The organism is Limnothrix sp. PR1529 (assembly GCF_002742025.1).
GTDB lineage: Bacteria > Cyanobacteriota > Cyanobacteriia > CACIAM-69d > CACIAM-69d > CACIAM-69d.
This window is the reverse complement of record NZ_LIRO01000022.1, coordinates 1-57671: the sequence shown is the minus strand read 5'-3', so window position 1 is coordinate 57671 and position 57671 is coordinate 1. Positions and strand designations below refer to the sequence as shown.

The 57671-nt window shown below is 56.2% G+C and carries 46 protein-coding genes and 2 pseudogenes (1 of these 48 running past the window's edge); 18 read left to right on the top strand and 30 right to left on the bottom strand.

The window, feature by feature from the left end; genetic code table 11:
* The 5 genes from AMR42_RS03990 to trxA all read right to left on the bottom strand — a co-directional run.
* On the bottom strand, positions 1-462 hold the start of the coding sequence (locus AMR42_RS03990; protein ID WP_347343107.1) for an AarF/ABC1/UbiB kinase family protein. Its footprint begins 1221 nt before the window's first position; the window shows 462 of its 1683 coding nt (coding positions 1-462); it begins with the start codon at positions 460-462; its stop codon lies beyond the left edge, outside the window.
* Positions 463-490: 28 nt separating this feature from the next.
* Positions 491-814 (bottom strand): DUF6825 family protein, encoded by a 324-nt coding sequence (locus AMR42_RS03985; protein WP_099532172.1) that lies wholly within the window; start codon positions 812-814, stop codon positions 491-493.
* 284 nt (positions 815-1098) lie between these two features.
* On the bottom strand, positions 1099-1944 hold the full coding sequence (locus tag AMR42_RS03980) for a hypothetical protein (RefSeq protein WP_143472922.1): 846 nt from the start codon (positions 1942-1944) through the stop codon (positions 1099-1101).
* A gap of 129 nt (positions 1945-2073) precedes the next feature.
* Positions 2074-4884, bottom strand: coding sequence for a CBS domain-containing protein (locus tag AMR42_RS03975; protein WP_099532170.1), 2811 nt, complete (start codon positions 4882-4884; stop codon positions 2074-2076).
* A 95-nt stretch (positions 4885-4979) separates the two neighbouring features.
* Positions 4980-5297, bottom strand: a complete 318-nt coding sequence (gene trxA / locus AMR42_RS03970) for a thioredoxin (protein WP_099532169.1) — start codon at positions 5295-5297, stop codon at positions 4980-4982.
* A gap of 637 nt (positions 5298-5934) precedes the next feature.
* Between trxA and AMR42_RS03965 the strand changes: the two genes are divergently transcribed.
* The gene (locus tag AMR42_RS03965; RefSeq protein WP_099532168.1) at positions 5935-7182 is read left to right on the top strand and encodes a competence/damage-inducible protein A; all 1248 of its coding nucleotides are present in this window, start codon (positions 5935-5937) and stop codon (positions 7180-7182) included.
* Here the strand turns inward: AMR42_RS03965 and AMR42_RS03960 are convergent.
* Positions 7177-7866, bottom strand: a complete 690-nt coding sequence (locus AMR42_RS03960) for a metal-binding protein (protein WP_099532167.1) — start codon at positions 7864-7866, stop codon at positions 7177-7179. The two genes, AMR42_RS03965 and AMR42_RS03960, sit on opposite strands and share 6 nt — an antisense overlap.
* 464 nt (positions 7867-8330) lie before the next feature.
* Here AMR42_RS03960 and AMR42_RS03955 point away from each other — a divergent pair, with 464 nt between their 5' ends.
* Positions 8331-10553: a sensor histidine kinase gene (locus AMR42_RS03955; RefSeq protein WP_099532166.1), complete on the top strand. Its 2223-nt coding sequence runs from the start codon at positions 8331-8333 to the stop codon at positions 10551-10553.
* A gap of 13 nt (positions 10554-10566) precedes the next feature.
* Here the strand turns inward: AMR42_RS03955 and bioD are convergent, their stop codons facing one another.
* Complete coding sequence (gene bioD, locus AMR42_RS03950; protein ID WP_099532165.1) at positions 10567-11274, bottom strand: dethiobiotin synthase; 708 nt, start codon at positions 11272-11274, stop codon at positions 10567-10569.
* A 97-nt stretch (positions 11275-11371) separates the two neighbouring features.
* Positions 11372-13303, bottom strand: coding sequence for a serine/threonine-protein kinase (locus tag AMR42_RS03945; RefSeq protein WP_099532164.1), 1932 nt, complete (start codon positions 13301-13303; stop codon positions 11372-11374).
* A gap of 787 nt (positions 13304-14090) precedes the next feature.
* Here AMR42_RS03945 and AMR42_RS03935 point away from each other — a divergent pair.
* The 3 genes from AMR42_RS03935 to hisA all read left to right on the top strand — a co-directional run bounded on the left by AMR42_RS03935 (position 14091) and on the right by hisA (position 17586).
* Positions 14091-15245 carry an RNA-guided endonuclease TnpB family protein gene (locus tag AMR42_RS03935; RefSeq protein ID WP_099532162.1) on the top strand — a complete coding sequence of 385 codons (1155 nt, stop codon included), beginning with the start codon at positions 14091-14093 and terminating at the stop codon, positions 15243-15245.
* A 92-nt stretch (positions 15246-15337) separates the two neighbouring features.
* Positions 15338-16360: a ribose-phosphate pyrophosphokinase gene (locus AMR42_RS03930; RefSeq protein WP_099532161.1), complete on the top strand. Its 1023-nt coding sequence runs from the start codon at positions 15338-15340 to the stop codon at positions 16358-16360.
* A 443-nt stretch (positions 16361-16803) separates the two neighbouring features.
* The gene (gene hisA / locus AMR42_RS03925; RefSeq protein WP_099532160.1) at positions 16804-17586 is read left to right on the top strand and encodes a 1-(5-phosphoribosyl)-5-[(5-phosphoribosylamino)methylideneamino]imidazole-4-carboxamide isomerase; all 783 of its coding nucleotides are present in this window, start codon (positions 16804-16806) and stop codon (positions 17584-17586) included.
* Positions 17587-17670: 84 nt separating this feature from the next.
* On the opposite strand, the gene AMR42_RS03920 is transcribed toward hisA, so the two are convergent.
* The 3 genes from AMR42_RS03920 to AMR42_RS21340 all read right to left on the bottom strand — a co-directional run bounded on the left by AMR42_RS03920 (position 17671) and on the right by AMR42_RS21340 (position 22069).
* Complete coding sequence (locus AMR42_RS03920; RefSeq protein ID WP_234406582.1) at positions 17671-18990, bottom strand: pitrilysin family protein; 1320 nt, start codon at positions 18988-18990, stop codon at positions 17671-17673.
* A 46-nt stretch (positions 18991-19036) separates the two neighbouring features.
* Positions 19037-21760, bottom strand: coding sequence for a cyanophycin synthetase (cphA, locus tag AMR42_RS03915; RefSeq protein WP_099532159.1), 2724 nt, complete (start codon positions 21758-21760; stop codon positions 19037-19039).
* 174 nt (positions 21761-21934) lie between these two features.
* The gene (locus tag AMR42_RS21340) at positions 21935-22069 is read right to left on the bottom strand and encodes a hypothetical protein (protein ID WP_255407483.1); all 135 of its coding nucleotides are present in this window, start codon (positions 22067-22069) and stop codon (positions 21935-21937) included.
* Positions 22070-22419: 350 nt separating this feature from the next.
* Here AMR42_RS21340 and psbP point away from each other — a divergent pair, with 350 nt between their 5' ends.
* Both psbP and AMR42_RS03905 read left to right on the top strand, forming a co-directional pair.
* The gene (gene psbP, locus AMR42_RS03910) at positions 22420-22986 is read left to right on the top strand and encodes a photosystem II reaction center PsbP (protein ID WP_099532158.1); all 567 of its coding nucleotides are present in this window, start codon (positions 22420-22422) and stop codon (positions 22984-22986) included.
* A gap of 332 nt (positions 22987-23318) precedes the next feature.
* Positions 23319-23978 (top strand): nucleoside triphosphate pyrophosphatase, encoded by a 660-nt coding sequence (locus tag AMR42_RS03905; RefSeq protein ID WP_099532157.1) that lies wholly within the window; start codon positions 23319-23321, stop codon positions 23976-23978.
* A 237-nt stretch (positions 23979-24215) separates the two neighbouring features.
* On the opposite strand, the gene AMR42_RS19735 is transcribed toward AMR42_RS03905, so the two are convergent.
* Positions 24216-24521, bottom strand: a complete 306-nt coding sequence (locus AMR42_RS19735) for a hypothetical protein (protein ID WP_143472921.1) — start codon at positions 24519-24521, stop codon at positions 24216-24218.
* A complete protein-coding gene (tnpA, locus tag AMR42_RS03900; protein WP_099532156.1) occupies positions 24499-24942 on the bottom strand; it encodes an IS200/IS605 family transposase in 444 nt (147 codons plus the stop codon). The genes AMR42_RS19735 and tnpA overlap by 23 nt, the downstream gene beginning before the upstream one ends.
* Positions 24943-25088: 146 nt before the next feature.
* On the opposite strand from tnpA, the gene AMR42_RS03895 reads away from it, so the two are divergent.
* Positions 25089-26348, top strand: coding sequence for a sensor histidine kinase KdpD (locus tag AMR42_RS03895; protein ID WP_099532155.1), 1260 nt, complete (start codon positions 25089-25091; stop codon positions 26346-26348).
* Between the two features lie 610 nt (positions 26349-26958).
* On the opposite strand, the gene recJ is transcribed toward AMR42_RS03895, so the two are convergent.
* Complete coding sequence (gene recJ / locus AMR42_RS03890; RefSeq protein WP_099532154.1) at positions 26959-29328, bottom strand: single-stranded-DNA-specific exonuclease RecJ; 2370 nt, start codon at positions 29326-29328, stop codon at positions 26959-26961.
* A gap of 90 nt (positions 29329-29418) precedes the next feature.
* Positions 29419-29907, bottom strand: coding sequence for a flavin reductase family protein (locus AMR42_RS03885; protein ID WP_099532203.1), 489 nt, complete (start codon positions 29905-29907; stop codon positions 29419-29421).
* Between the two features lie 319 nt (positions 29908-30226).
* On the opposite strand from AMR42_RS03885, the gene AMR42_RS03880 reads away from it, so the two are divergent.
* The 8 genes and pseudogenes from AMR42_RS03880 to AMR42_RS03845 all read left to right on the top strand — a co-directional run bounded on the left by AMR42_RS03880 (position 30227) and on the right by AMR42_RS03845 (position 37494).
* Positions 30227-30625: a hypothetical protein gene (locus AMR42_RS03880; RefSeq protein ID WP_099532153.1), complete on the top strand. Its 399-nt coding sequence runs from the start codon at positions 30227-30229 to the stop codon at positions 30623-30625.
* 178 nt (positions 30626-30803) lie between these two features.
* Positions 30804-32315: an AAA family ATPase gene (locus AMR42_RS03875; RefSeq protein ID WP_099532152.1), complete on the top strand. Its 1512-nt coding sequence runs from the start codon at positions 30804-30806 to the stop codon at positions 32313-32315.
* Positions 32316-32502: 187 nt separating this feature from the next.
* Positions 32503-32853 (top strand): DUF1257 domain-containing protein, encoded by a 351-nt coding sequence (locus AMR42_RS03870; protein ID WP_099532151.1) that lies wholly within the window; start codon positions 32503-32505, stop codon positions 32851-32853.
* 262 nt (positions 32854-33115) lie between these two features.
* On the top strand, positions 33116-33559 hold the full coding sequence (locus AMR42_RS03865) for a hypothetical protein (RefSeq protein WP_099532150.1): 444 nt from the start codon (positions 33116-33118) through the stop codon (positions 33557-33559).
* A gap of 163 nt (positions 33560-33722) precedes the next feature.
* Positions 33723-34484, top strand: coding sequence for a cytochrome c biogenesis protein CcdA (locus AMR42_RS03860; RefSeq protein WP_099532149.1), 762 nt, complete (start codon positions 33723-33725; stop codon positions 34482-34484).
* Positions 34485-34716: 232 nt separating this feature from the next.
* Positions 34717-36063 (top strand): annotated as a pseudogene (locus tag AMR42_RS03855) (cytochrome c biogenesis protein); the annotation flags it as partial.
* A 183-nt stretch (positions 36064-36246) separates the two neighbouring features.
* The gene (locus tag AMR42_RS03850; RefSeq protein ID WP_099532147.1) at positions 36247-36744 is read left to right on the top strand and encodes a pentapeptide repeat-containing protein; all 498 of its coding nucleotides are present in this window, start codon (positions 36247-36249) and stop codon (positions 36742-36744) included.
* A gap of 18 nt (positions 36745-36762) precedes the next feature.
* Entirely contained in the window at positions 36763-37494 is a 732-nt protein-coding gene (locus AMR42_RS03845) for an SIMPL domain-containing protein (protein WP_234406581.1), read from the top strand.
* Between the two features lie 84 nt (positions 37495-37578).
* On the opposite strand, the gene AMR42_RS03840 is transcribed toward AMR42_RS03845, so the two are convergent.
* The 15 genes from AMR42_RS03840 to AMR42_RS03765 form a co-directional block, all read right to left on the bottom strand.
* Positions 37579-41235 (bottom strand): response regulator, encoded by a 3657-nt coding sequence (locus AMR42_RS03840; protein WP_099532146.1) that lies wholly within the window; start codon positions 41233-41235, stop codon positions 37579-37581.
* Positions 41236-41647: 412 nt separating this feature from the next.
* A complete protein-coding gene (locus AMR42_RS03835; protein WP_099532145.1) occupies positions 41648-42847 on the bottom strand; it encodes an FtsW/RodA/SpoVE family cell cycle protein in 1200 nt (399 codons plus the stop codon).
* A gap of 291 nt (positions 42848-43138) precedes the next feature.
* Positions 43139-43342 carry a phycobilisome linker polypeptide gene (locus tag AMR42_RS03830; protein WP_099532144.1) on the bottom strand — a complete coding sequence of 68 codons (204 nt, stop codon included), beginning with the start codon at positions 43340-43342 and terminating at the stop codon, positions 43139-43141.
* Between the two features lie 239 nt (positions 43343-43581).
* A complete protein-coding gene (gene apcB / locus AMR42_RS03825) occupies positions 43582-44067 on the bottom strand; it encodes an allophycocyanin subunit beta (RefSeq protein WP_099532143.1) in 486 nt (161 codons plus the stop codon).
* Between the two features lie 86 nt (positions 44068-44153).
* Positions 44154-44639: an allophycocyanin subunit alpha gene (gene apcA, locus AMR42_RS03820; RefSeq protein WP_099532201.1), complete on the bottom strand. Its 486-nt coding sequence runs from the start codon at positions 44637-44639 to the stop codon at positions 44154-44156.
* A 450-nt stretch (positions 44640-45089) separates the two neighbouring features.
* Positions 45090-45413 (bottom strand): 2Fe-2S iron-sulfur cluster-binding protein, encoded by a 324-nt coding sequence (locus AMR42_RS03810; protein ID WP_099532141.1) that lies wholly within the window; start codon positions 45411-45413, stop codon positions 45090-45092.
* Positions 45414-45442: 29 nt separating this feature from the next.
* Positions 45443-46393, bottom strand: a complete 951-nt coding sequence (locus tag AMR42_RS03805) for a F0F1 ATP synthase subunit gamma (protein WP_099532140.1) — start codon at positions 46391-46393, stop codon at positions 45443-45445.
* An 89-nt stretch (positions 46394-46482) separates the two neighbouring features.
* Positions 46483-48000, bottom strand: coding sequence for a F0F1 ATP synthase subunit alpha (gene atpA, locus AMR42_RS03800; RefSeq protein ID WP_099532139.1), 1518 nt, complete (start codon positions 47998-48000; stop codon positions 46483-46485).
* An 88-nt stretch (positions 48001-48088) separates the two neighbouring features.
* Positions 48089-48643: an ATP synthase F1 subunit delta gene (atpH, locus tag AMR42_RS03795; RefSeq protein ID WP_099532138.1), complete on the bottom strand. Its 555-nt coding sequence runs from the start codon at positions 48641-48643 to the stop codon at positions 48089-48091.
* A gap of 2 nt (positions 48644-48645) precedes the next feature.
* The gene (locus AMR42_RS03790) at positions 48646-49188 is read right to left on the bottom strand and encodes a F0F1 ATP synthase subunit B (RefSeq protein ID WP_234406580.1); all 543 of its coding nucleotides are present in this window, start codon (positions 49186-49188) and stop codon (positions 48646-48648) included.
* 7 nt (positions 49189-49195) lie between these two features.
* Positions 49196-49675, bottom strand: a complete 480-nt coding sequence (locus tag AMR42_RS03785) for a F0F1 ATP synthase subunit B' (RefSeq protein ID WP_099532137.1) — start codon at positions 49673-49675, stop codon at positions 49196-49198.
* A gap of 127 nt (positions 49676-49802) precedes the next feature.
* Positions 49803-50051 carry an ATP synthase F0 subunit C gene (gene atpE, locus AMR42_RS03780; protein ID WP_099532136.1) on the bottom strand — a complete coding sequence of 83 codons (249 nt, stop codon included), beginning with the start codon at positions 50049-50051 and terminating at the stop codon, positions 49803-49805.
* A 109-nt stretch (positions 50052-50160) separates the two neighbouring features.
* A complete protein-coding gene (atpB, locus tag AMR42_RS03775) occupies positions 50161-50934 on the bottom strand; it encodes a F0F1 ATP synthase subunit A (protein WP_199291587.1) in 774 nt (257 codons plus the stop codon).
* Positions 50935-50960: 26 nt separating this feature from the next.
* Positions 50961-51398 (bottom strand): ATP synthase subunit I, encoded by a 438-nt coding sequence (locus tag AMR42_RS03770; RefSeq protein WP_234406577.1) that lies wholly within the window; start codon positions 51396-51398, stop codon positions 50961-50963.
* A gap of 163 nt (positions 51399-51561) precedes the next feature.
* Entirely contained in the window at positions 51562-52806 is a 1245-nt protein-coding gene (locus AMR42_RS03765; protein WP_099532134.1) for a bifunctional 2-polyprenyl-6-hydroxyphenol methylase/3-demethylubiquinol 3-O-methyltransferase UbiG, read from the bottom strand.
* Between the two features lie 373 nt (positions 52807-53179).
* On the opposite strand from AMR42_RS03765, the gene AMR42_RS03760 reads away from it, so the two are divergent.
* Both AMR42_RS03760 and AMR42_RS03755 read left to right on the top strand, forming a co-directional pair.
* Positions 53180-55897, top strand: a complete 2718-nt coding sequence (locus AMR42_RS03760; RefSeq protein ID WP_099532133.1) for a phycobilisome rod-core linker polypeptide — start codon at positions 53180-53182, stop codon at positions 55895-55897.
* A 400-nt stretch (positions 55898-56297) separates the two neighbouring features.
* Positions 56298-57671: pseudogene (locus AMR42_RS03755) on the top strand (hypothetical protein); the annotation flags it as partial.

The following is a 57671-nucleotide window of genomic DNA, read 5'->3' as shown; positions in this document are numbered from 1 at the left end:
TTCGCCCGATCGCAGTTGAGCCTTATGAACTTGGCCCAAACTGGCGGCCGCCAGAGGAATGGGGTCAAAGCTCTGGAAAAGTTCCTGCACCGGTTTGCCCAAGTCTTGGCGAACGATCGCTTCCACTTGGTCATAGCCAAAGGCCGGTACGCGGTCTTGCAGCTTCGACAGTTCCTCCACATATTCCGCAGGGAACAGGTCAGCGCGCGTCGAAAACAGTTGACCCACTTTAATGAACGTGGGCCCCAACTGGAGCAGCGTATCGCGCACCCAAATGGCCTGTTGGCGGCGGCGGGCCTTTTGTTTGGCCTCCGTCATGCCTCCGCGATAGCTCCAGGGCTTGGTATCAATCCAAAGCCACAACAGCCAAAGGGTGACAAAAGTCCAGATATCAATAAAGCGGCGGGGGCGGGAGTACCGCTCGCGGTTCCATCGGTAAGCTTTGCTGTCGTACGTTTTCACCCTCGACTCCGTGCGGTGCGTCTCGACTCTAGCTTGGGTTGGCTTCGCTGCGGTATTGCTTAATCTCTGACCTGAGGCGGGCAATTTCGGCTCGCAGATCGTCGAGTTCAGCTTGCACATCGTCGCCGCCGGAAGCGCTGCTGCTGCTGGTGCGTCCGTTGGTGGCGGCGGCTTCGGCCTGTTGGGCCCTGGCCAGGGCCTCTTCAACCAGTTGGCGCAGGTTTTCCCGCTGTTCGGCATCGAACTTCCCAAGCTCGCTCAACCAATCGGTGGCAGTTCGCTCGATTTGTTCGTTTACCACTTCAGCGATCGCGCGACCAACAAAGAAGGCATGGACAAGCGGGTTACTCATGAAACTCGCGGGTGAAAGTACTGGGAAGGCGATCGGGGATCAGGAGGTCAAGCGCTAGTTGAGAGCTAGGGTGCGCGCATAATCGCTTTTAGGCAATGCCGGAGCGGGCTACCGCGACCGCTCTGAATTATAGCGTGGTGGTTTTGGGCTGGCAGGTTTGGCATGAGCAGTTTAGGGCTGGCTGGGGATTCGCGCCTGCGGCTTAGTCAGGGATCAAAATTAGAGATCAAGATCAGGGATCAAGATCAAGGGCGCAGAACTCGCAGCCAGGGTATGCCATGCCCTTAGGGGGTGTTGCTGCTGTCTGGGGCGGAACCACTGCCAGCGCTGCCCCCGTTGCTAGCACCGGATGCCCCGCCGCTGGCTGGGGCGCTGGAGCTGCCACCGCTGGGGCGACGCTCAACGGCGGCTGGCTCCGGCGCGGGGCGGCGCTCTGTGGTCGGTCGGCGTTCTGTGACGGGTCGCGGCTCGGGGTTGGCGGGCCGATCGGGCGCGGGGCGGGTTTCTGAGGGGGCTGAGTTAGTAGCCGGTTCGGGGGTGCTGGTTCCCGACGGTGAGCGATCGACCGTTGAACCGCGATCACCTGAATTGGAGCGATCGGGGCGATCGGGACGATCAGTTGCTGAGTTGGCCGTGCCCGAATTGCCACCGGAGGGATCTACCAGCGGTGTGCTGTCGGTCGGTGGCGCGTTGCCATCAGAATTATCCAAGGGGCTGGGGCTGGCCAGGGGCGCGCGATCGGCGGTGGACTCCGCTGGTCGCGCGCTGTTGCGCACGGGCCGCTCGATCGGGGCAATGCGTTGGCTGCGAATCGCCGCTGAACTATCCCGGTGAGGATGGCTGCGAATTTGCTGTAGCACTAGGTCAGGAATGCTGGGATCGGCTGGATCCAACTCCTGTTCAGCGGTTTTGGAGACCGGCCAACCTTCACGCGGCGGGAAGGACTGCTCTTCTCCCGCCAACCAGTTCAGGATTGGGGGGGACTCGAACCGAATGCCGAAGAGGTTCATTTCGCCGGATCGCACAACGGCCACCGCTCCCGCGCCAAGCATGGAAGCACAGGCAGCGGTAACCAAAAACAAGGGAGCAATCCAGCGGCTTCGTTGCGGTTGGGGAGAAGAAGGGTTCAAAGCAAACCTCGGGGCATCGGAGAGGGGTGGATGCCGCTTCAACTCTTAAGAATAAGTCAAGAGTTTTTCTTTCGTAAAGATTCACAACAATTGCGGCCCTGGCCCTGGGTTGCGATCGCCCCCGAAGCCTCAGCCCACCGGACTTTGTGGCGGATAGTGGGTTTTCACCCAAGTGATCGCTTCGGTGCGATCGCCCACCAGTCGATCCAAACAGGCTCCCCGCAACTGGCCCAAAATTTCTCGAAATTGCTTACCCGGTGCATAGCCCAACTGTTGCAGATCTTTGCCATTCAAAGGGCTGGTCACTTGGCTCAGGCGGGTGAGGTATTGCCAAATTTGCCGCCGTGTCACCCGATCGCTGTGGAGACTGACCAACAACAGCAGCGGTCGGCTCCAGGATTCCAAGACCCGCACTTGGTCACTGGGGCGATCGCATTGGGCCAATTTTGCGGGCAAGGTGGTTTCCGCGATCGCCAGTTGATCGAGCCGTTGAATGCTGGCTTCGGTGAGTTGTAGGCGGCGTGCCACCTCAGCTCGATCGCCCGGGGCCAAGCTGGCCAACAGGGTTTCCAGCAACAGTTCCCAACGATGGAGACCTGCCACCGCCCGATCGTCCCCCCAAGCCAACACCCCTGCCGCCCAAACCCAGGCCACCCAGCGCACCGCCTGCCGAAGCGATCGGGTCAGTTTCAGCGTAGGGTGAATGCAACGTAAGGCCTCCAGGCGATCGAGCAAATCCAGGGCCGGCAACCAAAAATCCGTCTGCAAAATGTATTTCAGCTCGGCTTTCAAGCGGGTTTCCAGGGCAGGTTGACGGCGCTGCCCCTCCAGCGGCGACAGTTGAGCCATGGCATAGCGGATGTAGCGCTCTGTTTGGGTTTCGATCGTGAATCCCAATTTGACCGCAAACCGCACCGCTCGATAGATCCGCGTGGGATCCTCAATGAAGCTGTTGGCATGGAGCACCCGCACCAGCCGATCGCCCAAGTCCACCATGCCCCCAAAAAAGTCCAGCACCTCACCGGGATTGGGTTCCGTCAGCCGCACCGCCAACGCATTCACCGTAAAATCGCGCCGATACAAATCCTGTTGAATAGAACTGGCTTCCACTTCCGGATTCGCCGCTGGATAGGGATAAAACTCCGTGCGCGCCGTGGCAATATCCACCCACAGGGAATCGAACAGCGGATCTCGATGCCACAACAGGGCGGCCGTTTGAAATTGCCCATGGACTTGTAAGCGCACCCCGGGATAGTCCTGGGCCAGAGCTTGGGCCAAGCCCACAGCGGCTCCGGTGTCTGGCGCGATGGCTGCTGAGTCCTCTGGAGGATTCGCCTGGGGTTGATGGCAACCATCCACTACCAAGTCCAAATCCGACAGGTGCAGCGCCTGGGCCGCGTCACTCAGGAGCAAATCGCGCACCCCACCGCCCACCAGGTACAGTTGCCAGCCCTTGGCCTGGGCCAAAGCCGCTGCCCGATCAAGCAGTTGTCGCAAGGGCGGAGTGAGCCGCGACAGCAGGGGGCAAAAATTCCCGATCGCCTCGATCGGGTTTGACAAGGCATGGGTGGGCTGTTGCTGTCGATCGCGATGGAACCGGCGCAACACATCGGTACGGGTCACAATCCCCACCAGTTGCCCCCGATCGAGCACCGGGAGCCGGCCAATGTCATAGGTCACCATCAGGGCCTCGATGGCCGCTAGGGTCGTTTCCGGGGTGATGGTTCTGAGCTGGGTGGTCATGTAGCCCTTGACGGGGGCATGGTGAAACCCGTGGTGCAGCGCAATGTCCAAATCTCGCCGGGACACAATTCCCACCAACTGCCCACCCCGATCGACCACGGACAGGCCGGAATGGCCATAGCGCAACAAAATCCGCTGGGCTTCGTCGATCGAGGTTTCCGGCAAAATCGTCCGCACGGGTGAGGACATCAAATCCCGCGCGATCGGGGGATGGGGCAACTGAGCCGCAAAGGCCGCCATCAGTGATTTCAGCAAGGTCGCCGCCGGTTCGATCGGCTCCGCTGGCTCTGAATCCCAATGCACCGTACCCGCCGCCGCTTGGGCATGGCCGCCCCCCCAAGGAGCCAACAATGCTCCCCAGTCCGGGCCCACCAACCGCGATCGCCCCACCAGAGACAGCCGCTGGCCACGAGATCCCTCTCGGGTGCTGTAGAGCGTGCCCAACAGCAAACTATCGGCCCCGATCGTGTCCACCAACCGCGAAGCCACCGTTGAAAGACCGGGCACGTATTGATCCGCCGTCAGCAACACCCAGGTTAAGCGGGCCCCGGCCACCACTTGGGTTTGTTCCGGGTGGCCATGCACCTGGTCGATCGCCTCCGCCAACAGCCGTTGCAACAGGGGCGACAAACTCGGATCCAAATAGGTGGCAATGGCGCTGACGCTGGCTCCTTGGGCCATTAACCAAGCCAGGGCCGCCGCATCCCGCGCCGTTGCGGTTTCATAGGTCAAAGATCCGGAATCCACATGGATCCCCAAGGCCATCACCGTTGCCTCAGCCGGTGTGAGGGGCCGCTGCAAGTCGCCAGCCCGTTGCAATTGCTCCACCATCAGGGTGGTGGTGGCCCCCACCGCTTCGATTTGTTGTCGGGTGGCGGGAATATCTCCCACCGCACCCAAATGATGGTCATAGAGGGTGATCGAGTTTAGCTGGGGCAAGTCCAGCCATTCCGCCAACTTCCCCAGTCGATCGCGCTGTTGGGTATCCACCACCACGAGCGATCGAATCCGCTTCGGATCCACCGATCGCCGCTCAATCAAGGGATACTCATCACGATGGAGCGCCAAAAACGCCTGCACTCCCGGATGCACGCCACCCGCCAGCACAATCTTGGCCCCCGGGTGCAGGCAGGCCCAGCCCACCGCCGCCCCCAGGGCATCAAAATCCACCGTCATGTGGCACAACACGAGATCCATTGATTGCAGCCCATCCCGAAATCGTTATTGGCCCTGATGATTGCCCCTTTGGTTATGGGCCCCTCTAGCTCAGTTTGCGCCCTAAAGTTTTCGCCCTAAAGTTTGCGCTCTAAGTGGGCAATGAGCTGATCCGCCTTCATAAACCCTTCGATTCGATCGATCGCCTGGCCATCCTTAAACAAAATCAGCGTCGGCAGGGCTGTCACCTGGTGTTGAGTTGCCAAATCCGGGTAGCGATCGGCATCAATCTTCACCACTTGCAGGTGATCATGCAGCCGCACACTCACCTCCTCCAACACTGGCGACAACAGTTGGCAAGGGCCGCACCAAGTGGCATAAAAGTCCACAAGAACGGGTTTTTCAGCTTCCTGAATCATGGCATCAAAACTCGTGAATTCCTTCGATGTCGCCATAGCTCTCCTCCTGAGGCAGGGGTAATTATTTAGAGAAAATCCCAATGATCGCAATGATTGGTGATCGCAAGTCCCAAGCAAACCCAGTCGATCGCCACTCCATTTCTGGGTCAATTTGGCCAAGATTGATCGAGTGGTTCTCAATTTCTCATTTCAATTTCTCATTTAAGATGAAATCGCGAAAAAACCGAGAGAACATCGGCTTGAAATGGCTTGGAACCTGAAAATTTCAGCGCTACAATGGAACCGATTTGCCCCTGTTGATCGAGGGCTAGTCAAGCTTAGACTGAGAATTAATCATTCACGCGATTCGTTCGCAATCAATTAAGGCGAAAATTAAGGCGAAAGTTTGAGAGCAAAGCCAAGGGCCAGAGCATTTGACGGTCTTGCTCCAATCATGATCAGACCCATGATCAGGCAAGGGGTTTAAACCCCTTGTCCTACCCCTTGTCCCAGCACTTGTTTTGCCCCTTGTCCTACGATCTGTTAAGGGCAAAGTCCGAGGTGATGATGATTGACGGATGGGCCTGATCAATTAGGTCTGATCAGTTGGGACTGACTCAGTGTCGCCTTGATGGTTGAATGGTTCGGTGATCCTCGTTTGATCCTGGTTTGATCCTGTGCGGAGCTTGGCACAATGACCCCCAGCGCTGAAATTATTTGTGTCGGCACTGAGCTGTTGCTTGGCGACATTCTCAATGGTAATGCTCAGTTTTTGGCCCAACAACTGGCGGCATTGGGCATTCCCCACTATTACCAAACGGTGGTTGGCGACAATCCCCAACGCCTGCAACGGGCGATCGCCACCGCTTGCCAACGATCGCGTATTTTGCTGTTTACGGGTGGACTGGGCCCCACGCCCGATGACCTAACCACCGAAACGATCGCCCAGTTCTTCGATGTGCCCCTGGTGGAACATCCGGCCGTCATTGCCGACATTGAACAAAAATTTGCCCAGCGCGGCCGCACCATGGTTCCCAGCAATCGCAAGCAGGCTCTGCTGCCGGCTGGCGCGGCCATTTTGACCAACCGAGTGGGCACGGCTCCGGGCATGATTTGGCAACCGGTTCCGGAGTTGTTGTTGATGACCTTTCCCGGTGTGCCCAGCGAAATGCGCACCATGTGGGCGGAAGTGGCCATGCCTTACCTGCGAGATCACGGGTGGTCGCGCCAAACGATCGTCTCCCAAACCCTGAAGTTTTGGGGCATTTCCGAATCGGCCTTGGCGGAACGGGTGGCGGACTATTTAGCCAGTTCGGAGCCAACGGTGGCTCCCTATGCCAACCGAGGATCGGTGAAGTTGCGGGTGTCGGCCTGTGGAGCAACGGCGGCCGAAGCCCTGGCCAAAATTGAGCCGATGGTGGCGCAAATTCGCGATCGGGTGGGGCCCGATTGCTATGGCTTGGATCAGGATACGTTGCCGATCGTGGTGGGTCGATCGCTCCAAGACCGAGGCGAAACCCTGGCGGTGGCGGAGTCCTGCACCGGTGGCGGTTTGGGGCAGTTGCTGACGGCGGTGGCCGGCAGCTCCGCCTACTTCCTCGGCGGCATCATTGCCTACGACAACCGAATCAAAACAGCCCTGTTGGGGGTTTCGGCGGAAACGCTGGATCGCTTCGGAGCCGTCAGCCATGAAACAGCCAAGGAAATGGCGATCGGGGCACGAGATCGCCTCGGCAGCACTTGGGCCATCAGCATTACTGGGGTAGCCGGGCCTAGCGGCGGCAGCGAGGAAAAGCCCGTGGGCCTGGTTTATGCGGGCATTGCCGGGCCCGATGGGGTCACCACCCATGAAATGCGCCTCGGGATCCAGCGCGATCGGGAATGGATTCGCCACGTGAGCGCCTGCACCGCTTTGGATTTCCTGCGTCGCCGCTGGCTATGAGGTTGGCCGATTTGTTGTCCGTTTAGTCCGCTTAGGTTGGGGGTTGCGAGTTGGGCCGCTGCGCGATCGATGGGTGCAAGCTGGTTTGCGAGATGGGGTGCGAGTACCGGGCGATCGACCTCGGGCTTGGCTGGTCGATCGCTTGGCCCGGCGGGCGCGTCGCTTTTGCCAAGAGCTGAGATGATCCGTTGCAATATGAGACAGGGCCCCCACCTCCAGCCCCACAAAACCCGCCACCAAAAACGGGAATTGATCAACCCACAGCCATTGACCGATCGCCCGGGTTTGGGCCAAGGTGACCGCCTCAAAGCTGGCATAGCGATGGGCCCCACCCAACAGGGAAAACCCGATCGCCGCCAGTCCCAACAGCAGCAACCATCCCAGCCCCAGGGCGATCACCAAATACAGCACCCGTAAGGTCGTGCCAATCAGCGGCCCGTGAGACCAGGTGGAGCGGTGGCGAATCAGTTTTTGGTAGGGAATCCAAATGATACGCAGCGGGCCCCAACGTTGGAATGGGTGCGATCGAATATCCAGGTCTGGGCTGAGCCAATAGCCCCCCACCACACAGCCGATCGCGCTCGCAGCCGCCAACCCGAAATCCGTCGTCACCCCCAATCCCACCAAGAACCAAATCCCGGCCGTGTTGATCGTGATTCGATCGTGAACCAATCCGGCAGCCATAGGGGCAGGGCACAAATGCTGATAACGAGAGCAATATCTAAAAAAGCTGATCAACCAAAATCAGGCTGATCCACACCAGCCATCGAACCAGCCATAAAACCAGCCATAAAGCCAGTTATTGAACCGAAACTAGGCCCATCTTGAGCCACAGGAGCCAGCCCTGGCAAGCGATCGGGCAGCGGATCGCGCTTCTTTCCATTAAACGCGATTAAGACTCAGCACAGAATTACGCTGTGCTTATGAATTCAGCATCTGAAATTTGAAAATTGTAATCAAGTCAATTATTTATTAAAACTTATTCTCAATTAGGATGAAGATCAGGGTGTCAATCGCTACAGCCGCCAGCGGGTCACTCACTGGCTCTCGGGGCGGTGACCTGATTCGTTGCCCCCAAACCATGGCCCCATCACCAATTTTTGACCGTTGGCCCCACTAACCCCCACCCGCGATCGTTCCCTATCGGGATGGATCCAATCAGCAAGTTTTTGATTGTGAAGAAGTTACCGTCAAGTGCCACGCGCTGGCCAGAGCGTTTCTGGAGGCTGTTTCACCTCCGTCAAGCCCCCGCCCCTTCCACCTCGGAGCCAATCGATCGCTGGAGCCATGGGCCCACACAAGCCACCGAATGGTTGACCGTCACCCCAGCTCATCTCCCGTTTCAAAACACCCACCTCAACACCCACCTCAACACCACTCCCTTGACACCCTCTTGCTTAATCATGCCTGTCGCTGCTCGTCGAACCGATCGGCCGGGATCTGCGCCACCCCCACCCCCTGCCCCATCGCTAACATCTGTTCCCTATCGTCGTTACGGGCCCGTTGCCATTGCCTTGTTGGTGGGAGTGGGTCTGTCGGCCTGGGCGGCCAACTGGGCGGCCGATCGGGACTTGGCCCAAGCCCGCGCCCAACTGCAACAGCAAACCCAACAATTGGGCAACAATCTCCGTGATGATTTAGAACAAATTACCCGCACCACCCGCGCCGGGGCTTTGATGTTCGATCGCCGTCGCCCCGCCTCGGCCGCCGAATTTCAATCCATCAGCCAAAACCTTCTGTCCGATGTGGCCAACACGGCCGATACGGCTTGGATTCAGGCCGATCCCCAAACGGGGCCCTATGTTCAATTTCAACTGGGACAAGGCATTCAGTCCCTTGGCGGTCGGCAATCCGGTCAGCGAGCAACCATCCCCCCAGCCCTCAACAGTTGGCTGAAGCGGGCCCAGTCCTTTCAGCGGCCCTTGACGATGATTGTGTCCAATCCAGATCCTCGGCTGCTGACGGTGCAGGGAACCGACCAGGGTTGGTTTGTGACCCAAACGGAAATTACCCGATCGCTCCACCTCACCCGTGGACAAACGGGCGTGTTGGATTTGGATATTTTCCTGTTCGATCGCCCGGTGGATTATTTGCAATCCCAGTTAGCCAATCCCAGTAGCTTCGATCGCATCCTCCCGATCGCTAGCACAGCCCCTTGGACTGTTGGGGCCCAGCAGGCCTTGCGTTGTCCTTGGAAAGGCCCTTGGGATATTTGCACCCAATCCATTAACGTGGGCGATCGGGAAATGTCCCTGCTCGTTTTGCCCCATCAAATTTTTTCGCCCTTCCTGTTTCCTAACAGCATCGCGGCCTTTCTCGTGGGCTTAAGCCTCACCGCCAGCATTGCCGCCTATCTTTTCAACAATATCCGGCGAGTGGTGGTGCAAGAATCGCTCCTTAACCAAGTGATTTACAGCAACCAACAGCTTCAGGAATCTCGCTTGGCCCTGCAAGATCGCACTGAAGATTTAGAAACGGCCCTTCAAGAACTGCAAGAAGCCCAAGCCCACCTCATCCAAAGCGAAAAACTATCCAGCTTAGGGCAATTGGTGGCCGGAATCGCCCACGAAATTAATAATCCCGTGAGCTTTGTCCATGGCAATTTGCATCACGCCTCGGAATATGCCACGGAACTTTTAGAAGCCGTAATTGCTTACCAAGAGAGGATCGATCACCACAACCAGCAATATTCCCAAACCCCTCATTTCGTCCCGATCGCCCATCCCGAGACCCTTGATTTAGATTACATTGCCGATGATTTTCCCAAGCTGCTTACTTCCATGCGCGTGGGAACCAATCGAATTCGGGAAATTGTGAAATCCCTCAGAATCTATTCCCACGTCACCACCGAAGCCAAGGAACCGGCCAGCCTCCACGAGTCCATCGATCGGGTTTTGATGATCTTGAGCCATCGGATTCAGGAGCTAAAACCCGATCTCAATATCATTCGTCAAAATGGCTCCTTACCTGCCATTGACTGCACGATCGGGCAAATTGATCAGGTTCTAATTAATCTGTTGGTCAATGCCATTGATGCGATCGAAGAACGCTGGCAAACGGCTCCCCCGGCCCAAGAATTACCCACCCTGACGATCACGACCCAAACCCTCAATTTGTCTTGGATCAAAATTGAAATTACTGACAACGGCATTGGGATGAATGAGGTGACCCGCGCCAAATTATTTGACCCGTTCTATACCACCAAGCCCGTTGGCAAAGGCACAGGATTGGGCATGGCGATCGCCTATCAAATTATTGTGGAGCGTCACTACGGCTCGATCGACTGTCGATCGATTCCCCACCACGGCACAACCTTTGAAATTAAACTGCCCATCACCAGAGACATCGCCAGCGCCGCCACTTCTGCCTGATTGATCAGCCACTTCAATAGGGGCTGATACCCAATGGCTCCAGGTTCAGGTGTGCCGCCGCTGCGGCCAGGGCCGCGCGATCGCGCCAATTGTCCACATGGGGCAAATAGCCCAGCACCGGCACATGGGTCAGGCTTTCAATCAGGCCGATGGGGGCTAAAGCTTCTCGATCGGCCGCGCTCACGGCCGTCACTTCATTCAGCACAATGCCCCGCAGCGGAATTTGGAATTGACGAGCCAGGGCCACATTCGCCACCGTTTGGGCGATCGCCCCCAACTTGACCGGCACCACCAACACCAACGGCAACCGCCAAGCGGCCACCACATCCGCAAAGGTCAACTCCCAAGTGACCGGCGACCCCAAGCCTCCGGCCCCTTCAATCAAAATGAAGGAGCGATCGCTCTGGAGGGTTTGCAGAGCTTGCCAGGCCAAGGCCAGGTCGATCGTTTTGCCTTCCCGTTCCGCCGCGATCGGGGGAGCCAAGGGAGCCTGTAGCCGAATGGGATTAAAGGATTCGGGGCTTTGATTCAAATCCGCAAACAATTCCCCATAAATTTCCCGATCGCCCTCCCCGGACTGTACCGGTTTCAGCAAGCCCAAGGCCCCTTGTTTCTGACAATGCCACTGCCAATAGGCCGCCAGTGCCAGCACAAAGACCGTTTTGCCCACTTCCGTATCGCTCCCCGCGATCGCCAGTTGCTGCGGTCGTCTTTCACTCATCCCATTCTCCTGTTGGTTTAGCGCGCTTCCATCGGCTTCAGCACTACTCAGGCCGATCGCCCTGCCGCTTCTTGCTCCAAGGGTTTGATCACGGTTGCTACCGAACCCGCACGGCGATCTCAAAGGGCATTTCCAAATCCGAAGACACTTCAATACCGTAGTTGCCACCCACGGGCGCTTCCAAACTGACGGATCCTTCCAGTCCTTCCATGTCCGGAATCGGGCCATTGGGGCCAAACACCGTGGCTCGCAAACCGGAAGGAATACTAATTGAAATTTGCTGACCCGCCTGGGCTTCAAAACCAAAGGTTTGGGGAACCTGGGGCTGAGTCACACCTCGGAAGTTGCGCGAAGTGGGTTGGCGGGTTGGTTCTGGGCTGGGGCTGGGAGTTGGCTCCGGAGTCGGGGTGGGCGTTGGCGTGGGGCTTGGCTCCGGACTGGGGGAAGCGGGAGCCGCCGCTAGCCGTAAGCGCAGGCGGTAGTCTCCCCTGGGCGCACCGGGGGCCACGCGCACTTGCAGGGCATATTCACCAGCCACGGCAATCACGCCATCCCATTGGCGCAGATCCCGGCTCGATCGATCCGCCGGGTCACCATCGGGAGCCAGGAGACTAGCGATCACGTTATTGCCTGCCACGGAAATGCTGAGGGGTTGCTCAGCACCGGCCTGGAAACGATAGATCAGGGTTTCGTTTTCGCCCAGGGTGCGGGAATCTTCAAAATCCCCGGCGGGCTGAAGGTTCAACCGCTGGGTGGAGACCACAGGCGAGGCGATCGGGCTAGGGGACGGGGTGGGGGATGGCGTGGGGGATGGGCTAGGCAGCGGCGGACTTTCGGAAACCGTCGCGGTTGGTGTGGGGTTGCTGTTGTTGGGCGATCGGCTCAGGAATTGATTCACCAGCGACCAGGAACCCACTCCCGTCCCCAGCACCAACAACACACCTAACACCGTCACCGCCCAAGGGTTATCCATCAAGGATCCTCGGGGTTCCACGCTCCAATCGGGGCCGGGAGCCGGGGCCGGTGCGGGCGATCGGGGGGCGATCGGAGGCGGCGCAGCCCGACCCACCACCACCGTCGCCATGGTTGAAGGGACAGTTCCCGTGGGATTAGCGGCTGGGGCCGGCGCTGCCGGAGTTGGGGGTGAAGTGGAGGGCGGCTGGGCCACGGGGCGGGCCGTCGCATCCAACGTCACCTCCTGCAACGCCTGAAGCACCAAGGAGGCAGAGGGATAGCGCTCCGTCGGTTGATAGGCCAACATCCGTCGTAGCAGATCTCCCAAGGCCGGCGTGAGGGGCACATACTGATCCCAATGCCAGGTAAGGGTGCGATCGTCTAGCAAATCCTGGGGTTCTCGCCCCGTCAGCAACACCAACACCGTGGCGGCCAATGCATAGAGATCGCTGCTGGGGTAAGCACGGCCGGTTTGAATTTGTTCGCTGGGGGCATAGCCGCTTTTACCAACGGTGGTGGCCTGCACGGCTGTGGCTCCCGGTTGTTGGAAGCGGGTGGCCATTTCTTTGATGGCCCCAAAGTCAATCAACACGGGCAGTCGATCGTGCTCCCGCAGAATAATGTTTTCCGGCGAGATATCCCGGTGAATGATTCCCAAATTGTGCAGGTAGCTCAATACGGGGAGCAACTGTTGCAAGAGGTAGAACACTTCCCCTTCCGCAAAGAGCTGACCATGGTGCAGGCGGCTATCTAGGAGCGATCGATAGGTATTGCCCTGCACATAGTCCTGCACCAAAAATAGGCGACCCTCCGCCTCAAAGGTGGCCTGAAACTTGGGAATTTGTGGGTGATTGATTTGGTAAAGAACCGCTGCCTCGCGCCGGAACAGTTCATTGGATTTTTCGAGGGCGTAGGCATCGCCCACGGGCGGCGTGAATTCCTTGAGGGCACAGCGCTCGCCAAATCGCCCCAAATCCTCCGCCAGGTAGGTGCGCCCAAAGCCACCCTGTCCCAACACTTCCACAAGGCGATAGCGATTTTGGAGAACAGTTCCGGGGGGCAGGGACGGTTGCATGGGACTCGGGGCGATCGAAGAACAGTTGAAATGGCAATTCAGTCAGGCAATAGTCAGGCGATGATCGAGCAAAAACTCAAGCGAAACTCAGGCGAAATTCAGAAAAAAACAATTTATTCCGTAACTTGCATCGCCCCATTGGACTGATCAATTGTTTGATCGAACCATTAAAGGAGTCGGGTGATTTTGATTGTTCAGACGCAACCGGCGCTAAAACCAATTTATAGGGCTGAATGAACCGATCAGACTTGGGGCGATTAGCGGCATTGTCGTCACCCAACCCCCATTTCCCCTGATTATCCCAGGTCTGCGATCAATCAATCGCCCGGCACAACCGCCCAAGAAACTGGGCGGCGGTTGTTGGTTGAAGATCCATTGGGTTGGATCTCCATTGGCTAGCGATTCTGCTGAGTCCCTAGCCGCTTCCTTGGGGGTAGCAAGTTGAGCCGCATCTGCCGCCAGATGCAGCCTGGGCTTGTCCCGTTGCGATCGACTCGGGAACTGGCCGGAACTCGCGGTGGCCCGCACCACCAGTTAGGGTTTTGCCCCTGTCTGGGGTTGGGCTGGGTGTTAAATTGCCCGTTTGGGCAACCCTCGGGACTCATCCTAGCCGATCGGGCTAGGGGATGGTCGATCGCCCCATTGAACTCGTTAAACTGCCCCCGTTTTCTGTCACAATTGCCGCCCGATCGTACAAAGGTTAATCAACAGTGATTGATTTTCTGTCATCTGCTCAAATTCTCTGAAAAATGTGAATCCATTCTAGAGGCTGTCATACAATGAACAGATGCTACTCGGATTCAAAACTCAACTCAAGCTCAACAACCAACAACGCACCGCATTAGCTCGCCATGCCGGTGTTGCGCGTCATGCCTGGAATTGGGGGTTGGGACTGGCTAGAGATATCCTTGACCACAACCGATCAAATACTGACGAAAAGATCAAATTCCCATCGGCTATTGATTTGCACAAGTGGTTGGTAGCCTTGGTGAAGTCTGAACACCCTTGGTACTACGAGGTCTCCAAAAGCGCACCCCAGAATGCTTTACGCCATTTACGGGTGGCTTGGGATCGGTGCTTCAAAAAGACTTCAGGCGCTCCTAAATTCAAGAAAAAGGGTCGCCATGACTCCTTTGAACTGGATGGAGCTATTCATATCAAGGGACTGAATAAAATTCAGGTTCCTAAGATTGGCATCCTGAAGACCTATGAAGCATTACCTCAAAATGTTCAACCTAAATCAGTCACAATCAGCCGCCGAGCGAATGATTGGTTCATCTCGTTTCGGATTGAGATCGAACCCGTCATCACACCTAAAGCGGTTGAAATTGTTGGTGTTGATTTGGGTGTCAAGTCCCTAGCAACGCTCAGCACTGGAGAAGTGTTTGAAGGCGCTAAAGCCTACAGACAAATGGAGTCCCGGCTCTCTCGGTTGCAATGGCTAAATCGTCACAAGCAACGCGGGTCTGCCAATTGGAAAAAGGCTCAATTGAGGATCGCCCGGTTGCATCAGCAAATCGCCAATATCCGTAAAGACACCATCCACAAACTCACGACCTACCTCGCCAAGAACCACGGCGTGGTGGTCATTGAGGATCTGAATGTGTCCGGAATGATGGCGAATCACAAGCTAGCCAAGGCGATTCAGGATATGGGGTTCTACGAGTTTCGGCGGCAACTAGATTACAAGACAAAGTTGTATGGCTCTGAGCTGGCGATCGTGGATCGCTGGTTTCCATCTAGCAAGACTTGTTCCCGTTGCGGCAAGAGAAAAGAGACCCTATCGCTGTCAGAGCGGGTGTTTAATTGTGACCACTGTGGATTGCAAATTGATCGCGACTTGAATGCCGCAATCAATTTGAAAAAGGCGGCCAGTCCGGTCGTGTCAGTCTGTGGAGCGGAAGAAGCCGACTTCGCCGCAATGAAGCAGGAAGTTTCCTGATTACTGCATTTGCTAGTCAATTGCAGCAATTGTTAGTGAATTAGTGACGGACGCAAATCCAAAGAAAATTGGAAGGAAATGCTAAGATTGCCATGAATGCGCTTCGAGGGTCTGCCGTGATTTGCTCTGCGACTTCTCCGCTGCCGACTTCGCATCGCGAAGTGACGGAAAAGAGCCGACTTCGCATCTTCTCAGGATCGGCAAATGTCGCCTTGGCCGAAGAAGTTGCTGCATACCTGGGGTTACCGTTGGGACCAATGGTTCGCAAACGGTTTGCCGACGGTGAGCTTTATGTTCAAATTCAGGAGTCAATCCGGGGTTGTGATGTTTATCTGATCCAACCGGTTTGTCGCCCTGTGAATGACCATCTAATGGAATTGTTGATCATGGTGGATGCTTGCCGCCGGGCTTCGGCGCGCCAAGTCACCGCTGTGATTCCCTACTACGGCTATGCCAGGGCCGATCGCAAGACGGCCGGCCGGGAATCGATTACGGCCAAACTGGTGGCGAACCTGGTTGTGAAATCCGGAGCCGATCGGGTGTTGGCCATGGACTTGCATTCAGCGCAAATCCAAGGCTATTTCGATATTCCGCTCGATCATGTTTTTGGTGCGCCAGTCCTGATCGACTACCTCGAAAGCAAGAACCTGTCGGATATTGTCGTGGTGTCGCCCGATGTGGGCGGGGTGGCGCGGGCCCGGGCCTTTGCTAAGCGCCTGAACGATGCGCCCCTAGCGATCATTGACAAGCGCCGCCAAGTGCACAATGTGGCGGAAGTGCTGAACGTCATTGGTGACGTGAAGGGCAAAACGGCCGTTTTGGTGGATGACATCATCGACACAGGCGGCACGCTCACGGAAGGGGCCCGAATGCTGCGTCGGGAAGGGGCACGCCAGGTTTATGCCTGTGCCACCCATGCGGTGTTGTCTCCTCCGGCGATCGAGCGCTTGTCCAGTGGGTTATTTGAAGAGGTGATTGTCACCAACACGATTCCCATGATGGATCACCACCATTTTGACCAGCTCACGGTTTTGTCAGTGGCGAATGTGCTGGGCGAAACTATTTGGCGCATCCACGAAGACACGTCAGTTAGCAGCATGTTTATCAATGACTAATATCCATGATTCAAGGATGCGCCTGCGGAGCTAGCTGACTGGGGCTGAGATTCGCGGATGAACGGTGGAGGGAGCAAGTTTGCTTAGGAGGTGGCTTCTGGCCATTACTCCTGCAAGGACAAAATTCCTAAGCATTGTCCTAAAACTCAAGGGTGACGGACGATCGACCGAGAAACCCAACGGGGGCGTTCACGGTCGATCGTTTGTCTTCGCTGGCTTCTCGGAATTACCATTCGGAATTGCCATTGGGGGCGATCGAGCGCGATTAAGCGTAATTGGGTGCGATTTCGACGACCTGAAGACGACCTGAGCCTGTTGATTAACCCATTTCGATGCAGGGGGCCATCCAAAACCTGGCTAATGCCCTATGTTGCGAATTACAGCCTTCAGGTAGATTGATTGGGATTTTCGATTTTGTATTTTCTGAAGGATGAGGATTAGCCATGGATATTTTTCCGGCGATCGATCTGTTGGGTGGACGTTGTGTCCGGCTCTTTCAAGGTGACTATGATCGCGCGGAAACCTTTGGTGATGATCCGGTGATGGTTGCCCAGCGGTGGATGACGGCGGGGGCCAGTTGGTTGCACCTGGTTGACTTGGATGGGGCCAAAACGGGAGAACCCGTGAATCTCCAGGCGATCGCGGCCATTACCCAACAACTGGGCGATCGCCCGATTCAAATTCAAGTGGGAGGCGGCATCCGAACCCGCGATCGCGCGGCCCGCCTGTTTGAACTGGGGATCACCAGAGCGATTGTGGGAACCGTGGCCGTGGAGCAGCCGGACGAAGTGGCCGCCTGGTGCGCGGAATTTCCCGGGCGGATCGTAATTGGCATTGATGCCCGCAATGGCTGGGTTGCAACCCGGGGTTGGCTGGAAACCTCCGAAGTGCGGGCGGTGGAACTGGCCCAGCGCGTTCAGGACTGGGGCGCGGCGGCCATTGTTTACACGGATATTCACCGGGATGGCACTTTGGCAGGCCCCAACAAGGAAGCCCTACGCGAGCTGGCGGAAGGGATTTCCATTCCCGTAATTGCCTCCGGGGGGATCAGTTCCGTCACCGATTTATTGGGGCTGCTGGCCCTGGAGCCGGTGGGAGTCACGGGGGCGATTGTCGGTCGCGCCCTCTACACCGGCAACGTGGATCTCAAGGAGGCCATCCAGGCGGTGGGCCCGGGCCGAATTCAAGATCTCCCCCTGAATTTTGGTCAGGAGGCGATCGGGTAACTCAGCCACTGAGGCAGCCCCGGGATCCAAGGCGATTGAGGGGTCCATCCGCAGCGATCGCCCAACCCTTGTTGATCCTTAGCCCTAACCCTGAGCAGCAGCGGGGCGCAGAATCACCAACCCATAGGCCTGGGGATTCAAATATTGCTGGGCGGCCCGCTGCAAATCTTCTGGAGTCAGGCAACGGACAGCATCGGGATATCGCAGGGCCGCATCCACATTGCCCACCAAGGTTTGGTAGTAGCCATAGAGGTTCGATCGATTCGCGGGGGTTTCATTGCCAAACACAAACCCATTAGCCACCCGCGCCCGCACCCGATCGACCTCCGCCATGCTCACCGGTTCCGAACCAATACGCGCCATGTGATCCTGCAAGCGGGCTTCCAGCTCTGGCAAATGCTCCGGCTCACAATGGGCGGCCAAATAAAACGTTCCTTGGGCACGGTAGGTCAAATTGGTGGCCGAAACCTTGGACACCAATCGCCGCTCTTCCCGCAAGTCCCGCACCAGGCGCGAGGTGCGGCCATGGCCCAACACCGCCGCCAACACATCCAGCGGATAGGTTTCCCGCAAGTCCTGTAGCCCCGGAACGCGCCAGAGCATGATCAGGCGGGCCTGTTGCAACGATGGGTCAATGATTTCCCGGCGTTCAATGTGATCGAACGGCAACTCTGGGATCAACGATGGCGTGGCCACCGGCAAACCCGACCAGTCCCGATCGCGCCAGGCCTCGTTGAAGCCGGTTTCCAAAATCTCGAATAACTGCTCCGGCGGCAAATTGCCCACCGCCACGGCCGTCACCGACTGCGGGCGATAGTGGCGATCATGGAAGTCCCGCATCTGTTGCACATCCAAGTGGGCAATCACTTCCGTGGGGCCCAACACCGGCCGGTTATAGGGCAAGGTCTCAAAGGCCAGGTTCATCACCGCTTGGAAGGTGCGACGGCGGGGATTGTCTTGGCTGCGGCGAATTTCTTCGAGCACCACATGGCGCTCCCGGTCAAATTCCGCGGCCGGCAACTGGGGCCGCAATGCCACGTCAAATTGCAAAGGAGCCAGGGCAGCAAAATCCTGGGGAGCGGCGGTCAAATAAAACTGGGTGTAGTCTTGGCTGGTGGCGGCGTTGGTGACCGCTCCGCAAGCTTCAATCCGCTGTTCAAACTCCCCGAGGGCGAGCCGATCGCTCCCTTTAAACACCATGTGCTCCAAAAAGTGGGCCATGCCATTAATGGGTTCAGGTTCGATCGCTGAACCAGCATTGACCCACAAACTGAGATTGACCGCCTCAACGGGCATCTGCTCCACAATCGCGAGTGCACCACAGTCTAACCGCCGAATTAACGGCCCAGTACGGACGGTTTCGATCGGCGGCAGGGCCGGGGCAAACAAGCTTGGCGACATCATTGGCTCAGCTCGCGGAAAGGTAGGATTTAGTTAGACCGCTATTAGCCTAGACCGATTTCACCTCACTGTGCTGGCTGGTGCGGTTACTAGCGGGATCGGCGATCGGGGTTTTGGGGGTGGGCGTTGTTTTCGTGGTCTCCCGAGGGCCGCGGGCCTCAATCAGGTCAATGGCACGGCTGACACTTTCCGGGAAAACCACCACTAACCCGCCATCCACCGCCCGATCGAGGGCCGTATTCACCGCCGTGGTTTCATCCAGGATGGTTTCAAACCGGCGAACCCGCGCCAGCCCTTCCTGGCGAGCGGCAGTGATGCCCGCTTCGATTTGGCGAGCGGCGCTGCCCCGGGCCCGACCGCGATTGTCGTCATCTTCCTTGATCAGAATTTCATCGAACATTTGGGCCGCCAGCTTGCCCAGCAATTGGAAGTCCTCATCACGGCGATCGCCCGGGCCACCAACCACACCCACCTTGGTGCCGGGCCAGTTTTGGACAAACACGCCCACCGCTTCATAGCCAGCGGGATTGTGCGCGTAGTCCACTAGGGCATGGTAGCGACCCAAATCAAACAAATTCATTCGCCCCGGGGTCTGCTTGGCACTGGACGTGAAGGTCATCAGGGCCTGACGAATTGCTTCAATGCGCACCCCTTGGGCAAAGGCGGCCAAACTGGCGGCCAGGGCATTGGCAATTTGGAAAGCGGCCTTTCCGCCCAGGGTGAGGGGAATGTTTTCGGCTCGATCGATCCGCAGGGTCCAATCGCCTTTGAGAATCGACAGGTAGCCGTTTTCATAAACAGCGGCCAAGCCTCCCTGTCGGGCATGTTCCCGCACGATCGGGTTCTCCGGGTTCATGGAGAAATAGGTGACTTGGGCCAACACATGCTCCGCCATGGCCGCCACCAGGGGATCATCCGCATTGAGCACCGCATAGCCATCGGGGGCAGCGGCTTCCGCCACCACCGCTTTCACACGGGCCATTTGCTCGATCGTGTCGATGTCCCCCAGCCCCAGGTGGTCAGCGGCCACATTCAGCACCACGCCCACATCGCAGCGATCGAACGCCAAGCCCGATCGCAAAATGCCTCCCCGAGCCGTTTCCAGAATGGCCACTTCCACGGTCGGATCTTGCAGGATCAGATTGGCACTTTGGGGGCCGGTGTTGTCCCCGGGTTCCACCATGTATTCCCCGATGTAAGTGCCGTCGGTGGTCGTGTAGCCCACCACTTGTCCCGTTTGGCGATAGATATGGGCAATCAGGCGGGTGGTGGTGGTTTTGCCGTTGGTACCGGTCACCGACACGATCGGCACATGGGCCGGCGACCCGGGCGGAAACAACATATCCAGCACCGGTTCCGCCACGTTGCGGGGAATGCCTTCACTGGGCTGCACATGCATCCGGAAGCCCGGCGCAGCGTTCACTTCAATCACCACACCCCCGTTTTCGCGCAGGGGGCGGGAAATATCGGGCGTAACAATATCAATCCCGGCGATGTCCAAGCCAATGATCTTGACCACCCGTTGGGCTAACCAGACGTTTTCCGGGTGAATTTCATCGGTGCGATCGATCGCAATGCCACCGGTACTCAGGTTCGCCGTGCCTCGCAAATAGCAAATTTCGCCCCGATCAAGCACAGTATCGAGAGTCAGGCTTTGCCGCTCCAGCATTTGCTCCAAGGGGCGATCGATTGTGATTTTGGTGAGCACATTATCGTGGCCACTGCCCCGGCGCGGATCGCGATTGGTTTCGTCAATCAACGCCTGAATGGTCGATCGCCCATCTCCAATCACCCGAGCCGGTACGCGCTCCGCCACGGCCACCACCTGACCATTGACCACCAATACCCGGTGGTCATTCCCCTTATAAAACCGCTCCACCAAAATCGTCTGGGACTTGGAATCGGCCATGGCCATTTCGTAGGCTTCTTCCGCCGCTTCCCAAGATTCAATGTCCAGGGTGATCCCTCGGCCATGGTTGCCGTCCAAGGGTTTGATCGCGATCGGGTAGCCACCGACCTCCTCGATTGCATCCTGTAGCTCGTCTAGGTATCGAACCGTTGTCCCCCGAGGAACCGGCACGCCCGCATCGGCCAAAACCCGCTTGGTGCCGTCCTTGTCGCAGGCCAACTCCACCGCCAAAATTCCCGTGCGATCGCTCAGGGTCGCTTGCACCCGCTTTTGACGAACCCCATACCCCAACTGAATCAGGGAGCGTGCCGCCAACTGCCGCCAAGGAATTCCCCGGCGCTCTGCCTCGCGCACCAGGGATTCCGTGCTGGGGCCAAGGGCTTCCTCTGCCCGAATTTCCTCCAGATCCTGCAAGTCTTGCTCCAGCTCGGCCCGGGGATAGCTGCCCGAGTCCACAATGCTGCGGCACAGACGCACGGCCGCTCGGGCCGCATACCGCCCAGCCCGCTCGTTTTCATACTCGATCGCCACCAAGTAAACCCCTGGCTCCGAGGTTTCGCGCGTGCGCCCAAACCCCACGGGCATCTGCGTCAATTCCTGAAGTTCCAGGGCCACATGCTCCACGATGTGCCCCATCATCGTGCCTTCGCGCACCCGCTCCAGAAAACCACCCCGCTTGCCCCGCGAGCAGTGATGCTCCATTAAGCTGGGCAGGGCTTCCACCAGTCCTTCGTAGAACCCCGGAATCTCGTTGGAGGGGCGATCAGCCAAGTCCGCCAAATCCAAACGCAAAACGACAAGCTTATGGCGGCGAATGCTCCAATAATTGGGGCCGCGGAGCGTCTGGACTTTCAGGATCTTCATCGGAGGCAGTGTTGAGGAAGGTTCAAAAAGAACGGGGAGATGCGTGACCCAACCGTCATCTAACGAGTCAGCGACACCGAAGGATTAGCTTAGTCTCAGTGCTGACGATGATACTGAACTGTTCCTGAGGAACAATTTTTTCAGAATTCTTAGCTGTCAGGTTAGCCGCTTGGTTCACAAACAGCAACAGAGGCCAAGGGGAATGGACGGGGATTGATCGCCCAAAATGGCCAAGGTGTTGTCTAGTGGGAGATAGACCCGATCGGCAAAGCCTTGGGGCCGCCCTGTGATCACGCCCTTGCGAGCCATATTGGCGATCGAGCGGGTCTCCGAATGGGGATCAAAAGAAATCTGGAAGAATGGGCAGCGTGATCCGGATTCGCCGGTTCCCGAGCTGGGTCTGGATCGGCCGGGGCCGGGGCGGTTTAAGATGAAATCGCGTTGGATTGCTCGCTAGCCAACCCGCTAGGCAGCATCTGAAATTATTAGTGATGCGGGTCAGTGATGCGGGTCGTTGTGATTGTCGCGATCATAACGATGCTGTCGATCATCAACAACTAATCCCGCGTGTAATCTAATCCCGCGTGTCATCCCTCGTGATTGAGGACGCAGCAGTCCTTCATGCTCCGTTTTGCAACGCCCGATCGAACTCGAAACCCATGCAATTTTCGTCCCTGAACCGCTCCACTTGGAAACGCCTCGCGATCGCGTTGTTGCTGACGGTTGTGGTGGCGCTGCAAGCCTGCGCCGCTCCGGCCAGCGGCTTGAAGGCCTACATTGATGCCACCAAAGGCTATCGATTCCTGTACCCGATCGGGTGGGTGGCCGTCAAAGTGGCCGGCGGGCCCGATGTGGTCTTCCATGACCTGATTCAAGAAACCGAAAACGTCAGCGTTGTGATCAACCCCGTTCCCAGCGGCAAAGCCCTGCCCGATTTGGGAACTCCCAGCGAAGTGGGTTATCGCCTCTCTAAGAGCGCGATCGCCCCGCCCGGCTCCGGACGCACCGCCGAACTGGTGAACGCCGAGGCCCGAGAAGCCAACGGCAAAACCTATTACTTGCTGGAATATGCCGTGAAGCTGCCTAACCAAGAGCGCCACAACCTGGCCAGCGTTGCCGTCAGCCGTGGCCAGCTCTACACCTTGAACATTTCCGCCTCCGAAGGGCGTTGGGACAAGGTGAAAGACATGTTTGAAACGGTTGCTCGATCGTTCTCCGTAGACTAGGCAACTTGGCCTCAGCCGGGGCGACAGCGACAACCAACGGGCGATCGGCCGCACTCAGGCGATCGATATCGGTGGCGAAGTGGCGATCGAACATCAATGGCAGTCAACTGGATAGCGCTGGGTAGCGATCGATCGCTACCGCGTCAATCATTCAGACAGGGCAATGGCAAGGCTGTTGCCCTGTTTCCTTGGTAGGGTCTGGGCAATCCTGACCAAGGCCAACCGCCACCCTTTCACCCGAACTTCCGCCGCCTCCTCATCCGTGGATTCACCCCCGATTCACCCCCGTCAACCCCATTCCCTAACCTTTCGATTACTAACTGACCAAGACTATGCCTAACCCCTTGCAATTGGTGTTAGCTTCCGCCTCTCCTGCTCGCCGCAAACTCCTCCAGATGGCAGGCATTCCCCCGATCGTTTGTCCCAGTGACTTCGATGAGGATTCCGTCACCGTCTTTGATCCAGGACAACTGGTGCAAGTGCTGGCCCAGGGCAAGGCACGGGTGATTGTCAATCGGCTGCGGCAGGAACCGGCCCTGCGGCAGTCCCTATTGGGATCCCATGAACTGGGCAGCTCGATCGTGGTTTTGGGTTGCGATTCCGTGCTGTTGGTGAATGGGGAAGTCTATGGCAAGCCCGACTCACCCGCCGAGGCCATGGAGCGCTGGCAACAAATGCGGGGGAAAATTGGTGATCTGTACACGGGCCATGTGCTGATTGATTTGGCGAGCGATCGGGAGTTGATCCAGTCCGCCACCACCCGTGTTCATTTCGCAACCCCCACCGATGCCGAAATTGCGGCCTACATCGCCACGGGCGAACCCATGCAATGCGCCGGGTGTTTTGCCCTCGAAGGTCGCGGCGGCCTGTTTGTGGAGAAAATCGAAGGCTGCCACATGAATGTGATTGGCCTCAGCCTGCCGCTCTTGCGTCGCATGTTAGGGGAGTTGGGATACGACGTAACGCAACTTTGGCAAACCCCAGCCCTTTAAAGACAAACTGGAATCGCTGGCGGCTGCGTCGGCCCCTGAAATGGGGGCCGGCTTTGATCTTGGGCCCATTGTGCCAGATTCAGATCCAGTCCCGATCCAGTCCATACCCAGTCAATTTCCATCAATTCCAGCAACCCACTCCAGAATTTCAGCCTGAAATTCAGCCTCAGCGGTGGATCTTGGCATTCAGGAGCATTTTTAGCCGTTCTGTCGCTCAATCCACTGGTGACACGGGAGCTAAGGGCGGTACGATTGAAATTTAGGGGCAACAAGCATCAACTTTTCAGTTTTGATCGACATCACCGGCCGGCGATCAAAACGGAAAAATTGCGACCTATCCAAACCAACTTCGTGCAAAGTAAACAGAGCCGGATTGGTCATTTTGTCTAATGGTGCGGTAGTTTCTGCCAGCGCTGCGATCGGGATTTTCACGACTGTTTTGCAGCGCTTCAACTGGTCTGAATCCCACCAGCAAGTTGATAAATGAACTACCCCGCCGCAAGCGGACGGGGTATCAGAATCAAAAAAGAGTAAGCTGCTCATCTCTGTGCAACTTCAGATACTCATTACCCTGGTTCTTAACGTATCTTGCTATCATCCCTTCATCTCCATGTTTTCCTACCGTACTCGCAAAGTAACCATCACTCCAGAATTCTCCTCCCCAAAGCTGCTGCTTCACTTGCGGACACCTCTTAAAAACTTCCCGCGCTGTCAAACTCTTGAGCATCGTTACCAGTTTTGTCACACTGTACGTTGGCACTGATTGCACTAAAAAATGCACATGATCCTTGTCCACTCCAATTTCGATGAACTTCACTTCGTAACGTTTCTCAATCTCTAAGCAAACTTCTCTCAATACCTCATCGACTTGTTCGTCAAATACGGCCCGCCGATACTTTGCTGGGAACACTAAGTGGTAAAGCAAAATTGTGACGTTATGACTTTTGTGGATATATTCGCTCATCTCTGATTTTTACGCCGCAGAGCGGCGGGGAATTGACCCTTAGAGATTAAAATCTGGCATTTACGGAAGCGAAGTTTCGATGTTTAGGGGGATGGGGTTGCATCGCCAGCCATCGATCGCCGCCGACGAGGTTTAAGCATGTGTTCATGAATTTTTCCAATTCGGCCAGTGTGCCCAATCGCCCACCCACAGCTTCCGGCTCCAACCACGAATCGGTTCCTTCCGAGTCACAGTCTCTGATTGTGGCGCTGGTTGGAGGCAATGAGACTTCAGAACGCCTGATTTGGGAATCTCTGATTCAGGAGTCTGGCCATGTGTTGTTCGATCACTGGACGATCGACTCTTTAGCCCAATTGCGATCCCAAACGGATCCACCCCTGCGTGAGCTGGCTAAGGTGGAACTGTTGGTGCTGTTGGTGATGCCGGAAACGGTGAAGCCAATGCTGGCACTAGTGGATTGGCTATATCGCCAATCGGGGCTGCCCTCTTTGGTGGTGGTGATGCGTCCCCTGCCCTCCTCGATCGCGCCGTTGGTTTCAGCCCTCACCCATGGCGGCATTTGGGGCGTGGTGGGGTTGCCTTGGACTCCCGAGCAAGGGCGGGCCATGCTCGATGCGGTGAGCAGCCGATGCTTGGCCGATCGCGAAGCCCGGCGCTGTCAGGTGTCGTTGGAACAGCAATTGATCGATCGCAACCAACTGGCCGCGATCGCCCTCCATGACTCCCGCAGCGCGATCGGAGCCATTCAATCCTATGCCCAACTCATGGATCGGTTTTGGGATCATTGGCCCGCCGAACAACAGCGAGCCTACCTGAAGCGGATCGGCTGTTTAGCGGAAAAAACCCTTTCGGAATTTAACGATCTCACGGTCTTAATTGAGGCTGATTCCGGCCGATTGCGGTTTGAACCTGCCTGGTTAGATGTCTCTGCCTTGCTGAGGGAAGTGGTCGATCGTTGCCAACAAATTGCACCCGCCCTGTGTCACATCACGATCCACGATCGCCTAGATCATTCTCAAATTTGGGCCGATGCTCGCCTATTTCGGCTGATTACCAACAACCTCTTGGACAATGCCGTCAAATATTCACCAAATGGCGGCACAATCGAGGTTTTTCTATCGCAACAAAGTAACTTCCTACTCCTACAGGTTCGCGACCACGGCATCGGCATTTGTAGCACCGATCAGGAACGGATTTTTCAACAATTTACCAGAGGATCCAACGTCGCTGACATTCCCGGCACTGGATTGGGTTTAGCCATCATTGCCCAGTGCGTTCAATTGCATCACGGCAAAATTGAACTCGATAGCGAATTACAGCAAGGCAGCCTATTCACCGTTTGGCTACCGATGATTGCACTAGGTTCTACTAATCATCACGCTGCTTCCGGCTTTGCGGATGGCTAACCCACGCTTACCGTTTCAACCCAAGTTCGTTGCAAATTTCGCAAGTGCCCGTTTTCAATTTCGCCAACCCTTGATGAACTCAAGTCATTAGCGCCAGTACCCAAATCCCAAAAGTTGTTGCCTTTTAACTACATATTCTCTGGTGAATTATTCAAGCTTTTATAAGCCAGAGAATTTTTTCAAATCAAGTTCAAAGGCAACGACTTTAAGACAACTGTATTCAATTTGATTAGTTGACATTAGAGCAGCTTTATCAACCAGGTTATTACTAGACCTCTTGCATCAATCACGATCCTAAATCCTGAATCTCTCTCCAAGATTGCTGATTGACTGAAAAGACACGCAAGCGCCCCATTTTTCGGTAGGTTGGGTTGAGCTTTGCGAAACCCAATTCGATCACCACGAATCTTACTGTTGTTGGGTTTCGTACCTCAACCCAACCTACCAGATAATCGTTGATCAGCCCATCTTGAGAAAAGGGGTTAAGGGTGAGGACTTTTAATTGATTCGTGAAAGAAGGCTACTGATTAATAAAGGTATTACTGAAAGGACTCTAGCTTTCAGTAATACCAGTTTGGTGGAAATCCATGATCGCGTGGTCTCCCATCATCTAGCGAGGTTGGAGGCGCGGATCCAGATCCTGGAGTGCTGCTGGGGGCATGGTGGCGAAATATTGATGGTGAAAGCGCTCTTCTTGGACGATCGCCCAAAATTGTGCGATCGCCCGCGATCGGGTGGTCGCTTCAGTTTCCATCGCATCCAAGGCTTGGGGTTGAAACCTCAGGTGGCCATCCTGCTCCCTTGGGTTCAGGCCGATCGCCGCCAGGGCATTGAGGCCGAGTTCAATTGCCTGGGGGCTGAGGGCTAATCGCGCTGATAAGACTGCTCGATCGACGGTTTGGCCGGTGCGGCTGAGATATTTCGCCATCCCCAAAAGGGTTTGCCAGGTGCGATCGGGACTGGGTTCCAAAATTGGCTGATAGGTCAGGGCGATCGGGCGTTGATCGTCTAGGGCTTGGCGGGCGATTTGCTGCCAGTCTTCCCAACGGGTGGGGCATTGATCAACCCACAACATTGCGGTGGGCGATGGCAATTCGGCGGCAGGTAACCCTTGCCGATAATCCCAAACGGGAATCGTACCAGCGAGATCGCGCACCAAGGGGCGATCGGCTGGGCGCACTGCCAAGGGCCGCAATTGATAGCACTTATCGCGGGCATTGAAATCCAACTCCGCCACCAAGTCACAGGAACCCTTGGGAATGGCTTCCGGCAAGCAGTCCCACCAAATGCCCGGGAAAGGTTCGGTAGCCGAATCATCTTGAATTTCAAAGCGGGTGTGGAGATACCGCAATTTTTGGGATCCCAGGTGCAGGCGGCGGACTTGCAGATTTTGGAACCGAACTTGCCGAATCAGCAAACGCGGAGCCGGGTTTCCCATGCCGCAAGGTTCCAGCCACTTCAGGGCTTGAAACAGGGCCCGCCCCCGATCGAGCAACAGGTCTGCTACGGTGACGGTCAAATCGGCCGTGATGGGCTGGGGCGATCGGGCTGGGCAGCGTTGACGCACTTCCCGTTCCAGGGCTTGGGTAAACAAATCCAGATTAGCCACCGGCAAAGCCAACCCCGCTGCCAGGGGATGGCCCCCAAATCGATCGAGCAAATGGGTTTGTTGCTTCAGGACTTCATAAAAATCCAGACCCGGGAGCGATCGGGCGGATCCCTTCGCCATGTCGCCTTCCAGGGTCAGCAACACCACGGGGCGGTTAAATTCCTGCGCCAGTTGACCCGCCACTAGCCCCAAAACGCCCAAGGGCCAACCCGCTTCCGCCAACACAATCACGGCGGTGGTAGACCAATCGGCGGCGGCCAGGCGCGATCGGGCCCGCCACAGCACATCGTTTTGCAGGGCTTTGCGGCGACTGTTGGCCGCTTCCACTTGGTCAGCTAATTGGCGACACCGATCGCGATCGCGACTGGTCAGCAGTTCAATGCAAAAGTGAGCATCGCCATAGATGCGGCTGGCCGCATTGATGCGCGGCCCCAGGCCAAAGGCAATATCAGAGGGGCGATCGCCCGTTTTCTTGCATCGCTCCAGCAACAGTTGCAAGCCGGGGCGATCGGTTTTTTGGAGATGCTGCAATCCCACTTGGGCCAAGTACCGAGCATCGCCCCGCAGTTCCACCAAATCCGCAATTAGCCCGATCGCCACCAGATCCAGCAAGGCCGCGAGGGGCTGTTGGGGAACCGTGGGCAAGGCTTGGTAAAGGGCTTCCACCAATTTGTAAGCCACGGCCACACCCGAAAGACTGGCCAAGGGCGAATCGATCGGGAGTGCGCGCGGGTTCACCAACGCCACCAAGTCCGGCCGTTGGTCGGGCAAGCTGTGGTGATCGGTCACAATCACTTCCAAGCCCAAATCCCGCGCGATCGCCAACTCCGCCAGGTTGGTGCTGCCCGTGTCGCAGGTCACGATCAGTTGCCAACCGGCCGCCGCCAGGGCCGCCAACCCCGATCGAGATAACCCGTGGGATTCTTTGAGGCGATCGGGCACAAAATAAGTGAGCCGATCGCCCCGGGGAAAAAACTGCCCCAACCCGTCCCACAGCACCGCCGTGGCCGTCACGCCATCCGCATCAAAATCTCCCCAAATAGCTACCCGATCGCCCCGTTCATGGGCCAACACCAACCGCGCGATCGCCTGGGCCATCTCGGAGCCAAACCCCTCTGGCCCCGTGGGTTGATAGTGCTCCGCCGAGAGCCACCCGGCCAAGGTGCGCGGATCACGCCAACCTCGTTCCCACAACACTTGGGCCAGCCACCGGGACCGATCGCCTTGCGGTGAACGACTTTCTTTGAGATCCGTCGCCTTCGGGTTGCCCACCTGCACCGCATCCAGGCGATCGAGCATTGATTGCACCGCCGCCACCCAATCCACCGGGGGAGGCTCGATCGGGAATTGCCAAGCTGCTTCAATATCCATGGGCAAAATCCATGGGTTAACTACAACGGGCCAACTGAAACAAGCTGACGAAACCAGCCAATTTCAGCCAGGAAGTTAACCAAGCCACACCTAGCCGCCGTAGTTCCAGCCGGTGCTTTCTAGGGTGAGGGCTTCCCCTTCCCGATGGATGCCTGCGCCAATCACTTCGCCCACAAAAACCGTGTGATCACCATGGGCGATCGAGCCAACCACCTTGCATTCCACATAGCCCAGGGAGTCGGGCAAAATTGGGCAGCCCGTTGCTTCGCCCAAGTAGAACTCGATGTCTTCAAACTTGTTGCCCACCCGGCGACGGGGCTTAAAAAATTGAGCCGCCAAATCCTTTTGGCCCGCTTCCAACACCGTCAGCGCAAATACGCCGCTCGCTTCAATCATGGCGTGGGAACCAGATTCCCGATTCACGCAGTTCACCACCAAAGGCGGCTTAAACGAGCCTTGCATGACCCAACTGGCCGTAAAGGCGTTCACATCTTCGCCCGCCTCATCCCGCACGCCACAAACATAGATGCCGTGGGGAATTTTCCGGAGCATGGTCTTTTTGGCTTGTTCATCGAGCATGGTGCGAACTCCTCGATCGGGTGAATAGGCGGGGCAACCAACGGCCACGAATGTCAATCACGAATGCCAATGACGGATGTCAATGATCGATCGCGTCGCCGTTTGCAAATCCCTTGCTGAGTGTATCGCAGCCGATCGCCCTCAAAGTTCCACCCAATCACCGATTAACCCGTTTTAGCGCCGTGAATTGAGCCATGAAGGCTTGGATTTTTTGTAAAGAAAGATTACGAAAAAGACAGCAAGACGGCTTTCTGTCTTGACAGACTAGCGTTGCCCCGATACCTTAACATTCATACCCGGGTAATTCATTTGTAGTTATATGCAAGACAAACAGGACAAGCAAAAAGTCACGCTCTACTTCCCCCAACAGTTGCATCGTCAACTCAAAATCCGGGCGGCAGTTGAGTCGGAACCCATGTCCGCAATTGTCGAAAGGGCCGTGGCTTTTTACCTCGAACACCCTGAGGTAATTGACGAGCACAGCGAACCCTACGGGCGTACCCACCGGGTCTATAGCTGCCCTGTCTGTCAAACCTCCACAGTCCTGCGTGACGGTGAATTGGTTGGTCTTGGAAGCCAGCCTGGCATTCTTGCCGAAGATACGCTGTCGATCGAACGGGCCCTGACGGTTCGGGCTGGTGCTCCGGAGTCCGCTGAGGGGGAAGCTCCCAGTAGCGACACGGACGATTCCAACAGCGAAAGCCTTGTACCTTGCTGAAGCAACTGCCAAATGGCTTCAGTTCCGGTTGCGGGTTAGCCCCTTAAGGATTTCGCTCAGGACTCGCTAGATACTTACTAATCACTTTGGCTAATCACGTTGGGCTAGATGGAGAGCAATTTCCAGTCTCTGAGCTAGTCCGTCGCATGTCCAACTCAAGCGGAATGGGTCGAGGGTTATGCAAGAGCAACTAAGCGTCCTGGTCAGAGCGCAATATCCGCTGGTTTACCTCCTAACCTATGAAGAGGAACGCGCTGAACAGGCGATCGCCCGCCTTGCCCAATCCAAAACGCAACCCCGCCGTCTGTTTGTTTGGACGGTGACCCATGGGGTGGTGGAATATGGCCAACCCCGCACGGTGACGCAACACAACACCGTCTCGCCGGAAGCCGCGATCGAGTGGATTGTGCGCCAACGCGACCCCGGGATCTATATCCTCAAAGACTTCCATCCCTACATCGACTCACCAGGGGTGAAGCGCTGGCTGCGAGACGCGATCGCCCAGTTTAAGGGGATGCAGAAAACGATCGTCTTGATGTCGCCGGTTCAAGAAATCCCGATCGAGCTTGAAAAAGAAGTCGTGGTGTTGGATTTCCCCCTGCCCACCCTGAACGAACTCGATCAGGTGTTGGGTGAACAACTCGAAGAGACCCGATCGCGCCCTCTCAGCCCGATCGCCCGTGAGAAACTGCTCAAAGCAGCCCTCGGTCTCACCCGTGACGAAGCCGAAAAGGTCTACCGAAAAGCCCATGTGAGCACCGGCAAGCTCACCGAATCGGAAGTCGAAATCGTCCTGTCCGAAAAGCAGCAGTTGATTCGTCGCAACGGCATTTTGGAATACATGGACGAAGACGAGACGATCGAATCGGTCGGCGGTCTCGAAGAGCTAAAACGGTGGCTGACCCAGCGCTCCAACGCCTTCACCGAGCGAGCCCGTGAATACGGCTTACCCCAACCGAAGGGAATGCTGATTTTGGGTGTGCCCGGTTGCGGTAAGTCTCTGATTGCCAAAACCACCTCCCGGCTGTGGGGTTTGCCCCTGCTGCGCCTGGATATGGGGCGCATCTACGACGGCTCCACCGTGGGGCGATCGGAAAAGAACCTGCGGATGGTGCTCAAAACCGCCGAGTCGATTTCCCCCGTCATCCTGTTCATTGATGAACTGGACAAGGCCTTCGCCGGTTCCGCCGGTTCCGCCGACTCCGATGGAGGAACTTCCAGCCGCATCTTTGGCTCCTTTCTGACCTGGATGCAGGAAAAAACTTCCCCGGTGTTTGTGATGGCGACGGCCAACCGGGTCGATCGGCTCCCCGGCGAGTTCCTGCGCAAAGGCCGGTTTGACGAAATCTTCTTCGTTGATTTGCCCACCCAGGACGAACGGAGCGAAATCTTCCAAATCCACCTCGAAAAGCGGCGTTCTGAAATCTCCCGCTTTGATTTGGATCAACTTGCCAAAGTTTCCGATGGTTTCTCCGGCGCAGAAATCGAACAGGCCATCTTCGCGGCCATGTACGAAGCCTTTGCCCAAGATCGCGAGTTTACCCAACTCGACATCATCGCAGCGATCAAGGCAACCCTGCCGCTGTCGAGAACCATGACCGAGCAGGTAACGGCATTGCGCGACTGGGCCCGCCAGCGTGCCCGTCCTGCCGCCGCTGCTGTCGCGGACTACATCCGCCAGGAGTGGTGACCCCCAAGCTTTCTCCCGTCTCCCAACGGGAGGAGGGCTAGCCCCCCAGTTCCAACCCGTTCAGCATCTGGAACCCCGGTTGGCTAGCGCATTGAAACCAAGCATCGAAGCCTCCCAACTTCGTGCTTGCCATTGAACCCCTAGTTGTTGTCGTTCACGCAATTTCCATCCACAGGAGGAAACCCTCATGTCTCACTTCAGCACCCTGCGCACCAAGATTACTGATGTGGAAATCCTGCGCCAATCCCTGTGCGACCTGGGCATTCAGACCAAAACCAGCGCCGATGTGCGTGGCTATAACGGCCAGCGGGTTCGCGCTGATCTGGTTGCGATCCTGGAAGGGGAATATGACCTGGGCTGGTCGCGCAATGCTGATGGCTCCTACGATCTGATTGCGGATCTGTGGGGTGTGGCGAAGAAGCACAACCAAACGGAGCTGATCAATTCGATCAACCAAAAATATGCGGTGAATAAGACGCTGGCGGAGGTGAAGCGTCCTGGGCTGCAAAATGCCAATGTGAAATTGGTGGTTCAGTAGCAACCGCTTTGTCTGCGCGTTCCTAAGCTTGCTGGCTGGTCGGGTTACCCGGCCAGCCTATTTTATTGGTTGATTGTTGTTGGTTAATTGCTGTTTATTGGTTGCTGTTTATTGGTTGGTATTGCCTGGTTTTTTTGATTGTTATTGGTTAATTGTTATTGATTGATTACTGATTTTTGCGATTGGGTGCTATTTGGTTTTTGGGTTAATTGCCATTGGTTGCTGTTGATTAGTTGATTACTTGTTTTTTGGGTTTTAGTGGATGCGATCCTTTCCTCGGCTGAATTTGCGGCCCGTGATGATGCACCCGATCGCGCGGCGGGGCATGACGGTGGCTCACTGGATTTTGGCGATCGCCCCAATCAGCTTACTGATCACCGGAGCGGGGGCTTGCCTCCAAGCCACCCGAATTTTAGGAAAAGTGCCACAGCCTTGGATCAATGACCCTTACCTGTTCGGTCACAACGACGCGGCTTATCAAGCTTGGTTGCAGGCGGCCAGCTTGGCCCTGGGGTTTACCGTTCTGAGCCTGATTCCTTGGTTTGTGCTGACGGCAGTGGCGATTTTTGCCCATTGGCGCTACTGGGCCAACACAGAATCCGGAGGGGCGGTGGGCTACCGGTTTTTGCCGATCGGGCTGTATCTGCTGAGTTGGGTGGTGTTGATTTGGGAACCGGTGGGATTGATAGATTGGTTGCTGGACTAGTGAGCAGCGCCGTTGATTAACCCGAGCGGTGGGCAACTGGGGCGATCGGCAATTTCCATCCACCCCCTAAAATTAATCCTGTAGGCCATAGGGCTATGCCATGGGGCCATGTCATTGGGCCAGGGCAAACCAGCCAGTTCCTGAACAAGTAGGGCGATCTCAGGTGTGGGAATCAGTACAAACGGGTTTATATCACCTGGCACAGTGGGCCACGGCGTTGGTGGAAGCACAGTTGGCTCATCCCAGTTTGGGGAGTGCGCTGGTAACGTTTGGGGCGGGCCTGCTCACCAGCTTGACCCCCTGTATGTTGTCGATGCTGCCGATCGCGGTGGGCTATCTCGGGGGGTATGACACCTCAGGCGAGTCGGAACCTGCCGATGGGCGATCGCGCTGGGCGGCAGCGGTGCAATCCCTCTGGTTTGCCCTGGGCTTGGCCACCACCTTGGCCGTGATGGGAGTGGCGGCGGCCTGGTTTGGTCGGGTTTATGGCCAGGTGGGTTGGGGCTTGCCGTTGCTGGTGAGCGGGGTGGCGATCGTGATGGGGCTGAATCTGCTGGAGGTGTTGCCCTTTCAGTTTCCATCCCTGGGACAATTGATTCCTGTGCCGACGGGGGTTCCCCGATCGCTGCGATCCTATTTGGTGGGGCTAACGTTTGGGCTGGCGGCTTCCCCTTGCAGCACGCCTGTTTTAGCGGCACTGTTAGCATGGGTTTCGGCCACTCGCGACCCAATCGCGGGTGGAGGGCTGTTGTTGGCCTACGCGATCGGCTATGTGTCGCCGTTGGTGTTAGTGGGCACGTTTGCCGCCTCTTTGAAGAGTTTGTTGGCGCTGCGGAGTCGATCGGGCTGGATTGTGCCCACCAGTGGCGCGTTATTGGTGGGATTCGGCGTATTTTCGCTGCTCAGTCGGTTACCGATCGGCTAGGGTGAATAGCCAACGGATTGCCAGTCAACGGATTGCCAGCCCCATGAGACGCTAGGGAATTAGGGTCAAAAACACAGCGCTAATCATGCGCTAATCATCAGGATCGGCACACTAGGGCGAATTAAGGGAAGACCAAAGTACTGAGGTCAGGGCAAAAACCATGGATGCAAATGACGGATTGCAGCAAACTCCCCTGGATGGGGCGATCGGGCGGAGCTGGTGGCGCGCAGGGGTGCGCATCATTGCTGACCTGCGGTTAGCGATCGTCCTGTTATTGGTGATTGCGGCGGCCAGCATCACTGGCACGGTCATTGAGCAGGGCCAGGGCTTGGAGTTCTATCAAGCAAACTATCCAGAGGATCCAGCCCTGTTTGGCTTCCTGAGCTGGAAAGTGCTGCTGGCCTTGGGGCTGAACACCGTCTATCGCACCTGGTGGTACTTAGGGCTGCTGGTGTTGTTTGGCACGAGCTTGGCTGCCTGCACCGCCCTGCGCCAATGGCCGGCCCTAAAAGCTGCCCAACATTGGAGTTATTACCGGGCCCCCAGACAGTTTGAGAAATTGGCCCTCAGTGCCCGGTTGGACTTGGGGGAAGCCAGCAGCGCGATCGCCCCGGCCACTCCTCTCTTGCAAGCCAAAGGTTACCGAGTTTTTGCGGAAGGCAGCAGCTTGTATGCACGCAAGGGGATTGTGGGCCGCATTGGGCCGATTATTGTCCATGCGGGGATGTTGATTGTGTTGTTGGGCGGCATTATTGGTGCGCTCACTGGTTTCATTGCCCAAGAAATGATTCCCAGCGGCCAAACGTTTCAGGTCACCAATATTATTGACGGCGGCCCTTTGGCGGCGGGGAATGTGCCCCGAGATTGGTCTGTGAAGGTCAACCGCTTCTGGATTGAATATTTACCGGACGGCAACATCGACCAGTTCTATTCAGATTTGTCGGTGTTGGATCAAGCGGGTCAAGAGCGCGATCGACAAACTATTTTTGTGAATCAACCCCTGCGCTACCGAGGGGTGACCATGTACCAAACCGACTGGGGCATCGCAGCGGTGAAGGTACGCATCAACAACAGTCCATCAATTCAGCTACCCATGGGCAAGCTGAACCTGCCGGGCGCGGGCCGGATTTGGGGCACTTGGGTTCCCACCAAACCGGACTTGAGCGAGGGGGTTTCGCTGCTGGCGCGAGATTTGCAAGGGGCAGTGCTGATCTATGACGCGACGGGCCGCCCGATCGCCACCACGCGGGTGGGCCGATCAACCCCAATTACCCTGGGCGATCGCACCCTCACCTTGGCCGTGGATGATTTGATTGGCAGCACGGGGCTACAGATCAAGGCGGATCCCAGCATCCCGATCGTCTATTTGGGCTTTGGATTGCTGATGGTGGGCGTGGTGATGAGCTATTTTTCCCACTCACAAATTTGGCTGTTGCAAGAGGGCCGATCGCTCTATGTGGGTGGCCGCACCAATCGGGCCCAGGTGACCTTTGAGCGGGAAATGCTGGAGGCGATCGCGCAATTGCAAGCCACTGTCCCGATCGCCTCATCCCCAACGCCTGCTGCGACGGAAACCTAAACGATCGTCTTGAAGTTTGCCAAATTCAGTTTGCCAAATTCGCAGATTGCTATCGATGGCTAAATCCTAAGATTCATCTCCGATCACGGAGGGATCAGGGCGATCGCGCTAGGCTCAGAGTAAAGGTTCTTGCCCCCGGCTCACCATTGCCAGAACCCTTCCACGGGGCAAGCAGGAGGAGTGATGACTGATCGGCATCTGCGTTGGCTTAGTGGTGTCGTCTTGGCAGCGGCGCTCCTCGGTGCGGTAGGTTCGCGGGCGGCGGCGGAACCCGCTGCAACCACGACTCCCACTGACCTCAAAGAACTTTTGGCAACGGGCCTCTGTGGTGGTTGTAATTTAGCGGCGGCCAACTTGGCGGGGCAAAACCTGCAAGGAGCGCACCTGATTGGGGCTGACTTGCGCCATGCCAATTTGCGGGGGGCTGATTTAACCAACGCTAACTTGGAAGGGGCCGATCTGACCGGTGCTGACCTAACGGACGCTAATTTAACCGGCACATTCTTAACCAATGCCATCCTGACCCAAGCGAGGCTCGATCGGGTAAACCTCACAGCCGCCACCCTCAATGACGTGGACGTGACCGGCGCGTCGATGCTGGACTTAACCCTCACAGGCGCGACGATTCAGGACACGGCGATCGGGGTTGGTGGCGACGAACCCATTGAGCCCCATCCCTAGGGATGGCTAACCCTTGCCATGATGCGCTTGCTGAATTCCCACAGATCTCCCCGCCTTGAAACAGCCGTTGGTTTGCGCTTGGGGGCGATCGGGCTGGGCATGATTGTGGCGATCGCCGCTGCTCTGCCCGCCCAAGCCCAAGAGCGGCTCAATCGAATCCTGTCCGTTACGGGCCGAGGCAGTGAACTGGTCAGCGCCAGCACTGCCCGCGTGAGCTTGGGGGTGGAAGCCCGGGCCGCCACCGCCGAAGCGGCCCAAGCAGAAATGGCCAAGCGATCGAGCGCGGTGGTGGCGCTGCTGCGGGGTCGCAATGTCCAAAAGCTGCAAACCACGGGCGTTTATCTCAGCCCCTATTACGACAACAACAGCAAACCCGTGGGCTTTGTGGCCACCAACACGGTCAGCTTTGAAATTGCCGCCACCGAATCCGGAGCGCTCATGGATGCGGCCGTGAAAGCGGGAGCCACCCGTGTGGATGGGGTGCAGTTCACGATCGATGATGCCACCAACAACGCGGCGCGCAATCGGGCCTTGGCAGCAGCAACCCGTGATGCCCAAGCCCAGGCCGATGCGGTTTTGGCAACCTTGGGGCTAACTCGGCAGGAAGTGATGGGCATTCAGGTAGAGGGGGCGATGATGTCGATCCCCAGCCCCATGCTGCGAGGCGTGGCCGACTCCGCAGCCAGCACCCCCGTGGTGGCCGGTGAGCAGACGATCCAAGCCACGGTTACTTTGCACATTCGGTACTAGTTCGGCCGTCGCCACGGGGGGCTGAATTAACGTTTCGTTCGTTTTCAGTTGCCAACGTCGAGGTTTACAGGATTAATCAACGGTTCAACGTCGGGATGGGGTGGCCTGAATTTGATCGATTTGATCAAGTTGATCAAGCTGCTGAGTATAGGCACAAACGCGATTCATCACATCCCGTAGTTGAGCTGACAAAATTTCAGCCCAATCGAGCCGATCGGCCAGGGCATTGGTTTCGAGTTGGCAAGCCAAATCTGGCATTTCCAAAACGCCAGCATTGGCCGCCGCACCTTTAATTTGGTGGGCCCGCCGATAGACTTCCTTGATGTTTTGGCTCTCGATCGCCCGATCGAGGGCTTCCAAATATTCCGGAATGCCCTCCACAAAAATACTGAGAATCTCACGGGCCACTTCCGGATCGCCCATGGAAATCTCCATCAACCGTTCCCGATCGATCGGCGGTGCTGACTCAGAAGCGGAATTTCCAGCGCTCAGCATTGGCTTGGGAGTCGGTTCCGTCGGGGGCAAGTCGCCTTCCGTATGCAAGTTGCGACTCATGGGAATCACCCAGCGATCAAGCACCGCCGCCAAGCCCGCCAAGCTAATGGGCTTGCTGATGTAGTCATTCATGCCCACCGCCAAACATTCCTCCCGGGCCCCAGCCAAAGCATTGGCCGTCATGGCAATCACCGTCACATCCCGATTGGGGCCCGCTTCCGCCCGCAACCGTTGCACGGCCTGATAGCCATCCATCACCGGCATCAAGCAATCCATCAACACCAAGTCAAACGGCTCCCGCAGCAGTCGATCGATCGCCTGTTGGCCATTGTCAGCACAGGTCACATTCTCCCAACCCAGACTCTTGAGCTGCCGCAAGACAATTTGTTGATTCAGGGGCGTGTCTTCCACCACCAAAATCTTGCAATGTACCGGCCGCACCAGGGGATGGAGCGATCGCGCCGCCGATCGCCCATCACGCTCAGCCACCGTGGGCGACTCCAGCACCGCAGGCAAAGTTGGTGACTCGTGACGCACCGCCGCCGTTAACGCATCCAGCAGTTGCGAAACCAAAATCGGCATCGTCAGGTAATGCTTAATCACCCCCTGACCCACCAGTTGATGGCCCAGCGATCGCGCTTCCGGCTTCAGCAACAGAATCCAGTGCAAAGCGGCCAAGGCCGGTTGCTGCTGAATTTGTCGCTGCAACGGTTCCCAAGTCAAATCCAAATCTTCCAAATTCACAAGGGCGATCGTGTAAGGGTTTTCGCTGTGGCTGGCCGTCTCGATCGCCCCAAACACCTCATCCGCCGACACACGATCCAAACGCCCACCCCAAGCCCGCACCTGAGAACCAATCAACAATTGCTGGCGGGGATCCGTATCCACCAACAGCAACCGTTCTTGGCGCAAAAAAGACCATTGCTCCACCTCATCCGTCAACGCCTGGCGCTGCAAGGGCACTGAAAACCAAAACGTACTGCCCCCGCCCACATTGGCCTCATAGCCAATTTCTCCCCCCATCAGTTCCACCAACTGCCGACAAATGGCCAGACCCAACCCAGTGCCCCCATAGCGACGGGTCGTGGAAGCATCCACCTGCGAAAAAGACTGAAACAGCTTGTGACGATGCTCCGGCAACACCCCCACCCCCGAATCTCGCACCTCACAGTGAATTATCACCATCTTGTTTGATTGGGATTCCAAAGACATTTGAAAAACCACCTGTCCTTGATCCGTGAATTTAATGGCATTACCCACCAAATTAATGCAAATTTGATGCAGTCTTGTGGGGTCGCCCACCACCGTCCAAGGCACATTACTATCCAGCAATGTTAAAAGCGTTAATCCTTTCGCTTGAGCTTGGGGCCGCAGGAGATGATCGACGGTTTCAATACATTGATTTAGGTCAAAGGGAATGGACTCTAGCTGTACTTCCCGAGCTTCAATTTTTGCCCAATCCAAAATGTCATTAATTAACGACAACAGGTGCTCGCCGCTGGTTTTTAAGATTCGGGCTAAGTCTTGCTGTTCAAGGTTTAGGGGCGTTTGTAGCAGCAGATCAGTTGTGCCTAAAGCCGCATTCAAAGGAGTCCGAATTTCATGACTCATGTTGGCCAGAAATTGGCTTTTGGCTCGGTTAGCAGAATCGGCTAATTCTTTTGCCAGTTGCAATTCCGTGGACTGGTGTTGAAGACGTTGCACCAATTGGGTTTGTTGAACAGCAATTCCCAGTTGTGCTCCAATTTGCACCAGAATTTTGATGTCTGATTCGCTCCAAGTTCGGGGGCGTTCATTTTGATAGGCTCCCAGGACTCCCCACAGTTCCCGTCCACAATGAATGGGTACACAAATAAAGGCTTTGGCCGCCAATCGATCGAGCAATTCCAAACAGGTGTCCGCCAAATCCGCCTGCTCCACATCGCTGGCACTGACATAACTGGCTCCCAAGTTGAAGGGGCCGCCTTGGGTCAGTTGCCAAGTTTTGTGGCACAGGGCGGGATTCAAGTGATCCACATCCTTGGTGACTCCGCTCGGACTAACCAAGGGCTGCACACCATCGGCCACAGACTCCACCAAAAATTGACCGCTCCAGTCTGGATTAAACCGATAGATCACCACTCGATGGCAGAGCAGGGCCCGCCGTAGCTCATCGGTTGTATCCAGAAAAATTTCATCCAGATCCAGGGATTGCCGCATTCGGGTGATGATTCGGGCGATCGCGGTTTCGCGCCGGGCCAAGTCCCGCAGGGCCTGTTCTGCCTGCTTTCGTTGCATCAAGGCTCCGGCCTGAGTCCCCACCGCCTCCAACAGATGCAAAATTTTGTTATCGAGGGTCGAGGCCTGTCGTCGCAGGAACATCAAGACCGCCAAAACCTGGGAGCCGTCCAAAATGGGAACCGCAAAGGCCGATCGCAAACCGACACTAGCGGCCAGCTCTGAACGGGCAAAAATTCCCGGATAGCTCAAATCCTCCAGCCATTCCGCCTGGCGCTGGGCCCAAACTCGGCCGGGCATTCCTTCTCCCGATCGATACTGAAGCTGCAAACTGGCTTGGCGAAAGGCTTGAAAAGATGGGTCACTGGCATACCAACTGGGGCTGCACTCCAGCGCCGTCCCGTGGGCATTTGGCACCCAGGCTTCTGCACAATCCCACTTAATGGTTTGGCAAGTCAGCCGCAAAATGGCTTCAAGGGATGCATCAAAATCCGAGGCTCGCCCGATCGCCTGGGAAGCCGCCAGCAACAGCCGAATTTCAATTTCAACTTTCTGGCGCTGAACAATTTGTTTGTGTAGCAGTTCATTCTGCTCAGTCAGGCGACGATTAGCCGATCGCAATTCTTCCTGAAGGGCATACAACCGTAGTTGGCTCTCAATTCGCGACAGAATTTCTTGAACCTGAAAAGGTTTAGTAATATAGTCAACTCCACCGGCTTCAAAGGCATGAACTTTATCGGTTGGGCGATCCAAAGCACTAATAAAAATGACAGGAATATGACGAGTTTGAGGATCATCTTTTAAATAACGACAAACCTCATATCCATCCAAATCTGGCATACAAGCATCCAGAAGGATTAAATTTGGTGCAGCCAATCGAGCAGCACTTAATGCCAATCGACCACTAATTGCCTTTCTAACGCGATAGCCATGGGTCTCCAGCATGGAAGACAGCAGACGGAGATTGTCTGGCAAGTCATCCACGATTAAGATGTCGGCTTTGGCGGGATGCCCAGAAGAAGATAACATCGACAGCAATCCAGAGAGGAAGGGGGAAATTAGTGATCAAGCGTCAAGCAAGGATCTAGCAACTGTTATTCAAGACGGTTCATTTCATGCGATTCGTTGGGTTCACGGCTGATGAGTGTTGTGTTATTTTTGATTGGTTTTTAATTGATTTTTGATTGATTGGGACGATCGGGATAGTCAATTGTTTGGAATTTGAGCTTATTAGCTGTTAGGTACTTTAGGCGGTCAATGACTATCAAGTCAGCGATCGCCTAAAGTCAGATTAACTCTGAACTTTTGGTGGCTTCAGTCTGTACGCCATTCAACAATCATGCAGCATGGTCATGGCTGTTAACTATCGGTAGAACACGAGTATTTTTTGATACGATCGCCCGGTTCCCTTTACGGGGATAGTACAAATTGCGGTGCGTCTTTAAGGCCGACGGGGCCGGCGGCGATCGAGGGGAACAACCGTGGCCGCACTGCTTTCGCGGGCCACCCGAATCAGCAACCCCGCTAGAAACAGACTGGCAATAATCGAGCTACCGCCATAGCTCATGAGGGGAAATGGCAGTCCTGTAGTTGGCAGCACGCCGGTTGCCACGCCAATGTTCACCAGGGCTTGGCCAACCAGCAGCAACACAGCACCGACGGCCACCAGTCGCAGGGAGCGATCGCTCGCATTGGCAGCCACTCGCAGGCCCAATGCACCATAAACGACTAATAGAGTCAACAACAGTAGGGAACCGACAAAGCCAAACTCTTCCGCAAACACTGAAAAGATAAAGTCAGTGAACTGGATGGGCAGGCTGGCTAATTTTTGTTGCGAGAGGCCAAACCCCGTCCCCCACCAGCCCCCCGACCCGATCGCCAGGAGACTTTGCACCAATTGATAGCCAATGCCTAGGGGGTCATCCCAAGGATTGAGAAAGGAGGCAATTCGCCGCTGCTGGTAAGTGCGCAGGCTGATACTAATTAGTCCTAAAACCAGCCCACCTCCCGCCGCGCTGAGCAGATAGGCATAGGGCAAGCCCGCCGTCAGCGCCAGTAGCCAAACGGTCATCCCACAAACCGCTGCGGTGCTGAGATTGGGTTGCAACAAGATCCCCAACAACACTGCACCGATGGTTCCCAGCCAAAACCAGCGATGGCGATCGGTCAACCGTTCCCACTGGCCCAAAATGCGGGCACTTTGCAGCACCAAAAAGGGCTTTAGGAGTTCCGAGGGTTGAATTGGCAAGACCCCAATTTCAATCCAGCGAACGGCTCCGTTGGCCGATCGCCCAAGACCAGGAACCAGCAGCGCCCACATCAGCATTAGGGTGACTAGCAACCCCCAGTGGGCGATCGCCAGCACGTAACGCAGGGGCAGGGAAACGGCCGTTTGGAATCCCACCAAACCCGCCGCGATCCACAGTAATTGCCGTTTGCAGTAGTACCAACCGTCTCCTTCCGTGGCTTCCGCACTGGCGTAGGAAGCAGATAGCAAAATCAGAAACCCCACAAACAGCCAAAAGAAGGTGAGCCAACGCAACCAACGGGCTTCGTCGGCCCAGCCCACGGCCGACCACCCCACGGAGGTTCGAAACTGTGTGAGCCAATCACTCCAAACAAGGGGGCGACGTTGGGCCATGGATTGCAGGCAACCTCAAGGGGCAAAGACAACCAGGAAGCAACCCCACCAGCGGAGGCCAAGTGCTGCTGACTTCAAACAATGCTGATGCAAAATACCTATTCAAAACAATATCGCGAGCCACAAGTTTCAGCTACCCGTAGGCAGGCTCACTTGTCACTCGCGATCGGCTGAGTTCGGAATTGGTGTGCCAATTCCAAAAATGACTGAGGGTTGGGTCACCGACTCGATCGATCCACCTGACCCCGAAAGGACAGAAGGAACCGATCAGGCGGTTCACAGTTTGCCAATCTACAGCAAACCCGTATTCGTGCCCGGGCGGCCCGTAGCCAGCTCGACCTTCACGATTTTGCCACCCATCTTTTGGATGCGTTGCTGTTCCTTGAACCAGTTGTCGTAGGAAACCAGCTTCGTGAAGAAGGTGTTTTGCAGCTCGCGCTGCGTCCGAATTCGCGTTTGGCTCGGCACGCAAGCCGTAATTTTAAACATCCGCATGGCGAGAAACCTTTGTGACTTCAACGACAAATCTGACCAAAATTCAGACCAAGTCCTTAAACAACGAGGTCTGAGCCGTGCTGCCCCCAAAGCTAACCAGACAACGCGATCGCGGAGCCTATGCAACTTTGAGCGTTCAGCAACTATCCCAGACCCCGTGGCTTCACTCATTTCAACCCAACAGGGGAAACCACAACCATCAACCCGGTGAGTCGAAATTCAGCCAAGCCATTTGTTGTTTAGCTCAAGCCCGAGGAGATGTAGTCGAAGTACACGCCCATTTCCTTGCCAGCGTCAGAGCCCACCAAACCGGCGGTCACTTCCTTCATGGCTTGGATTGCTTGCACGGTGGTGCCGATGGGCACGCCCAAGGAGTTGTAGGTTTCCTTCAGGCCGTTGAGCACGCGCTCATCGAGGATCGAAGGATCGCCAGCCAACATAGCGTAGGTGGCATAGCGGAGGTAGTAGTCCAGGTCGCGGATGCAAGCAGCATAGCGACGGGTGGTGTACATGTTGCCGCCGGGACGGGTCACATCGGAGTACAGCAGCGACTTAGCAACAGCTTCCTTGACGATCGTGGCAGCATTAGCGCCGATCGCGTTAGCAGCGCGCACGCGCAGTTCGCCGGTAGCGAAGTAATTCTTCAGCTTATCCAGAGCGCTCGAGTCGAGGTACTTGCCCTGAACGTCGGAGGAGTTGATGACGGAGGTAATTGCGTCTTGCATGATCGTTTTTGAATAAGTCGGTTTTGCAAGGAAATGGCTTTCATTAAAGCCGAAGCAAGTCAAGCTAGCGAGGGAGAACCCAGGTCTTAGCTCAAGCCGCCAATCACGTAATCGAAGTAAGCCGAAGCTTCAGCTGCATCTTCGCCGCTCAGCAGACCAGCAGCAGCAGCCTTCATGCCACGCACACCTTCAGCCACGCCGTCGATCGGGGTACCCAGCGAGCGGTACATTTCGCGCACACCCACCAAACCGATTTCTTCGATCGGGGTCACGTCGCCAGCCACGATGCCGTAGGTCACCAGACGCAGGTAGTAGTCCAGGTCGCGCAGGCAGGTTGCGGTCATTTCTTCACCGTAAGCGTTACCGCCGGGCGAAACCACATCGGGGCGCTTTTGGAACAGTTGTTCGCCGGCTTGCTTAACGATGCGCTCACGGGCATCGGTCAGGATTTGGGCAATGCGCAGGCGTTGAGCGCCGGTGGACACGAAAGCCTTGATGCGATCCAGTTCGCCGGGGCTGAGATAGCGGGCCTCAGCGTCGGCATTCACGATTGACTTCGTGACGATACTCATTGAATAAACTCCTCCGAAAGGAAAAAAGTTTTGACTGGAGATTGGGGCTTCCACCGAGGAAACGACTAGCATCGCTGCGATTGCTCAGGCAGCGGGAGCAACGAGAAATTTTCTAAGCCAGGTCGTTTAACCCTTAGCTCGAAATCCACCAGCGACAGTCCTGAGACCGCACTCGGTGTCCTCCCCGGCAAATCAACACTTATTCTCAGGCATGAAGCCCGTTGACCCTCGCTTGGATTAACAGTTTTTAACATCCTTCCTCAGACAGCTAATCTTTGAGGGCCGTTCCGAGTCTGTGATTTCTGTCCCGATCGCTCAACTGCCGAAAAGACAAAACACCAGGCGAATCAAAATCTAGGGTCAAGACTTTGCGCCTGATGTTTTGCAGATTTCGGTTTGGATCGAGCGATCCAGTGATCGCCCAACAGCCAAGTTTTCCCAAGTCCAAATTTATTTTTGGAATTGACCAAATTGCAGTTCGTAAACCTCATCCTCACAACCGGTTTGGATTTTGAGGTTAGAACGGGGCTTGGCGGTACAAAGGAGCGCAAACCCCTTTGTGCGCAAATCCGGACTCAAGCCCATGCTGTCACCTGGCTCGATCGTCCCTTCCACTACGCGGGCAGCACAGGTCGTGCAAACCCCCGCATTGCAAGAGCTGGGAAGCGTCAGCCCCGCCGCTGCCGCCGCCGTCAAAATGGGCGTATCATCCGCCACTTGCAGGACGTGGGTTTGCCCTTCGTGCTGAATTTCAACCTGATAGGTCGTGCTCATGGTTCTTCTCTCAAATCCCTAGCCAATCCCTAGGAGCGCAGCGCCTCAGCACCACCGCACACTTCCAGGATTTCTTGGGTAATAGCGGCCTGCCGTGCCTTGTTGTAAGTCAAGGTCAAAGTGCCAATCAGGGTCTTGGCATTCTCGGTGGCGTTGCTCATGGCAGTCATCCGAGCAGCCAACTCGCTGGCGGCGGACTCTTGCAGGGCCCGCAGCAGTTGGTTGTTCAGGTACAACGGCAAGAGCGCATTCAGGATCTGTACCGGATCCTGCTCAAAGATGGTGTCGCGCGGCAAGGGTGTGGTGGGCAAATCGACCCGCTCACGCTCCACTTGGAATTGTCCGCCACGGGTCGTCAGCCGGAAGATCTCATCATCCGAAGCTTCCAAACCTTGCGGATCCAACGGCAGCAGGGTTTGGACTACGGGACGGGAGCTAATCAGCGATACAAATTTGGTGTAGACCAGTTCAACGCGATCGACCGTTTCCGAGAGGAACAGCGACAGCAGCTCGTCTGCAATTTGCGATGCTTCCGACGCGCTGGGGATTTGCTCTAGACCGTCATAAACAGCCGCGACATCGTAGCCCCGGCGGCTGAAGTATTGGTTTGCCTTGCGACCCACCACGATCATTTTGACGTTGACCCCTTCAGCAAGCAGTTCTTTGCTGCGTTGCTCGGCCCGACGGATCACATTACCGTTGTAGCCACCACAGAGGCCCCGATCGCCTGAAACTACCAAAATACCTACGGTTTTAATGCTTCGTTGCCGCAGGAGTGGCAGATCTACGTCTTCAAATTTGAGGCGCGATTGCAAGCCGTAGAGCACTTGGGCTAAGCGATCGGCGAAGGGGCGGGTGTTGTTCACCTGCTCTTGGGCCCGGCGCACCTTTGCGGCGGCAACCAAGCGCATGGCTTCAGTAATTTTTTTAGTGTTTTTAACGGACTGAATTCGGTCGCGAATTGCCTTGAGGTTTGCCATAGCTGTGGAGTCCTTTGAGTCGCCTGAGTCGCTAGGGGGCGCGATCGCCCGGGGTAGAGGCCCCTAGGCGATCACTTGATTCGCGATGATTACTGAGCAACCAAGAAGGTTTGCTTGTACTCAGTCAACGCTTCCTTCAGCAGGGTTTCCGCCTCTTCCGTCAGTTGCTTGGTGCTGCGCACGGCTTCACCATAGCCAGCCTTGTTATTCTTCAGGTAATCCCGCAGACCCGCCACAAACTTGGTGATCAGGTTGACCGGAATTTCATCCAAATGGCCGTTAATCCCGGCGTAAATGACCGCCACTTGTTCATCCACACCGAGAGGCGCGTATTGGGGCTGCTTTAGCAGTTCCCGCAAGCGCTGACCACGGGCCAACTGATCTTGGGTCGCCTTATCCAGATCGGAAGCGAACTGTGCAAAAGCAGCCAAGTCATCGTATTGAGCCAGTTCCAGCTTCACCTTACCGGCTACCTTTTTCATAGCCTTGGTTTGGGCAGCCGAACCCACGCGGGATACGGAGATACCAGCGTTCACGGCCGGGCGCAGACCCGAGTTGAACAGGTCAGCGGACAAGAAGATCTGACCGTCGGTAATCGAAATCACGTTGGTCGGGATGTAGGCCGACACGTCACCGGCTTGGGTTTCGATGATCGGCAGAGCCGTCATGCTCCCACCACCCAGCTCATCGCTCAGCTTGGCGGCGCGCTCCAGCAAGCGGCTGTGGAGATAGAACACGTCGCCGGGGTAAGCTTCCCGACCGGGCGGACGACGCAGCAGCAAGGACATTTGGCGATAGGCCTGGGCTTGCTTGGACAAGTCATCGTAAACCACCAGGGTGGCCTTGCCCTTGTACATGAAGTACTCGGCAATGGCAGCGCCGGTGTAGGGAGCCAGGTATTGCAAGGTGGCGGGGTCGTTGGCGTTGGCGGCCACCACGATGGTGTAGTCCAGCGCGCCCGATTCCTTCAGCACGTCGATCACCTGGGCCACGGAGGAGGCCTTTTGCCCGATCGCCACGTAGATGCAGATCACATCTTCGGACTTTTGGTTGATGATCGTGTCGATCGCGATCGAGGTCTTACCCGTTTGGCGGTCACCGATGATCAGCTCCCGTTGGCCACGCCCGACCGGAATCATCGAGTCAATTGCCGTAATCCCGGTTTGCATCGGTTCGCACACGGACTTCCGGGCGATAATCCCAGGGGCCATCGATTCGATCAGACGGGTTTCCGAGGAGGCAATGTCGCCCTTGCCATCGATCGGGCGAGCCAACGCATCCACAACCCGGCCCACAACCGCATCACCCACCGGAATCGCCGCGATCTTACCGGTGGCACGAACGGTACTGCCTTCTTGGATGTTGAGGCCGTCACCCATCAACACAGCACCCACATCGTTCTCTTCGAGGTTCAGTGCGATACCCACAGTACCGTCCTCGAACTCCAGCAGCTCACCAGCCATGGCATTTTGCAGGCCATAGATACGAGCGATCCCGTCACCCACTTGCAGCACGGTGCCCACGTCGGCCACCTTGACATCCTTGTCGTACTGCTCAATCTGCTGCTGAATAATGCTGCTGATTTCGTCCGGTCTGATTGCAATCACGGTCTGCGACTCCTAGTTTTCAACGTTGTTTCCAGCGTTTGGGGTGCTTATCTTGGTTGCGGCCCTCGGGATTTGCTCACAAACAGAGCTAGATCGCGCCCAAAGTCAGCGCCATGCGTCGCAATTGACCACGCAGGCTGGCATCGACCACTTGCGAGCCGACTTTGATAATCACGCCGCCGATCAAATCGGTATCGACCTTCGTCACCAGTTCCACGCTGGCGGCCCCGGTGAGCTGTTTCACCCGCTCAATGGCGCTTTGGCGTTGCTCTTCCGTCAGTTCCACCGCAGAAGTCACTTCCGCCAAGGCCGTATTCGTAAACTGGCGCAGCAGGTCTTGATATTTCTGGGCGATCGAATCCAGCAGCGCAATCCGCTTGCGATCGACCAAGAGTTTCAAAAAGTTCGCCGTCAACGGGTGCAGAGTTTCACCCGCCAGGCGATCGAGTACAGACTTCTTATCGTCCGCCTTGACAAACGGGTTAGCCAAGAGAGCGCCCAGCTCATCCGAGGCTGCTAGCAAACCTCGTAGGTAGGTCACATCCTCGCCAAAACGCTCCACCAAGCTTTCCTTTTGAGCCAAGGTCATCAAAGCTTGCGCGTAAGGCTCGGCGATGCTGGCGATCATCGAACTGCTTTGCATCGTTAGTTCCCTCCCCCTTGAATCAGGGCCAAGCTCCGATCAACCAAATCCCGCTGTTGATCCGAATTCAAGCGCGAGCGCAGTTGGTCGTTGACCTGCTCCAGCGCTGCGGCCACAGCCCGCTGCCGCAATTGCGTAATCACACGCTCTTGCTCAGCCGCCAAGTCACTGGAAGCGGCCTCGCGCATCCGTTGCACATCCTGAGTGGACTTCGCCAAAATGGCTTCCTTCGTCCGCTCAGCCGCAACCTTTGCTTCAGCAGTGATTCGCTCTGCTTCCGCCTGGGCTTGAGCCAGTTTGCGCTGTTGCTCTTCCAAGGCTTTCACAGCTTCCGCTTGCGCCTTTTCTGCTTCGGTGATTGCCTCTTCGATCGCCGCTCTCCGGGTTCCCAGCAGGTTACCCAAGAAGCCACGACCAAAGTAGACCAGAACCCCCAACACGATCGCCAGGTTGATCACATTGGTTTCCAGGATGTCGGTGTTAATCCCGAACGATCCATGGGCCAACAGATGAGGGGCGATCGAACCCAAAAACATGTTCGTCATCACAACCTCATCCCAACTCAAAACCCAACAACTTCCGCACAATCTGACGGCTCAGCACCGCCACTTGACCGTCCAGGGCAGCCAAAGCCGTCTGCCGTTGACTGTCAATCTCCTGTTGAGCTGCTTCCCGCTCCGATTGGGCCTGTCGTTGTGCGTCTGCCACCGTCTGAGCCGCCAGTTTTTGCGCCTCCGCTTGGGCATCCGCTACGATGGACTGAGACTTACGGCGGGCCTCCGCCAAAGCCTTTTCATAGTCCGCCGTCAACGACTTCACCTTCTCCAGGCGCTCTTGTGCATCCAGTTGCTTGCCACGGATGTAGTCGGCCCGTTGGTCAATGGCTTGTCCCAGGGGCTTGTACAAAACCGCATTCAAAATCAAAGCCAAAATTAGAAACTGCGCTGCCATCAGGGGCAGGGTGGCATCAAGGTCAAACAGACCCCCTTCTGCCTCCGCTGCCAACAGCGTTGGTACGAGTGCGTATAGCATTTCGCTTACTCCCAGCAGATGGTTGACAGCCCCTTTTCGCGAGTTGGGGCAGCAAAAGGCTTTCGCATCAAGCAAGCACCTTTCGCCGCCTCAGGTAAAACTCGTTCGCAAAAGCCGAAAACCAAATTTACGAAGCGAAGGGGTTAGCGAACAGCAGCACCAGTGCCACCACCAGACCGTAAATCGTCAGAGCTTCCATGAACGCCAAGCTCAACAGCAAGGTGCCACGGATTTTGCCTTCTGCTTCCGGTTGACGAGCAATCCCTTCCACAGCTTGACCAGCCGCATTACCTTGACCGATACCGGGGCCAATTGCACCCAAACCCACAGCCAGAGCAGCAGCCAGAACCGAAGCAGCAGCAATCGTAGGATTCATTGTCGTAGTCCGTCCTTGAATTGTTGTTGAGAGTCTTGTAATTAGAAGGGAAACAATCCCCAATTGATGCTTTCACGACTCCGTTTCACAACCCCTAAAAATGGGGTCGTTAGTCGTGATGCTCGCCGTGGTGATCTTCCATTGCTTCACCAATGTAGGATGCCGCCAGAGTTGCAAAAATCAGGGCTTGAATTGCACTCGTGAACAGCCCCAAAACCATCAGCGGAATGGGCACGAACAAGGGAACCAGGAAGACCAGTACAGCCACCACAAGTTCATCCGCTAGGATATTACCAAACAAACGGAAGCTTAACGACAGCGGCTTGGTAAAGTCTTCAATGATTTTGAAGGGAACCATGATCGGGGTCGGCTGCGCGTAATCGGCGAAGTAACCCAACCCTTTTCGGCTCAATCCTGCATAGAAATAGGCGACCGATGTGGTCAGTGCCAGGGCAACCGTTGTGTTGATGTCGTTGGTAGGAGCAGCCAATTCACCAGACGGTAACTCAACGAGTTTCCAAGGAATGAGTGCACCACCCCAATTCGACACAAAAATGAATAGGAACAAGGTGCCAACAAAGGGAACCCATGCTCGATATTCTTTTTCGCCCACTTGGGTTTTGGTAAGGTCGCGGATAAACTCCAAGGCATATTCCATGAAGTTTTGCAATCCCGACGGTACTCGCTGAATGTTACGAGTTGCCAAGATGCAAGTAACGATCAGTAGCCCTAGGACAATCCAAGAGGCAAGGAAAACTTGCCCATGTACCTTGAAGTTGCCAATGTGCCAATAGAAGTGTTGACCAACTTCCAGTTCTGCTAGCGGAGAGAACGGAATGTTTGAAAAAAGATCGAACATAGCAACGCTGTTTTGCATAGGCATTTGACGAGATTGCTCTCGCAATTAGCCTAAGGGTTGGGCTTTGCGATCGCGCGCAACGTGTGGAAAATTAGAGCAGCCTTATAGGTCAGAAAACCAAGGATGATTGGCAACAGTTCAAGTTGCTGAACTCGAGCACCAATGAGAAAAATGGCTACAAAAAGTGCTAGCCGAGTTTTACTCAATTGCTGTTTGCCATTACCCAGGGTAGCGACATCTTTGGCCAGCATTCGCAGGTATACAATGCCCACCAGCGCTCCCAGCAAATAGCTCAGGGCAGTGTTGAGACTGTAGGTGGCCCAAACAGACAGAAAAATCACCAGGGATACAACCAAGGAGCCGATTAATAGCTCCCGTTGGAGTTTGTAGTATTCCTCCATGGCTGCGCCGTTTTCGGAAGTGCCCTCGATCGCTTCGGGAGAAACTTCCGGCATGGCGGTGACTGGTTCGACCGTTGGAGAGTCCATCGGTTGCAAACTCCTGGCTGTTGAATGCTGGCCCGGCGGCCCTAAGCCAGGTGCGATTGTACCACGCAGGTGTTGCGCGTTTTTCACGGGAAATGGGCGAGGTTGCTGGGGAGAGCTATTTTGACTGCGCCCGGATTTAGCGGGTGGTTGGCTAGGGATTGAATTAGCGTTGGGGAGTCAGCAATAACAGGCGCTGATCAAGCAACGATCGCACGTTTTCGAGGGTGAAGCCCGGCTGCTGGCTCAGGAGTTGGGCGATCGACTGGGGTTGGTCAGCGGTTTCGTTGGCAGCCACGGCACTGAGAAACTGAAAAGTGGCATCGTCCAAGCTGACAATCCGATAGTCCTGATTGAATAGACAACGGCTGGGCCAGCCATCCATACAGGGATTCAGGCTCGGCAGGGCTGCGGCCAGGGCGCTGGAGTCTTCCCAGGTGAGGCGATTGACCGGCGGGCAACCTAACCAAAACTCGTAGTGGGTGGCTCCTTCGGGATCCAGCGATTCCACCAGGCGATAGCGCTGTCGATCGCTCAAGCCCTCGGCTCGCGCCATCAATTCCGGATTGCTGCCCAAGAGGCGATCGAGCTGCCAGTAATCAGGGTTGGAAAAGCCCAGGAACTCCAGACCCGAAGCCTCAATTAATTCAAAGAGGGTGTCGATGTTGTAGTCCACTTCCTGGGGATGGACATACATATCTGCGAAACACTCATCCCGCTGGTTTTCCATCGACCAGCGCTCCTGTTCCCGCCGCACCAACCGATTGGTTTCGGGTAAGGCCGCAAATAGCGATCGTCCAATCTGAACACCATCACGATAGGGATTGGAATCTGCCGGGCCCGTGGGGCTTTCACGGAGCAGGCGGATCGCTCGCTGCATCAACTGGATTTCCCAACGACCCAGTTCCCCATAAACAAAAATGTGCATGAGGCCGCCGGGAGCTAGCTTGGCGGCCAGAGATTGAATGCCTCGCACCGGATCGGGCAGGTGGTGCAACACGCCAACGCAGTTGATCCAATCAAATTTGCCGGAAATTTCCTGGGCATCGTAAAGGCTGAGGTGACGGAATTCTACGCGATCGCCTCCGCGAACCCGATCGCCCGTCCGCCGACACCGTTCCCGAGCCACACCCAACGCCTCTGAACTCAGGTCGATCGCTGTGATCTTGGCTTCCGGGTTCAGATGCATTAAATATTCAGTGCCCACACCCGTACCGCAACCCGCATCCAAAATTCGAATATCAGTGCGTTCCGCCTTTCTGCCCGTGCAAAACTGATGCGCCGCTTGCCAATTCCAGCGCCAGTTATAGCCCGGCGGGGGTTCATCCAACAGGGGTTCTGGCGGAAACGGATAGGTATCGTAGAGCTTTTGGACGGCGGCGAGGGTTTGGGCGGTGCGCTGTGCTTCCATCGGAATTGAATAGGGGGTTGATTGGGTTGATTGTTTATATAGGAATTGCTGAAAAGAGGCTGAAACGAGGACTCGCAAGGGTGATCACCGCGATCGAGTCTATCGCACCCCCTGCCCTTCCAATGCCTGCGATCGCCCGCCTGAGAAGCATACACACTTCTTAACAAAGGCCGCCCCACGCACAGAATCGTTTTAGTCTAATGGGTGGATTCACAACCATATTGAGTTGAGATCGTCCCTTCCATGTTCGCCGACAGCCGTTGAGGGTTGCCAGCGTCGAGCCAACCTGAGGCTAAGGGCTAAAGGTTCTGTCCAATGTCACAGAACCCGGTACGGTCGTTCACCTGACTTAGAAAAGGACCATTAGAATCTCATGAGCGTTAAAGCAAGTGGTGGAAGCTCGGTTGCCCGTCCGCAGCTCTACAGCACTGTTCCCGTATCTAAAATTTCCCAAGCAGAACAACAAGATCGCTACCTAGCCCCAGCGGAACTCAGCGAACTTAAAACTTTCTTTAGCTCCGGTGCTCAACGACTGGCCATTGCTCAAGTCCTGACGGTTAACGCCGAAATCATCGTCTCGCGAGCAGCCAACAAGATCTTTACCGGTGGTTCGCCCCTGGCTTTCTTGGAAAAGCCGCCAACGGATGAACCGGTAATGGCCACCACCACCAACCCCGTAGCCAAGACGGTGCAGGAAGGCATGACCTTCGGCACCGTTACCTACGTGGAAGCCAAGAGCAGCGGCGGTGGCCTGTTCAGTGGTCTGCGTGACTTTTTCTTGACCCCCTCCGCGCCCATTCCCGCCGGCTTCCGGCCCATTAGCGTTGCCCGCTATGGCCCCCGGAACATGCAAAAGTCCTTGCGGGACATGAGCTGGTTTCTGCGCTATGTGACCTACGCGATCGTGGCCGGTGACCCGACGATCATCGCCGTGAACACCCGTGGTCTGCGCGAAATCATCGAAAACGCCTGTTCCACGGCCGCCACGATCGTGGCGATCGAGGGCATGAAGCAAGCGGCTCTCACCTACTTCCGCGATGATGCCAACGCCACGGAAATCGTCAAGCAATACTTTGACGTATTGCTAACGGAGTTCAAGGCCCCCACACCGTCCAACAAGGTGCGTCAGCGGCCTTCGGCGGATCAACAGGGTCTGGCCCTGCCGCAAATCTACGCCAACGCCGCTGAAAAGCGCGTGAAGTACGCGATGAAGCCCGGCCTGTCGGCCACCGAAAAGAACGATGCGGTGAAAGCGGCCTATCGCCAAGTGTTTGAGCGCGACATCACCCGCGCTTACTCCTTGGGAATTTCTGACCTGGAATCCAAGGTCAAAAACGGCGAAATTTCCATGAAGGAATTCATCCGCCGTTTGGCCAAGTCGCCCCTGTACCGCAAGCAGTTCTTTGAGCCGTTCATCAACAGCCGTGCTCTAGAACTCGCTTTCCGTCACATTCTGGGTCGTGGCCCTTCGTCCCGCGAAGAAGTGCAAAAGTACTTCTCGATCGTCTCGAGTGGCGGCTTGGCGGCCCTGGTCGATGCCCTGGTCGATTCGCAAGAATATGCGGATTACTTTGGCGAAGAAACCGTGCCTTACCTGCGTGGTCTGGGTCAAGAAGCCCAAGAGTGCCGCAACTGGGGCCCGCAGATCGACCTGTTCAACTACAGCGCCCCCTTCCGCAAGGTTCCCCAATTCATCACCACCTTTGGGGACTATGTGCAACCCCTGCGCGATCAGCATCCCTACGGGGTTGGTAATGATCCGCTGGAAATTCAGTTTGGGGCAATTTTCCCGAAAGAAACCCGCAATCCCAAGAACCGACCTGCGCCCTTTGGCAAGGATACCCGCCGGATTCTGATCAAGCGTGGTGCCGGGATTGAGAACCAACTGAGCAACCCGGGTGCAGTGGGCAAGGCTCCTGGCTCGATGGGGCCCAAGGTGTTCAAGCTGGATCAGTTGCCCGGGATTGGCAAGTCGGTGAAGACCGCCAGCATTCGCTTCTCGGAAAGCACCACCCAAGCCGTCATCCGCGCTGCCTACCTGCAAGTGTTTGGCCGCGATGTGTATGAAGGCCAGCGCCTGACGGTGGCGGAAATCAAGCTGGAAAACGGCAACATCACGGTCAAGGAATTCATTCGTCAGTTGGCCAAGTCGGATTTGTTCCGCAAGACCTACTGGAGTTCGTTGTACGTGATGAAGGCGGTGGAGTATATTCACCGTCGCCTGTTGGGTCGCCCCACCTACGGTCGCAACGAAACCAACAAGTACTTCGACATTTGCGCCAAGCAAGGGTTCTATGCCTTGATTGATGCAATTCTCGATACGGCGGAATATGCGGAAGCCTTTGGGGAAGATACGGTTCCCTACGAGCGCTATCTGACGGCGGGTGGCCAAGCCCTGCGCACGACTCGTCCGGGTAACTTGGGCTTCAAGGGCGTGCTGACCAAGCCGGAACCGGAAGCACCGCGCTTTGTGGAGCTGGGACAACCGCTCTCGATCCGCACGGAAGGGGATGCGAGCAACCGCGCTGGCCAAGGGGTGAGCCGTCGTCGCGAGCAAACCAAGACCTTCAAGCTGACGACCACAACCGACAAGGTGGCCCTGAAAACGGCGATCGCGGCGGCCTATCGTCAGGTCTTTGAGCGTGACTTGGATCCTTACATCGTGCGGGCTGAGTTCACGGCGCTGGAAAGCAAGCTGGGCAATGGCGAAATCACGATGAAGGAATTCATCGAGTCATTGGGCGGCTCTCGCTTGTACACCAAGGAATTCTATGCCCCCTATCCGAACACGAAGGTGATCGAACTGGGTCTGAAGCATTTCTTGGGTCGGGCACCGCTGAACCAGGTGGAAATCCGCAAGTACAACCAAATTCTGGCGACAGAAGGTCTGAAGGGTTTTGTGTCGGCCATGCTGAACACGCCGGAATATGCGGAGTGCTTCGGTGAGGATACGGTTCCCTATCGCCGGTTCCCGACGCTGCCAGCGGCCAACTTCCCGAACACCAACCGGTTGTATGACCAACTGACCAAACAGAACAGCGATGTGGTGGTGCCGAGCTTTGTGCCGGCAACGCCCCTGAGCCGTGCCTAAAGCGCGGATTCTGTGGGTCTTTTCTGACAGGTGATTCTGTTGAATTTGAGGTTGTGAATGCTCCTACATTCGATCGCTCGCTGATGCTGGGCGATCGGGTGTAGGCTTCTCAATTTCAAGCCTGGTTGAGTGGCTGACTCTTAAATCAGCCCAATTAAACATACCTTTTAAGCCAGTTTTTCAAAACTGTTGAAAACAAGGGGCCTCCGCTCCTTGTTTTTGCGTTTTTGGCGCTGTTGATGGTCGCTACGGTAATGGCTACTCATAGGACTGATGATCGTGGCTCGCCTAGAGTCCGTTCTTTGTGATACCAATTACCATCCTATTCAAGATAAAATTACTACCGACTTCATAACTTAAACAACCCGTCATTAAAAAGATTTGAAGCCAGGGTGCATCAATGGCTATTTCATTTAGCGGTTCCTATAGTCAGAACTTCGACGCTCTCGATTTGAGTGGTTCTAACAGTGATCTAGCTTGGACTAATAACACTACGCTGCCCGGCTGGTATTTGTTTCGCCAGCCCACTCCTGGCCAGGCCTTAACAATTTATCGATCGAGCCAAGGCGACACCACTACAGGCAATTTCTATAGCTTTGGCATCATTGGAGAGAGCGATCGAGCCTTAGGCGGCATCGGCTCAGGCGGTACATATTTCGGGAGTCCTGCCAGCGGAAACATTGCCGGATGGATCGCGTTTGCGGCCAAAAACACCACTGGCACGACAATTAATCACCTCACAATTTCCTTTACGGGTGAACAGTGGCGAAATGGGGGAAACGCCACTGCGCAAACCATGGTGTTGGAATATGGCTTTGGTAGCAGTTTCACAACCGTTCCAACCTGGACAGCGCCAGGAAGCGCGTTCAATTGGACTTCGCCTGTCGCAACTACGACGGCTGGCATAGTTGACGGGAATGTTGCGGGGCGGGTTGCGGGCGTTGGAGGCGCACTGTCCGGCTTGAGCTGGGCCAACAATGACACCCTCTGGCTTCGTTGGGTGGAGCGAAATGACACGGGGGATGATCATGGTTTGGCGATCGATGACTTCTCCCTCACCGGCACACCCAACCCCACCGTCAATCTCTCGGTCAGCCACAACACAGGAACCGAAACCGATCGAACCGTCATCACCGTTACGGCCACCGCTTCCAAGGCCGTTGTCAGTGACCAAACCATTGAATTCCAAGTCAGCGGGGCAAACATCACCCCGGAAGACTATCAGCTCAGCCAACCCCAAATCAGCATCACCAACGGCAACACAACCGGCTCCATCACCTTCACGGTGATGGATGACGCGATGGTGGAAGGAACCGAAACCGCCACCATTACCCTGAAAGCAACGACCAGTGGCTTGACCCTCGGCGGCAGCCGGGTACAAACGATCGAGATCGAAGATAACGACGGGGCCATCAGCTCCCCCAGTCCCCTGAGTCCGGCTGGTGGTTTGGCTCCGGCTCCTGTTGCTCCAGTTTTTGTGGCTCCGGCCCCGATCGCCCCCAGCCCAGAACTTCCCCCCAGCAGCCCGATCGCCCCACCGCCGCCCCTGCCGCCTCGACTGATCGTGACTCTCGATCGGGGCGGGCCAATCATCCTTGACGACACCACCGCCCCCATACAGCTCACCCAACCCTCAGCCACCACAGACAGCGCAGCCCGGCCCCAACAGGTCATCAGCATCACCAACATTAGCTCAGAACCCCTGAAGCTCTTGGCTTTGCAACTCCCCAAGGGCTTTTCCATTTTGGAAACCCTGCCACCCGTTGTTCTGCCC

Coding starts and splice junctions, on each gene's coding strand:
- AMR42_RS03985 (WP_099532172.1), bottom strand. CDS start 814: ATGAGTAACCCGCTTGTCCATGCCTTCTTTGTTGGTCGCGCGATCGCT.
- AMR42_RS03975 (WP_099532170.1), bottom strand. CDS start 4,884: ATGGATCTCGTGTTGTGCCACATGACGGTGGATTTTGATGCCCTGGGG.
- trxA (WP_099532169.1), bottom strand. CDS start 5,297: ATGGCGACATCGAAGGAATTCACGAGTTTTGATGCCATGATTCAGGAA.
- AMR42_RS03965 (WP_099532168.1), top strand. CDS start 5,935: ATGACCCCCAGCGCTGAAATTATTTGTGTCGGCACTGAGCTGTTGCTT.
- AMR42_RS03960 (WP_099532167.1), bottom strand. CDS start 7,866: ATGGCTGCCGGATTGGTTCACGATCGAATCACGATCAACACGGCCGGG.
- AMR42_RS03955 (WP_099532166.1), top strand. CDS start 8,331: ATGGATCCAATCAGCAAGTTTTTGATTGTGAAGAAGTTACCGTCAAGT.
- bioD (WP_099532165.1), bottom strand. CDS start 11,274: ATGAGTGAAAGACGACCGCAGCAACTGGCGATCGCGGGGAGCGATACG.
- AMR42_RS03945 (WP_099532164.1), bottom strand. CDS start 13,303: ATGCAACCGTCCCTGCCCCCCGGAACTGTTCTCCAAAATCGCTATCGC.
- AMR42_RS03935 (WP_099532162.1), top strand. CDS start 14,091: ATGCTACTCGGATTCAAAACTCAACTCAAGCTCAACAACCAACAACGC.
- AMR42_RS03930 (WP_099532161.1), top strand. CDS start 15,338: ATGAATGCGCTTCGAGGGTCTGCCGTGATTTGCTCTGCGACTTCTCCG.
- hisA (WP_099532160.1), top strand. CDS start 16,804: ATGGATATTTTTCCGGCGATCGATCTGTTGGGTGGACGTTGTGTCCGG.
- AMR42_RS03920 (WP_234406582.1), bottom strand. CDS start 18,990: ATGATGTCGCCAAGCTTGTTTGCCCCGGCCCTGCCGCCGATCGAAACC.
- cphA (WP_099532159.1), bottom strand. CDS start 21,760: ATGAAGATCCTGAAAGTCCAGACGCTCCGCGGCCCCAATTATTGGAGC.
- AMR42_RS21340 (WP_255407483.1), bottom strand. CDS start 22,069: ATGGCTCGCAAGGGCGTGATCACAGGGCGGCCCCAAGGCTTTGCCGAT.
- psbP (WP_099532158.1), top strand. CDS start 22,420: ATGCAATTTTCGTCCCTGAACCGCTCCACTTGGAAACGCCTCGCGATC.
- AMR42_RS03905 (WP_099532157.1), top strand. CDS start 23,319: ATGCCTAACCCCTTGCAATTGGTGTTAGCTTCCGCCTCTCCTGCTCGC.
- AMR42_RS19735 (WP_143472921.1), bottom strand. CDS start 24,521: ATGAGCAGCTTACTCTTTTTTGATTCTGATACCCCGTCCGCTTGCGGC.
- tnpA (WP_099532156.1), bottom strand. CDS start 24,942: ATGAGCGAATATATCCACAAAAGTCATAACGTCACAATTTTGCTTTAC.
- AMR42_RS03895 (WP_099532155.1), top strand. CDS start 25,089: ATGAATTTTTCCAATTCGGCCAGTGTGCCCAATCGCCCACCCACAGCT.
- recJ (WP_099532154.1), bottom strand. CDS start 29,328: ATGGATATTGAAGCAGCTTGGCAATTCCCGATCGAGCCTCCCCCGGTG.
- AMR42_RS03885 (WP_099532203.1), bottom strand. CDS start 29,907: ATGCTCGATGAACAAGCCAAAAAGACCATGCTCCGGAAAATTCCCCAC.
- AMR42_RS03880 (WP_099532153.1), top strand. CDS start 30,227: ATGCAAGACAAACAGGACAAGCAAAAAGTCACGCTCTACTTCCCCCAA.
- AMR42_RS03875 (WP_099532152.1), top strand. CDS start 30,804: ATGCAAGAGCAACTAAGCGTCCTGGTCAGAGCGCAATATCCGCTGGTT.
- AMR42_RS03870 (WP_099532151.1), top strand. CDS start 32,503: ATGTCTCACTTCAGCACCCTGCGCACCAAGATTACTGATGTGGAAATC.
- AMR42_RS03865 (WP_099532150.1), top strand. CDS start 33,116: ATGCGATCCTTTCCTCGGCTGAATTTGCGGCCCGTGATGATGCACCCG.
- AMR42_RS03850 (WP_099532147.1), top strand. CDS start 36,247: ATGACTGATCGGCATCTGCGTTGGCTTAGTGGTGTCGTCTTGGCAGCG.
- AMR42_RS03845 (WP_234406581.1), top strand. CDS start 36,763: ATGATGCGCTTGCTGAATTCCCACAGATCTCCCCGCCTTGAAACAGCC.
- AMR42_RS03840 (WP_099532146.1), bottom strand. CDS start 41,235: ATGTTATCTTCTTCTGGGCATCCCGCCAAAGCCGACATCTTAATCGTG.
- AMR42_RS03835 (WP_099532145.1), bottom strand. CDS start 42,847: ATGGCCCAACGTCGCCCCCTTGTTTGGAGTGATTGGCTCACACAGTTT.
- AMR42_RS03830 (WP_099532144.1), bottom strand. CDS start 43,342: ATGCGGATGTTTAAAATTACGGCTTGCGTGCCGAGCCAAACGCGAATT.
- apcB (WP_099532143.1), bottom strand. CDS start 44,067: ATGCAAGACGCAATTACCTCCGTCATCAACTCCTCCGACGTTCAGGGC.
- apcA (WP_099532201.1), bottom strand. CDS start 44,639: ATGAGTATCGTCACGAAGTCAATCGTGAATGCCGACGCTGAGGCCCGC.
- AMR42_RS03810 (WP_099532141.1), bottom strand. CDS start 45,413: ATGAGCACGACCTATCAGGTTGAAATTCAGCACGAAGGGCAAACCCAC.
- AMR42_RS03805 (WP_099532140.1), bottom strand. CDS start 46,393: ATGGCAAACCTCAAGGCAATTCGCGACCGAATTCAGTCCGTTAAAAAC.
- atpH (WP_099532138.1), bottom strand. CDS start 48,643: ATGCAAAGCAGTTCGATGATCGCCAGCATCGCCGAGCCTTACGCGCAA.
- AMR42_RS03790 (WP_234406580.1), bottom strand. CDS start 49,188: ATGACGAACATGTTTTTGGGTTCGATCGCCCCTCATCTGTTGGCCCAT.
- AMR42_RS03785 (WP_099532137.1), bottom strand. CDS start 49,675: ATGCTATACGCACTCGTACCAACGCTGTTGGCAGCGGAGGCAGAAGGG.
- atpE (WP_099532136.1), bottom strand. CDS start 50,051: ATGAATCCTACGATTGCTGCTGCTTCGGTTCTGGCTGCTGCTCTGGCT.
- atpB (WP_199291587.1), bottom strand. CDS start 50,934: ATGCCTATGCAAAACAGCGTTGCTATGTTCGATCTTTTTTCAAACATT.
- AMR42_RS03770 (WP_234406577.1), bottom strand. CDS start 51,398: ATGGACTCTCCAACGGTCGAACCAGTCACCGCCATGCCGGAAGTTTCT.
- AMR42_RS03765 (WP_099532134.1), bottom strand. CDS start 52,806: ATGGAAGCACAGCGCACCGCCCAAACCCTCGCCGCCGTCCAAAAGCTC.
- AMR42_RS03760 (WP_099532133.1), top strand. CDS start 53,180: ATGAGCGTTAAAGCAAGTGGTGGAAGCTCGGTTGCCCGTCCGCAGCTC.